Here is a 45,034-nt window from a genome sequence, read left to right as displayed (position 1 = left end):
GCGATCATTTGCAGATCCCTTCCGTAGGAGCCGGCTTGCTGGCGATCGCATCCACGCGGTGTAAATGACACAACGCGTTGATGCGATCGCCAGCAAGCCGGCTCCTACAGGACAGGGGCGCGTAAATGATCGAGCCGCCGTGGCTCCCGTCGGATCGATCAGCGATCCGGCAGGGTGATATTGAGTTCCAGAATCGAGCAACTGCCCTGGTTTTCCAGAGCGACGTGCACATCATCGGACCCGATGTTGACGTACTTGCGGATCACTTCAACCAGTTCCTTCTGCAAGGCTGGCAAGTAGTCCGGCGTACTGCGTTGGCCGCGTTCATGCGCCACGATGATCTGTAGACGCTCTTTCGCTACCGAGGCGGTACTTGGCTTCTTGTTAGCACGAAAGAAGTCAAAAATGTTCATTACCGACCTCCAAACAGACGCTCAAAGAAACCCTTCTTGGTGACATCGAGGAATCGATGCTCCACGGTTTTGCCCAGCAGACGATCAACGGCATCGCTGTACGCCTGGCCGGCGTCACTCTGGTCATCGAGAATCACCGGCACGCCCGAGTTGGAAGCCTTGAGCACAGCCTGCGACTCAGGAATCACACCCAGCAGGGTCACAGCGAGGATTTCCTTGACGTCTTCGACGCCGAGCATCTCGCCATCGCTGACGCGTTGCGGGTTGTAGCGGGTCAGGAGCAAGTGCTCCTTGATCGGGTCTTCGCCATTCTCGGCGCGCCGCGATTTGCTGGCCAGCAGGCCGAGCATGCGGTCCGAGTCACGTACCGAGGAGACTTCCGGGTTGGTCACGACGATCGCTTCATCAGCGAAATACATGGCCAGGTGAGCACCTTTCTCGATGCCGGCCGGGGAGTCGCAGACCACGAATTCGAAATCTTCCTTCAGTGCCATCAGCACTTTTTCCACGCCTTCGACGGTCAGCGCGTCTTTGTCGCGGGTCTGGCTGGCGGCCAGCACGTAAAGGTTTTCCAGGCGCTTGTCTTTGATCAATGCCTGCTGCAGGTTGGCTTCGCCGTTGACCACGTTGACGAAGTCATACACCACACGACGCTCGCAACCCATGATCAGGTCGAGGTTACGCAAACCGACGTCGAAGTCGACGATGACTGTTTTGTGCCCGCGCAGTGCGAGACCGGTACCGATAGCAGCGCTGGTGGTGGTCTTACCCACACCACCCTTGCCGGATGTAACCACGAGAATCTTGGCCAAGGTGTTTCACCCCTAAGGAAAAAGGACATTTAGCCCCTGAAAAACATCTCTATAAAAAACTGATGCAGTCGGACAGCCTTGGCTGGAATCCGGTCCTGAACGGCGTTTACCTCGGGCAAACACTGCTAATGGCCTTTTTCCTACTTCGTTTGAGCCGTTTTCGCTACGTTTTAGAGATGCTTGGAAAATGCGGCAGTATCCGTTAAAGACGAATGATGTTCAACACGTCGCCCGACAGGCTGACCTGCACACCCGCACCCCATAAAGGGTCGCGCCGCAAGTCTTCGGAAACCTTGTAGTGGCCTGCGATGGAGACCAGTTCAGCGCTCATTTGCTGACAGAAAATCCTGGCCTTCTTGTCGCCTTTGACGCCGGCCAACACGCGACCGCGCATCGGACCGTATACATGGATGTTGCCATCGGCGAGAAGTTCCGCCCCCGGACTGACCGACGAAATGATCACCAGATCACAGCCCTGAGCATAAATCTGCTGCCCGCCGCGTACTGGCGAGGTGATGACTTTGGTCGGTTTGATCGTCGGCTCAGGTGGCTTTTCCGGTTTCTTCGCCACCGCGCCTTCGAGCGGATCGACTGCTCGTTCGCGGGCGCCCGATGGCGGCAGCACAGGCAAATCGACAGCGATGGCGGCAGCGATGTCCTCGATGCGACTGGCGCGGATCGCCAGCGTGCGCAGGCCATGCTGGCGGCAGACGCGCATTAGCCCGGGCAGGTCGACGGCGCCTTCGCTGGCGGGAAGCTTGTCCAGTGCCAGGACCAACGGCGCGTTGCTGAAGAAACCCGGTGCCTGGGCGACCTTGGCAGCGAGTTGCCGATCGAGGCTGGCAAGATTATTACGGGTCAGTTCAAGCACCGTAATGGCAAGCATGCTGCCCTTCAACTGGAACACGGGATCCTGGTCTTGCAGTTCGGTTTGGTTCATGGTCGGCATACAACGGCTTGTCACTAAAAGTGCCGAGACTTATAACGAGAACGCTCGCGAGCCGCAACCCGGTTCGAACGATGTAGAATGCGCGGCCATCGTCTTTCCGGAACCCTTAATGGATCGCCCGCGTTTTCGAAAAACCTTTCTGATGCCACGTTTCTGGCCGCTGTGGTGTGGCTTGGGGCTGTTATGGCTGATCGTTCAGCTGCCGTATCCGGCGTTGCTGTTTATCGGACGCGCCTTGGGTGCCGTAATGTATCGCGCAGCGGGCGACCGACGGCGCATCGCCAAGCGCAATCTGGAACTGTGTTTCCCGGAAAAAACGCCGGCCGAGCGCAAACGACTGCTCAGGGAAAACTTTGCTTCCACCGGCATCGCATTTTTCGAAATGGCCATGAGCTGGTGGTGGTCGCGCGAGCGTCTGGCGAAGCTTGCCCACGTCGAAGGCCTTGAGCATCTGCAAAAGGCTCAACGCGAAGGCAAAGGCGTGATTCTGATGGCGGTGCATTTCACTACGCTGGAAATCGGCGCAGCATTGCTCGGCCAGCAGCACACCATCGATGGCATGTACCGCGAGCATAAGAACCCACTGTTCGACTACATCCAGCGTAGCGGCCGCGAGCGACACAATCTCGATTCGCTGGCCGTGGAGCGCGATGACGTGCGCGGCATGCTCAAACTGCTGCGTGCCGGTCGGGCGATCTGGTATGCGCCGGATCAGGATTACGGCGCCAAACAAAGTATTTTTGTGCCGCTGTTCGGCATTCAGGCCGCCACCGTCACCGCCACCAGCAAGTTTGCGCGGCTCGGCAAGGCGCTGGTGGTGCCGTTCACGCAGCAGCGTCTGGCGGACGGCAGCGGTTATCGGCTGACAATTCATCCGCCGCTCGAAGGTTTCCCCGGCGAAACCGAAGAGGCGGATTGCCTGCGCATCAACCGGTGGGTCGAAGGCGTGTTGCGTGAATGCCCGGAGCAGTACCTGTGGGCGCATCGGCGCTTCAAGAGCCGTCCGCCCGGTGAACCGAAGCTGTACGCCAAACGCGGTTGAATCTTCGTTTCCCTGTGGGAGCGAGCCTGCTCGCGAAAAACCTGAGAGCGCTGTGGGGTGTCAGGCTGCCAGCTCTATCGTTGACGACCTTCGTCGGAACGCCGCCCGGAGCAGACTCGCTCCCACAAGGGAGGCGGTTGGCAATGAAATCCCATTAAGCACCAAGGAGCGTTGTGCATGATTCCAGGTGAACCGGTCACAGGTTTGATTCTCTCCGGCGGCGGGGCCCGGGCGGCCTATCAGGTCGGCGTACTGGCGGCGATTGCCGAATTACTGCCGGAAGGTGCAAACAACCCGTTTCCGGTGATCGTCGGGACTTCGGCCGGCGCGATCAACGCGGTCCGCCTGGCCAGTGGCGCGATGGATTTTCGCGGCGCGATCGAACGGCTGACCGCTTTCTGGCAGGGCTTTCGCAGCCATCAGGTGCTGCGCAGCGATTGGCCCGGCGTGGTCCATCAGGCCAGTCGCTTCGTCAGCCGCAGCTTGCTGGGCATCGGTACAAAAGTGCCGGTGGCCTTGCTCAACTGCTCGCCGCTGCGCGGCTTGCTCGAAGAAAAACTCAATCTCAGCGGCATCAGCGAGGCCATCGCGCAAAAGCAATTGCAGGCGGTGGCCGTGACCGCGTTCGGCTACGAATCCGGTCAGGCGGTGACGTTCTATCAGGGCGGCGGCACCATCGACGCCTGGTTGCGTCATCGACGTATCGGCGTTCCTACACAATTGACGGTCGATCACTTACTCGCCAGCTCCGCCATTCCGCTGTTATTCGAGCCGGTGAAAATCGGCGAAGAATATTTCGGCGACGGCGCGGTTCGGCAATCGGCCCCGATAAGTCCGGCCCTGCACCTGGGCGCCAGCCGCGTATTGGTGGTGGGCGTCAGCGGTAATCCCCGCGGCCTCGATCCGCAACAGCCACTGCAACGCGCTTACACCGGTCAGCAGCCGTCGCTGGCGCAGATTGGCGGTCACATGCTCAACAGCACGTTTATTGACAGCCTGGAGAGCGACATCGAGTTGCTGCAGCGTCTGAATCAGTTCAGTCACCTGCTACCCGACGGCACGCCAACCCGCGCGCTGGGTGTGGCACCGGTTGAAGTGCTGGTGATATCGCCAAGTCAGCCCATTGATGAGATTGCAGCGCGGCATCGGCAGGAATTGCCGGCGGCGTTGCGCTTGTTTCTGCGTGGCCCGGGGGCCACCAAGACGAGCGGGGCGGGGGTGTTGAGTTATTTGCTGTTCGAGGCGGGTTATTGCAGCGAGTTGATTGATCTGGGGCGGCGCGATGCGTTGGCCAAGCGGGAGGAGTTGAGTCGGTTTCTGGGACTACCGGCATCTGAAACCGCTTGAACTGTCAGTTGTGACAGTAGACGCATGACAGGCTATTCGCTCAGATTGAAACCCTCAGGTAGAGGGGCGGACGATGGCAGCTACGCGAGGGATCGATGCCCATACGCCGACACTGTCGGTGCTGGATCCGCATGGGTTGCTTGTCCGAAATATTGCCTACCGCCGTGAGCCGCTGACACCTTCCGTTGAGGCGCGCATAACCCGTAATCGCTTTGATGCTGCCGGACGGCTTTATGCTTCCTGGGACCCAAGGTTGTGGGGGGCGGCGCCGAAACCGAATCTCGAAAACACTTTTGATTTGCAGGGCCGGCCGCTTCGGGTGGAGAGCGTGGATGCCGGTTGGCAGGTAAGTTTGCTGGATCAGGCAGGTTCGACATGCTCTTTCTGGGATGGGCGCCTTAGCCAGCGGCACACCGAGTACGATTCACTGCAGCGCCCGGTTGCTGTGGTGGAACAGAGGGCCGGTGAACAACCGCGAGTGTCTGACCGGTTTGTATATGGTGATGGCAACCTAGGGTTCGCCGTCCACAATCAGTGTGGTCAACTGATCCGCCATGACCATCCGGTGGGGCGTCGCAGCTGCTGCGAGTATGGCGTTGGTGGGCTGCTGCTGACGGAGCAAACGCGATTTCTGGCGGATCTTGAGCCGGTGAATTGGTCCTCCGACTCTGCAGAGGTACGACTGGAAACCGAGGTGTTCGAGACGTCGCAGCACTATGGTCCGGCGGGGGGAATGAGCCGTCAGACCGACGCCATGCGCAACGTCCGATCTTTCGCTTATGACCGCGCCGGGCAGTTGCGAGAGACGCGTTTGCAGCTGGCCGATTCTTCGGACGAACCGCATTTGCTGGTCAGCGAAATTGACTACGACGCGCTGGGCAGAAGTATTCGCGAACAAGCGGGCAACGGGATTATCAGTACGGCGCGTTTCTCGGATGAAGACGGGCGGTTGCTGCAGTTGCAGTCCTGCAGTGCCGACGGGCAGGCGCTTCAAGATTTCCATTATGGCTACGATCCTGTCGGCAACATCATCCGCATTGAAGACCGCGCTCAACCCACCAGTTACTTCAATAACCAGCGCCTTGATCCGGTCTGTTGTTATGTGTACGACAGCCTCTATCAACTGATCGAAGCCACCAGTTGTGAAGTGAGTCAGCCGAGTCATGGCCCGGCATTGCCCACCTGGCAAACGACGCCGCTCGACCCCAACCAATTGCGCCAGTACACCCAGACGTTCAACTATGATGCTGGCGGAAATCTGCTGGTTCGCCATCACAGCGGGGCAGAAAAGTTCGAGATGTTTACTGCCTTGCACAGCAATCGCAGCGTCGCTGATAAGGAACATCTGCCTGGTGCCTTCGACGCCAACGGCAATCAGCTGGAATTGCAGCGCGGCCAACGGATGCACTGGAACATTCGTAATGAGTTGAGCAGCGTCACGCTGGTCAAACGCGATGACGGCCCGGACGATACCGAGTGTTATGGCTACGACCAGCCTGGGCATCGCTTGCGCAAAGTGCGCTGTACTCAAACTGCGCATCGCGCCCTACGCGCTGAAGTACGCTACTTGCCGGGTCTGGAGATTCATCGCGATAAGGCCACCGGAGAAGAGCGCCATGTGATCAGTGTTGAAGCGGGGCGCAGCCATGTCCGCGCTTTGCATTGGGTCACGAAACTACCGCGCGAGGTTCATAACGATCAGTTGCGGTATAGCCTGAGCAATCATTTGAATTCCAGCACATTGGAGCTGGATGATCAGGGCGCGGTGTTGAGCCGCGAGGTGTATTACCCGTTTGGCGGGACCGCGTTGTGGGCGGGTGCCGGCGAAATTGAAGCCAAGTACAAGACGGTCCGGTATTCGGGTAAAGAGCGCGATGCGACGGGCCTTTATTATTATGGGTATCGGTATTACGCGCCTTGGTTGCAGCGGTGGGTGAGTCCGGATCCAGCTGGCATCATAGATGGTCTGAATTTTTATAAGTTTGTTCAAAACAACGCGGTAAATAATTACGACGTGGATGGCCGGATTTATGCCGGAGCTGGCGATAAAGTTGAAGAATATTTCACGGATAAAGGTTATGCAATATTAGCCCGTGGACTTGACGAGTTCTCCTTCGGTGAACGTGATCTTATCGATAGGAGCCTGGCTGAGGCGCGTCTTTCCATGGCTAGCGCGCAAGAGATGGTTGCGAACTATCCGGCAGAAAGTAAAGAGATTTTGTTCGCGTATTTCGGAAGGCGATATGAAAGTATCCTGAGTAGAGTCATTAAGGCATGGGGCGAGATAGAGGCACTGGTTTCAGAATTTGTTTCTTCAGGTTTGGGGGCTGATAAAATGGTGAAGCTCGACTATCCTCCCGGGGATACCTCGGTTGCTAAAATCCATACAGAGGATGAGCATGGTCGAATTTTCTTTAATCGCAGACATCTGGATGGAAGTGAAGTTTTATCTACAGTGCTTGCTCATGAAATAAGTCACCTCGGAAAAGTATCAGGTTTCGCCATTGAGGGGCCATCTTCGGATGATTACTGGTATTGCCCAAACATAAATGCAATGACCTCCCTAGATAGCTATCTCTACTCAGGCGATCTGAAATCGGCTAGGGCGCACTCCAGTGCCATTGTCGCTGGAAAGTCTGGGAGTTATTTGAAGGAAGTTGAAAGTGCGTTAAAAAATAGCATGCTAGTGCACGTGACTGAAATTTTGGAGAGCGAAGTAGAGTTGAGCCATGATGAGGCGGTAGATATATTCAATGGCGAGAATAATCAAGTCTATCGAAGTGCCATAGCTGCTGAGAATGCAGACAGTCTTGCGTACTCTGCATTTGAGCTGCATTTAAAGAGTCTGGTCCTGAAAAGGAGTGACCAAGTGCAAGCTTTTCATTAAAAATTAACCTACCTACGCAGTGGGTTGCGCAGGTAAGTTCCGATGTCCGAAGACGTCGTTTAAAAATGCACCTTCATCAAAAAGCTCGTCACGCTCTGATCAGTCTTGAACACTTGGCTATCCTCAATCCCGTACTTGTCTGACCAATAGTCGTATTCCACACCCACATACAACTGCTTCTCGCCGAAATTCAGCGCTTTGCCCAAGTCATATTTAACTTGCGGGTTGAAGTGCAGGTTGGCGTGGTAGTCGCCTTTGGAGTTGGAGTCGTTATCCACGACCCAGTCCATGAAACCATCGATCAGGATGGTCGAGTCGCCGACCGGAATGCTGTAAGCCCAAACCGGCGTGACCTGCCAGACGTTGTCGCCGGCACGCGAACCGTCTGTGTGGCGTTGATAGAAGTTCAGCTGGAAGTAGTCGAAGCCCGGAATCGCCAGGTCGAAACCAGGACCGATCAGGTAGGACTCGTTATCGCCTTCGCCAAACTCGTAAGTCATCGCCAGCAGCACGTCTTTGACCGGGCCAAATTCAATCTTCTGGTCCAGTACTTTGCCCATGGAGATGCGCGGACTGAATTCGCCGTAGTAGGTGTTCGGGCCCGCGTTGAAGTCGTCTTCACCGTTGTAGAAAATCTTGTCGAGGAAGAAGAAGTTATCCCCGTATTTCCAGCCATCGGCGTGCTCGAAAGTCACGGTTTGCTGGATGCGCGGGTTGACCTGGAAGTCTTTGCCATACAGGTAGGTCAGGCTGTTGTCCTGCCATTGCAGCAAGTCAGCAGCCATGGCCTGGCTCCCGGCCAGCAGGGATCCGGCCAGCATCAGGCTAGTGCATGTACGTTTCATTCGGTTGCTCCCAAAAAGTAGGTGTTCCACGTTATTTTTTTTAAGATCGGCGCTCTGGTGTGGCGCCTTTTTCTCAAGCTGTAAAAATTCATCCAATCGGTCAGCTTCAGTGCTGTTAGCAAGAGCTGCGCCAAGGCTTTCGAAACGCAAAAAAACTCCCGTTCGGCGGCTCAGGAGCTGTCGATTGAGAGGTGTGTCAGAGTGCCTTGGAACCGTCCAGAGCCGGGATAAGTTGGCTTTCTGGTCAGGAATTAAATCCGGGCTTTTTTTTAAAGCGGATTCGGGCGGCGGCGGAGAATACTGACTCCTTGGCCAGGTCTCAAGTGCTCCGCAACAGCGCACCGACGACAGGTTTGGGGCACGGTTGCAGATCATTTTAGAAGTGCACCTTCAGCAGCAGGCTGGCGGTGTTTTGATTGGTGTCCAGGTTCGAGCTGTTTTCAATGCCGTACTTGTTTTTCCAGTAGCTGTATTCAGCACCGACATACACCTGTTTCTGACCCCAGCCCACGGCCTTCCCCAGGTCATATTTGATCTGCGGATTGATGTGCAGGTTGGCGTGATAAGTGCCGCGGCTGTTTTGGTCGTTGTCGACGACCCAGTCCAGATAACCGTCAATTAACAGGTCCGACTTGCCCAGCGGAATGCTGTAAGACCAGGCCGGCGTGATTTGCCAGACGCCGTCACCGGCGCGCGGGCCGTCGGTCTGGCGGCGGTAGAAGTTGAGGGTGAAATAGTTGAAACCCGGCACCGCGAGGTCAAAACCGGGCCCGATCAGGTAAGACTCGCTGTCGTCTTCGCCATACTCGTAGGTCATGGCCAGCAATACATCCTTGATCGGGCCGTATTCGAAGCGACGGTCAAGGATCTTGCCGAACGAGAGGCGCGGGCTGAATTCGCCATAGTAGGCGCTGGGTCCTTTGTTACGGTCCTCTGCGCCGTTGTAGAAGATCTTGTCGACGAATAGAAAGTTGTCGCCATACTTCCATTTGTCCGCGTGCTCGAAGGTGACCGTCTGCTGAATTGACGGATTGATCGCGAAATTCTTGCCGTACAAGTAGCTCAGGCTGTTGCTCTGCCATAACAGCAAATCACCGGCCATGGCCTGACTGGCGACAACCAGGCCAGCGCCCAACAGCATGTTTTTCTGAGTCCGAATCATCTGTTGCTCCCTCTTGTTTTTATTGTTTGAGGCACAGGCTCACGCAAACCCTGTAGGAGCCGGCTTGCTGGCGATGGCGGTGAGCCAGTCAGACCCGCTTTGCAGATCCGCCGTCATCGCCAGCAAGCCGGCTCCTACAAGGGGTTCGTGTCGTAGCTGTCAGTGAGCGTGGCAGTCGTTGATGGCCGCGCGTTCCTTGCCGCCGAAGATGTTGAACAGCACGTTCAACGCCAGTGCGCTCAACGTCGCCATGGCGATGCCGCTGTGAGTGATCGGGCTCATCCACAGCGGCAGGTGCGCGAAGAATTCCGGGCGCACTACCGGGATCAGCCCCATGCCGATGCTCACCGCCACCAGCAACTGGTTACGGCGGTCACCGATGTCGGCTTCCTGCAGAATCTTGATCCCGGTCGCAGCGACCATGCCGAACATCGCAATGGCCGCGCCGCCTAATACGGCCGGTGGAATCGAGGCCACCAGAAATGCTGCTTTCGGTAGCAGGCTCAACACTATCAACAACCCGCCGGCAACGATCGTCACCGAGCGGCAGCGCACGCCGGTCATTTGCACCAGGCCGATGTTTTGCGCGAACGAGGAGTGCGTGAAGGTGTTGAAGAAACCGGCGAAGAACGAGGCGCCGGCATCGCACAACAGGCCCCGACGCAACATGCGAGGGCAGACTTCCTGGCCGGTGATCTTGCCCAGCGCGAGGAACATGCCGGTGGACTCGACGAAGATGATCACCACCACCAGGCACATGGAAAGAATCGGTGCCAGTTCAAACTTGGGCATGCCGAAGTGCAGCGGTGTCACGAACTGCAGCCATGGTGCTGAGGCCATGCCGCTGAGATCGACCATGCCGATCACGCCGCAGATCACGTAGCCCAGGCACATGCCAATGAGTACGGAGATGTTGACCCAGAAACCGCTCATGAAACGATGCACCAGCAGAATCGTCGCCAGCACGACGGCAGCGATGGCCAGGTAGATCGGCGAGCCGAATTGTTCCGCGTCGGCACCGCCACCGGCCCAGTTCACGGCGACGGGGAAGAGCGATAAACCGATTGAGGTGATTACCGTGCCGGTCACCAGAGGAGGGAAGAAGCGTACGACTTTGGACATGAAGGGTGCGATGAGCATGCCGAAGAAACCGGCGGCGATGGTCGCGCCGAAGATCCCCTGCAAACCGATGCCGGGCATGCCGGCCATGGCAACCATGCTGCCGACGGCGGCGAAACTGGCGCCCATCATCACGGGCATGCGGATGCCCATAGGGCCGATGCCCAGTGACTGGACGATGGTGGCGATACCGGCGACCAGCAGGTCGGCGTTGATCAGGAAGGCAATTTCTTCACGACTCAGGCCAGCGGCCTGTCCGATGATCAGCGGCACCGCGATGGCTCCACCGTACATCAGCAAAACATGTTGCAACCCGACCAGGATCAGTTGCAAAAGGGGCAAACGCTGAATGGCGGGTGCGTCGGGGATGCGCGCTTTGGATAGCTCGGACATGCAACACCTCGGATCTTTTTTATTCTTGTGATTTACAGCTGCAGTGCTGCTGGCGGCTGTTTTTTGAATCAGGTGGACCGCAGCGCGGCCATTCGCGAGCAGGCTCGCTCCCACATTGGCAATGCAAAACCTGTGGGAGCGAGCCTGCTCGCGAAGCTTTTAGCGATTAATTGGTCTGAGCCCCCTGCACAATCCACGCGCCGATCAGGTCGCGTTCCTGCTGGGTCATCTGCGTGATGTTGCCCAATGGCATGATCTGGGTGGCAACGGCCTGAGCCTGAATGCGCGGGGCGTTCTGGCGGATCTGTTCCGGCGTGTCGAGCATCACACCGCCCGGGGCCGCACTGAACAGCGGACTGGTCGGTTTGGCCGAATGGCAAACCGTGCAGCGTTCCTGAATCACGTTATGCACCTTGTCGAAGCCGGGGCCAGCGTTGGATGCTTGCGCTGGCGCAGTGGCAGGCGCTTCAGCAGGCTTCGCTTCAGCCGGTTTCAAGCCACCGCCCAGCGCCGTTTCCGGCAACGGTTGATACTCGATCGCGGCAGGTGCCTTCGCAACTTCCGGGGCAGTCGACATCGGCTTCGGACCCGTCACGTAGGCCACGCAAATCATGCCCACCGCTGCCGCTGGCAGGGTCCAGGCGTATTTGTGGCTGTCGTGCCGCGTGTTGAAGTAATGACGCACCAACACCGCCAGCACCGCGATCCCGGCCAGGATCAGCCAGTTGTATTGGCTGCCGTAAGTGCTCGGGAAGTGGTTGCTGATCATGATGAACAGCACCGGCAAGGTGAAGTAGTTATTGTGACGCGAACGTAACAGGCCTTTGGCCGGCAGTGCCGGATCGGGCGTGCGGTTCTCGGCAATCGCCGCGACCAGTGCGCGTTGCGCCGGCATGATGATGCGGAACACGTTGCCGACCATGATGGTGCCGATGATCGCGCCGACGTGCAGGTACGCACCACGACCGCTGAACACTTTGCTGAAGCCGTAAGCCGCGGCAATGATCAGCACAAACAGGATCAAGCCGAGCAGGGCAGGGCGTTTGCCCAAAGCCGAGTCGCACAGGAAGGAGTAGACGAACCAACCCACGAACAACGAGGCAATGCCCAGCGCGACCCCTTCAGGACCGGTCAGGCTGCTGCCGGGTGCCAGCAGGTACAGGGTCGGATTGGAGTAGAACACCACGCACATCAGCGCAATACCCGACATCCAGGTGAAGTAGGCTTCCCATTTGAACCAGTGCAGGTTGTCCGGCATGGTCGGTGGAGCCAGTTTGTATTTTTCCAGGTGGTAGATACCGCCGCCATGGATCGCCCACAAATCACCGGCCAGACCATTTTTCGGGTTGACCCGATTGAGGTTGTTTTCCAGCCAGACGAAATAGAACGACGCACCGATCCAGGCCACGCCAGTAATCATGTGAACCCAGCGCACGCTCAGGTTCAGCCATTCCAACAGATGTGCTTCCACAGTCTTTACCTCTCGCCTGTCACTCTGTTGTCGAGTGATCAGACCTTCTCTTATTGGTGGGGGGCAAGGATCAAACGCTCATCCTCTTTGAAAAAATGCTCATCGCAGTTATTGCCTGTGCCACTGCGATCAACCACCAGGAAGTCATCCCGCTTTTCGATCGTCAGCACCGGGTGGTGCCAAACGCCGCGATGGTAATTAATGCCCTGCCTGCCGTTGGTGACGAAGGCGCGGACCAAGCCTGATACAGGTTCATCGCCAACGGGCGCGACCACGATCAGAAAGGGATTGCCGAGCAGCGGAATGAACGCCTGGCTGCCCAGCGGATGACGCTCCAGCATGCACACGGTCAGCGGCATGCCCTGCGCGTCGGCGCGGAAAATGCTGATGATCGCGTCGTCCTCTGGCGTGGCGGTTTCCACCGTCGCCAGTTTGTGAAAGCGCATGGTCGAACCATTGTTGATCATGAAGTGATCGCTGCCATCGGTTTCGATCACGTCACCGAAAGGGGCGAAGGCTTCTTTGGTCAGCGGTTCAATCGTTAGTGTGCGCATGCTGTTCTTCTTATCCATGTATTCGTGATGTGCGTTGCTTTTGTAGCAGCCCGGCTTGCCGGCGATGGCGTCAGTGAGGGCGCTATCGCCAGCAAGCCGGCTCCTACGGTCTCAGCATTACTTCGCGACCTTGCCCAAAACCCGCAGGCGGCTCACGCCACCGTCCGGGAACACGTTTAGGCGAATGTGGGTGATCGGGCCCAGGGCCTTGATCTGCTCGGCGAACGTGTGTTCAGCGTGCATTTCCAGCTTCTGCGCTGGCAACAGGTCACGCCAGAACAAAGACTGTGTTTCGATCTGGCTGTCGGTGCCGCCCTTCACAAAGGCCCCCTGGATCGAGCAGGTGTCCGGGTAGTTGCCCTTGAAGTGCAGGGTGTCGACGACGATCTTCTCGATCTCGCCCGGGTGACCCAGTGCGACGATGACCCAGTCATTGCCCGGGGTACGACGACGTGCGGTTTCCCAACCGTCGCCCATGTTGATGCCGCGGCCCGGGTTGAGGATGTTGCTCATGCGGCCGAAGTGTTCGTCGGAGCAGGCGAGGGCGCGGCCACCGTTGAGGGCTGCAGCCAGGTCGACCTGCTCGTTGTCGCCGACAGACGACCAGTCGCGGAACGGAATGCCATAAACGCGCAGACGGGCCACGCCGCCATCCGGGTAGATGTTGAAACGCAGGTGGCTGAAGGCCTGGTCGTTGTTGATTTCGTGGTAATGGTGGTTGTTGCCTTGCAGCTCAACGGCCGAAAGCACTTCAGTCCACTGAGTGTTTTCATCCGGTTCGCCCGACGCCAGGAAGCAGGCTTCCAGCGAAGCCGACGGCGGGAAGTTGCCGGTGAAGAATGAAGTGTCGATGTCCACGCCTTTGATCGAGCCGGGTACGCCCAGACGGATCACTGCGCTGTCGTAGCCTTCGAAACGCTTGCGGCGCGACTCCCAGCCGTCCATCCACTTGCCGTTGTCATCGAACACGCCCTCCTTCCACACGGCCGGGGTCGGTTGGAACAGACGGTTGGCGTCTGCGAACCAGTCATCGGTGACCGAGATGATTTTGGTGCCCAGACGGGCATCGGCCAGGTTGACGAACTTCTCGAAAGGTACGGCGTAAGCTTTCATTCTTCTTGTCTGCCTTTAATAAGTTGGCTTGGGATGCTTGCAAGGCGCTGGGCGACGTATGCGTTCAGTGTCGCCCCGGCCAGGCTCGCTATAGGGTCAGTAATCGGAACAGGGCGATCTTGTTGATCTCCGCCAGCGCGCATTTGAATTCGGCGTCGACCGAGTTGTTAATGCGCGTTTCGAACGCCGCGAGGATCTGATGCCGGTTGCTGCCTTTTACCGCCATGATGAAGGGAAACTTGAACTTGGCTTTGTAGGCGTCGTTCAGCTCGGTGAAGCGAGAAAACTCTTCGGCCGTGCATTGGTGGATACCGGCGCCAGCCTGTTCATTGGTGCTGGCCTCGGTCAACTGGCCCTGGACGGCAGCTTTGCCGGCCAGGTCCGGGTGAGCGTTGATCAACGCCAGCTGACTGGCGTGATCGGCGCTCAACAGGATGTCGCTCATGCGTTGGTGCAGGGTTTCGATCTCGTCGATCGAGGTGTCCTGGCCCAGGTCGAAAGCCTTTTCGGCCACCCATGGCGAATGTTCGTAGATATCGGCGAAGGCGTTGACGAAGGCGTCGCGGCTCAGGGTCGAGGGCTTCAGTGTTTGAAAGTGGCTCATTGCGTGGCCTCTTGCTGCGGGTGGGTTGCATGCCAGTGGCGAGCGATGTCGACGCGACGGCTGAACCACACCTGTTCATGACTTTTAGCGTATTCGATAAAGCGTTTCAGTGAGGCCAGACGCGCCGGACGGCCGATCAGACGGCAATGCAGACCGATCGACAGCATCTTCGGCGCCTCAGCCCCCTCGGCGTACAACACGTCGAATGCGTCTTTCAGGTATTCGAAGAAATCGTCACCCTTGTTGAAACCCTGGACCTGGGTGAAGCGCATGTCGTTGGTGTCCAGCGTGTACGGGATCACCAGGTGCGGCTTGCCGGTCGGGTTGTTGGGTTCCCAGTAGGGCAGGTCGTCGTCGTAGGTATCGCAGTCGTACAGAAAACCGCCTTCTTCCATGACCAGGCGACGGGTATTCGGGCCGGTGCGGCCGGTGTACCAGCCCAGGGGGCGCTCGCCGGTGATTTCGGTGAGGATGCGGATCGCTTCGAGCATGTGCTCGCGTTCCTGCGCCTCGTCCATGTACTGGTAGTCGATCCAGCGGTAACCGTGGCTGCAGATCTCGTGGCCGGCATCGACCATTGCGCGGATCACGTCCGGGTGACGCTGGGCGGCCATGGCCACGGCGAAAATGGTCAGCGGAATGTCGGATTCCTTGAACAGTTTCAGGATCCGCCAGACGCCGGCACGGCTGCCATACTCGTAAAGCGATTCCATGCTCATGTTGCGCTCGCCTTGCAGCGGCTGCGCGGAGACCATCTCCGAGAGGAACGCTTCGGATTCCTTATCGCCATGCAGGATGTTGCGCTCGCCGCCTTCTTCGTAGTTCAGCACGAACGACAGGGCGATCCGGGCATTGCCGGGCCAGTGTGGGTGAGGAGGGTTACTGCCGTAACCGATCAGGTCGCGTGGGTAGTCAGCGCTCACTGCAGTCTTCCTTCTTGTTCGTGTTGACAGGTTGTGTGGCGGCCAGAGAACAGCGAGCAGGCTGGCGTCACAGCGATGGGCTGATTGTATACAACTTTATATTCACTTTGTAAGCCTGAATTTCTGCATTTTTCCTTAAAGGTCTGCATAGCATGATATTGCAAGAAACCTGCCTGATTGGTCAGCTCGTGGACGGAAGGCTGTTTAAAGGCGTGGGACAGGGCGGTTTTACGTTGGATGAAAAGGACGATGCTGATGGTCAGAAAAATGTCGTTTTTATTGTGTACAATTTTTAGGAAAAATGTCTTAATCAGTCGCTCGCCGCAGCTTTTCGTGCTCCGAATCGGTGCGGTCTCCTTTCATCTGACTTCGGGAGGCGCGAGGTCTGACTGCTCCACGCAGGCAGGCGCGCAGAATCAATGGGACGTTTGACAACACACGTTTTGGACGCTGCACACGGTTGCCCGGGCAGCTCGATCAAGGTCGAGTTGTACCGCGTTGAAGGTTCGCAGCTGGAATTGGTCGCCACTGCAACTACCAACAGCGATGGTCGTGTCGATCAACCGCTGCTGCAAGGCGATGATTACCGCACTGGGGTGTATCAGGTGCAGTTTCATGCGGGCGACTACTACCGTGCCCGTGGTGTCCAGTTGCCGGAGCCGGCGTTTCTGGATGTGGTGGTGCTGCGTTTCGGCATTTCCGCAGAACAGGATCACTATCATGTTCCGCTGCTGATTTCGCCGTACAGCTATTCCACGTACCGCGGCAGCTGATCCCCCAAGCAGCTGTCACAACCTGGAAGCGACTGCGCATATAGCTTCTTTGGTCTTTCGCCCGCTCACACTGCGGGCTTTTTTTTGCCTTTTTGAAAATGGGTGTCTGGTCTGACGTCTTCGCGAGCAAGCCCGCTCCCACATGAGATCTCTGGTGGTCACAAATCATATGTTCCCAGCAGATCCCTTGTGGGAGCGGGCTTGCTCGCGAAGCTTTTGCCTCTACCGGCTCAACAACGAAGCCGCACCCGCGCCGCTGAACAACCCTGCGCTCACCCGGTTGAACCAGCTCTGCCCCTTGCCGCTGCGCAAATACCGCGCCGCGCCATGTGCTCCCAGCCCGTAAGCCAATTTGCTAAGCAGATCCAGCACCGTCCAGGTCACGATCATTACCAGCAACTGCGGCAAGAACGCCTGCTCGGCGCTCAAGAACTGCGGCAGGAAAGCGGCAAAGAACAGAATGTCCTTCGGATTGCTCGCACCCAGTACGAACGCGCGGCCAAACAAAGCGCGGAAGCGCGGTACCGGCGCTGCCTCCGGTACTTCAGCGCCCACCGACGGTTGACGCGATTGCTGCCAGCTCTGCCAGGCCAGGTAAAACAGATACAGCGCGCCGACAATCTTCAGCGCGCTGAACAGCTGTTCCGACGCCAGCAACAATGCGCCCAGGCCCAGTGCCGACGCGCTGAGCAAACAGATCGAGGCAATCACGCCACCGAGGAACGCCGGATAGGACCGACGCAAACCGTAATTCAAACTGTTGCTGATCATCAGCAGTGACAGCGGTCCCGGGATCAGGATTACCACCAGCGCAGCGCCGCTGAACAGCAGCCAGGTTTCCAGACTCATCACTTTCCTCCATTTGTGCAAAAGCCCCACCCGACGGGGTGAGGCTGATTTGGAACGCTTGCGGTGTAACGTTTACAGGAAAATAAACTTGGCGATGAAGATCGCGCAGAGCACCCACAGGCTGACGGAAATTTCCTTGTGCTTGCCAGTGAAGGCCTTCAGCACCACATAAGTGATGAAGCCCAGCGCAATGCCATCGGCCACCGAGAACGTCAGCGGCATCATGATTGCGGTGACGATGGCCGGAATGCTGTCGGTCGCTTCGTCCCATTCAATGTGCGCCATGCCGCCCATCATCAGCATCGCGACGTAAATTAGCGCGCCGGCGGTAGCGTAGGCCGGAATCATGCCGGCCAGCGGTGCAAAAAACATCGCGGCAATAAACAGCACGCCCACGGTCACGGCGGTAAGACCGGTGCGACCGCCCGCAGCAACGCCCGCGGCACTTTCCACATAGCTGGTCACCGGCGGCACACCGACTACCGCTCCGAACACGCTGGAAGCACTATCGGCTTTCAGAGCGCGGGAAAGGTTTTCGATCTTGCCGTCCGCATTGACCAAACCTGCGCGCTGAGCGACGCCCATCAGTGTACCGGCTGTGTCGAACATGTGTACAAAAAGGAAGGCCAGAACCACGCTGATCATGCTGATATTGAACACACCAGCAACGTCCATCGCCATCCACGTCGGCGCTAGGCTCGGCGGGGCGGACATGATGCCTCCATAGGTGACCAGGCCCAGACCCCAGCCTGCCAGCGTGACGGTGATGATGCTGATCAGAATCGCACCGAACACCCGGTGGTAGCTGAGCACAGCAATCATCAGGAAGCAGATGGCGGCGAGCAGCGGACCTGGTTCACGCAGGGAGCCCAGCTTGATCAACGTCGCCGGGCTGTCCACCACGATGCCTGCCGTTTTCAAGCCGATCAGCCCAAGGAACAGACCGACGCCGGCGCCCATGGCATACCGCAGGCTCACCGGAATGCTGTTGAGCAGCCATTCACGGATTCGCGAAAAGGTCAGGAACATGAACAACACACCGGACACGAACACTGCGCCGAGGGCAGTCTCCCAGTTGTAGCCCATGGTGCCGACCACGGTGTAGGTGAAGAAAGCGTTGAGGCCCATGCCCGGTGCCAGGCCGACCGGCCAGTTGGCGTACAGGCCCATCAACAGGCAGCCCAATGCGGCCGCGATACAGGTGGCGACGAATGCAGCACCGTGATCGATCCCGGCGTCGGCCATGATGTTGGGGTTGACGAAGATGATGTAAGCCATCGTGATGAAGGTTGTCAGACCGGCGATCAGCTCGGTCTTCACCGTGGTGCCATGCAAGCTGAGTTTGAAGATGCGCTCCAGCCAGCCATTACGGATCGGCGGCGTGAGTTCCAGCGTCGGGGCTTCGGATTTGCGGCTTTCCACAGCGAGGTACTCCTCAAGAGTTTTATTGTTATTTCCAGGACCGGACCCATGAGGGTGGCAGCGATCCTTTGAGGCACTTGCGAATTTGTTGACCGCTTGGTCAAGAACTCGCACGAAGTGGATTATGCTTTTGTATACAAAAAATGCAAATAATGTTTTTGATTTTGTCGGCGGGAAGAATGGTATTTGGGCTATATCGGCGGCCGCAGCGCAATGGTCGCGTTCGTGCCGGCGAAAAAAAACCGGCGGATGGGGCCGGTTTTTTAGTAGGAGAGGGTTTGTCTGTGCGGTCCCCATCGCCAGCAGGCTGGCTCCTACAGTTTTTTGATCGCCCTAAAACACTGTAGGAGCCAGCCTGCTGGCGATAGGTCCACAGGCCAGGCATTAAATTCTCAAACAGCAGCGAACCGCTTGTCCAGATAATCGATGATCACCTTGGACTCATACATCCACGTGGTCTGCCCGTTCTCTTCAATGCGCAGGCACGGCACCTTGATCTTGCCGCCCTGGTCCAGCAGCGTCTGGCGATCCTGTTCGTTGTTTTTCGCATCGCGCAGCGCCACCGGTACGTTCAGGCGGCGTAGGGTGCGGCGGGTCTTCACGCAGAACGGGCAGGCGTGAAACTGATACAGCGTGAGGCCCTTGGCCGCTGCATTGACCTGAGCCTGAACCTCGGCCGGCCGCTGTTTCTTGCCGGGGCGGGTGATGAAATCAACGAAGATAACCAGTTGGCCAAGGCCGACACGAAGCGCTTTTACGAACACGGTTTAAGCCTCTCAGGGGCAAACGAAGGCGCGCAGCTTACCTGATTTTTTGCAGGCGAAAAAAAACCGGCGATGAATGCCGGTTCTCTTCGAGGCGCAAATTACTTGATCAGGCTGAGAAACTCGCTGCGAGTGGCCGCATTCTCGCGGAACTCGCCGAGCATTACAGACGTAATCATCGAAGAATTCTGCTTCTCGACACCGCGCATCATCATGCACATGTGCTTGGCCTCGATCACCACCGCAACGCCCAGGGCGCCAGTGACTTGCAGCACGGCGTCGGCGATCTGACGGCTGAGGTTTTCCTGGATCTGCAGGCGGCGAGCGTACATATCGACGATCCGCGCAACCTTGGACAGGCCCAGGACCTTGCCGCTCGGGATGTAAGCGACGTGAGCCTTGCCGATAAACGGCAGCAAGTGGTGTTCGCACAACGAGTACAGCTCGATGTCTTTTACCAACACCATTTCGCTGTTATCGGAGCTGAACAAGGCCCCGTTGGTGACCTCTTCGAGCGTTTGTTCATAACCGCGGCAAAGGTACTGCATGGCTTTGGCGGCACGCTTGGGCGTATCGAGCAGGCCCTCGCGGGAGACGTCCTCGCCCAATTGGCCGAGAATCGCGGTGTAATTCTGTTCCAGGGACATGAAACTACCTGTGGGGGGATTTTCGCAAAGGGCAAGGGTACGGTGGCGGACACGACGCTGCAAGCTTGATCCGACAGCTTTACTCGTCGCGACCTTCCATCATGGTGCGTTTGAGCATCACGTAAACCGCGCCGGCGCCGCCGTGGCGAGGCTGGCATGAGGTGAAACCGAGTACCTGTGAATGCTGGCGCAACCAGGTGTTGACGTGGCTTTTGATCATCGGGCGTTTGCCATCCAGGCGCACAGCTTTGCCATGGGTGACACGCACGCAGCGGATTTCGAATTTGGTCGCTTCGGCCAGAAACGCCCAGAGGGTTTCGCGAGCCTTTTCCACCGTCATGCCGTGCAGGTCGAGGCTGCCCTCGAACGGGATCTGGCCGATCTTCAGCTTGCGCATCTGGCTTTCCTGGACGCCGTCGCGTGCCCACATCAGCTCGTCTTCAGGGCCGACATCTATCACGAACTGATCGGAGAGCCCGTCAACAGTGGTGGCATCGGTGCGCACCGTGGCGGCTTGCCGCAGCTTGGCGATCTGCGCGCGATCGGCTTTGGGTTTACCGGTTTCAGCGCGATCGTGCTTGATTGGCTTGACGCCTTGGATCGCGCTTTTGAACAGGGAAAAATCGTCGTCTTGCATGTCAGCCTCCGCGAAGGGCGGCCAGTTTACCCAACTCGACAGCTATCCGGCGCAAGAAAACGTCTGGCACAGCTTCAGTCGTGTTTTTTCATCAGGTGCGGGGACATGTTCAACGCTCGCGACTGGCGCGCACGGCGTCGGCAACGACGCCACAGCCAAACGCCGATGTAGAGCAGAAACAGGCCAACCGCCAAAATGATCGACGAGCCCAATGGGCTGGCGTTCAGTTCGCCGAGCGCGGGCGGGCGGCCCAACAGGCTGGCGGCGCCGGCCATTGCCAGTAACACACCGCACGTTGCCAGCAGGGCAGCGAAGGCTGCGCCGAAGCGAAAACGCCAGTTGCTTGGGCCTTTAGGCCGCAGGCGGCGTGCGTCAAAACCATCGGATAACTTCATTCCGACCTTCCTCAATGGGTATCGGCCTTCGACCGGGAGTTAACCGGGATGTTCCTGAGGCTAAGACAATTACGGCGAGTGAGAACCTTTTACGGATGAGCGGCGACATCGGCCGCCCATCAATCGGCTATCAAATCAAATCAGTTCACGGGTAAGGGCGAGAGTGGCGAAGTTGTCCGCCATGATCGCCATTTCGGTCTGTTGAACGTGATCGGCGCTCAACACGCCGTCCTTGTAGGGCAGATCGCGCGTGGCGCAGGCGTCTTCAACAAGCGTGCAGCGGAAGCCCAGATTCTTCGCGGCGCGCACAGTGGTGCTGACGCTGGAGTGGCTCATGAACCCGCAGACAATCAAATCCAGCGAGCCGAGATTCTGCAAACGCTCCAGCAGCTCGGTGCCGTGAAACGCGCTCGGCAGCAGTTTGCCGATAATGGTTTCATCGGCCTCGGGCTCCAGGCCCGGTATAAATTCGCCGCGCTCGCCCTGTGGGTCAAACAGACCGCCGACCGTGCCGAGGTGATGCACATGGACGATAGGTCGGCCGGCAGCTCGGGCCGCCGTCACCAGTTGCTTGATGTTTGCAACCGCAGCATCCATGCCGCTCAGGGCCAGCGGACCGCTGAGGTATTCTTTCTGCGCATCAATGATGACGAGGGTCGCATGACCCAGGTTGGCGGCTGCATAACCGCGGCCGCTGAGTTGAAACATCGTTTTTGGAACGGACATTCTGGGGCTCCTTGGTGTGGGGCTTTTGCGACATTGTCCTCTGGCTGAGCGCTTCTGTGAATCGCTACCATCGCAGACGCCGTCGTTATTGGCCCGCAGCCTTGTCAATATCCTCGTTTTGTTCAATAGCGAAAGCAAAATACGGACAGGTCCTACGGTCGAGCGGTTGTTTTCCTGCGTCGTCGTGGCGTGTTTTGGCTGTTAGAATCGCCAGTCGTTTTTTTTGGAGTTTGCCCCCGTGATCACTTCCCGACTTCGTACCCTGCGTGACCATATCCGTTGGGCCGTCAGCCGCTTCCATGGGGAGGATCTGTTTTTCGGCCATGGGACCGACAATGCCTGGGACGAAGCACGTCAACTGGTATTGGGTGCTTTGCATTTACCATGGGAAATGGCCGACAGCTACCTCGATTGCAATCTGGAAGACGATGAACTGGTGCGTTTGCAGCGCCTGCTCAAACGCCGCATCGAGGAACGCATTCCAACCGCGTACCTGTTGGGCGAGGCCTGGTTCTGCGGGATGTCGTTCATCGTCGATGAGCGCGTGTTGATTCCGCGTTCGCCTATCGGAGAGCTGATCGAAAAACGCTTCGAGCCGTGGCTGGGTGCCGAGCCTGCGCGCATCCTCGACCTGTGTACCGGTTCCGGTTGCATCGGGATCGCCTGTGCTTACGAGTTTCAGCAAGCCGAAGTGGTCCTGGCCGATCTGTCGTTCGAAGCGCTGGAAGTGGCCAACAAGAACATCGAGCGTCATGGCGTCGACGAGCGTGTGTACACGGTCCAGGGCGATGGTTTTGACGGCTTGCCGGGTCAGCGTTTCGACCTGATCGTGTCGAATCCGCCTTACGTCGATGCGGAAGATTTCGCCGATATGCCGGACGAATACCAGCACGAGCCGGAGCTGGGTCTGGCCTGCGGCGACGATGGACTGAACCTGGTGCGGCGCATGCTCGCCGAGGCGGCGGATCATCTGACCGAGAAAGGTTTGCTGATCGTCGAGGTTGGCAACAGCCAGGTTCACGTCGAGGCGCTGTACCCGGAAGTCGACTTTGCGTGGCTCGATTTCGAACGGGGTGGCCACGGGGTGTTCATGTTGTCCGCCCAGCAGTGCCATGAACATCAGGCGCTGTTTGCTTCCCGCGTTTAAACGCAATTCTCTGTAGGAGCAAGCTTGCTCGCGATTGCGTCGTGTCAGTCACATCACTGTTAAATGACCCACCGCCATCGCGGGCAAGCCTTGCTCCCACCGATCCCGTAGATCCCTACAGAACCTTACAGATCCACAAATCCTGCGCCTGGCCCCAAACCGCTGTGGGAGCAAAGCTTGCTCGCGAATGCCGCACCGCAGTATCTGACCCCTCAACGCTGCGTAGCAATCCAGATCAACAGCCCCGCCTGAAACACCGCGAACGCCACCAGGCATGTAATGGTGAAGCGTAATCCGGCGTCTTCGCGCTTGTACTTGCTGACTCTTTCTTCGTGTTTCTTCAGCTTCACTTCCTGCTCGGCCAGATTCTGCTCGGCCTGCTGAAGCATTTGCGCCGCCTCGAGAATTGTTACGTGCTGCACTTTCTCGGCATTCCACTCGGCGAGCAGGTCGCCGACTTTCACTTCCTTGACGCTGCCCTTCAGGTGCTGGGCGTCTGCGTACACCACCTCAAAACCGTGCGCTGTGAGAAAACGGTCGCGCCGCAGGCGTGTGTCCTCGTTGAGGGCATCTTTGTTGTTCAGGTCAGTGCCGTCGACGGTGTACGCCGGCCAGCGCTTTTTCGCCCAGGTAACCCCCTGCGCCGCCAGATAGCGGCCGATGCCGCGGTTCATCGGTTCAATCTGCAAGCCCGTGGCAGGCCCGAAATGTACGCGGTGCGTGACGTGGTCGACCCACACGTCCAGATGATTCTGCTCTTTGCGCACCCGCTGGCCAGGCAGAGTAATGCTCATGCGCAGCAGGCTGCGCTCTTTGCTGTTGCGCTCGGCATAGCCGAACTCGACAAAGCGCAACGGCCGAGCGCCGGTGTTGCGGTCGATCTGCAGGGGGGCCAGACGGAGCATCTTGTGCTGCTCGACCTGGACGTCCGCCCACGGCTGCTCGACCGCTGGCGGTGCATCCTTTTCAGCGGTGGTCTCGGGTGAAGTCGGGGTATCAGTCATAACGGCGAGGTCCTGTCCAAGCTCGGCTTGCCGCCAGGCGTAACGCTGGCGACACCGGCTTATCGGCCGCTTTTGGCAGGACTGGAGGGCGCGGGGAAGCTTATCGGGTGCGAATTCCGTCAATAAATCCAAGGATGCGCGCGCCGAGTTCGGCGGCGAGAGGCAATTGTGGATCTTTATAGGAAGCCAATTGCCGCTTCACGTCGTTTGGCACAATTCGCATCACGTGGTTCATGCCCTCGATCAGCGCCAGCTCGGCGTCCGGTTTGGCCCCTTTCAGCAGGCGCGCATCTTCCACACCCACCTGAATGTCGTTACTGCCCTGAATGATCAGCGCCGGCATTTTCAGTTTGGCGAACGCCGCCGCCGGGTCCTGGCGGAACAACGAAATCAGATACGGCTGCACACTCGGGCGGAAGATCACCTCCAGTTGCGGCGGCACGTTGCTGTCGGGTTTTCCGGCCTTGAGGCTGTCGAGCAGCTCATTGCTGCGCAGCATCAACGGCGGTGGCAGACGATTGCTTAACTGTTGACGCAACACCTGATCGATCGGCCGCGCGCTGCCGGACATGGAAATCACCGCAGCGGCGTTAACGCTCGGTGCCGCCAGCGTGGCAATCAATGCACCCTCGCTGTGGCCCAGCAAAATCAACGGACCAAAACGCGGGTCAGCCTGGAGTTTGCGGCCCCAGGCTTGGGCATCAGCAACATAGGCTTCGACCGACAGATTGCGTTCATCCGGCGTCGCCGCGAGGCTCGCTGCCACACCGCGCTTGTCGTAGCGCACGCTGGCGATGTTGTGCTTGGCCAGCACCCAGGCCAGTCGCTTGAGGCTGTCGTTGCGTCCACCTTCGGGATTATTGCCGTCACGGTCTGTAGGGCCGGAGCCGGAAATGATCAGGACAACCGGCACCGGTGTGTCGGACTTGGGCAGCAACAGCGAGCCGAAAAGCTCACCGCTACCGGTGTCCAAAGTGATCGGGCGTTGCAGGACGGTGGCCTGGACGTAGCCGGTAAACAGGGTAAGGCTCAAGGCAAGAACTCGCAGCATCATCACGCCATCATTCACAAAGGTGCCGGTTGGACTCACGGGCACCCATAAGGTTCGAGGATGAACTACTTGGGTTGCCTGCGTATACTGGCGCGCATCAAGTATTCAGGTTCATTTCACGGAGCGTCCTGCATGTCCGGCAATACCTACGGCAAGCTGTTCACTGTCACCACCGCAGGCGAAAGCCATGGTCCGGCGTTGGTCGCCATTGTCGACGGCTGCCCGCCGGGCCTGGAGATTTCCCTGGAGGATCTGCAGCGCGACCTCGATCGCCGCAAGCCTGGCACCAGCCGCCACACCACCCAGCGTCAGGAAGCCGATGAAGTCGAAATCCTCTCGGGCGTGTTCGAGGGGCGCACCACCGGCTGCGCGATTGGCCTGCTAATTCGCAACACTGATCAGAAATCCAAGGACTACTCGGCGATCAAGGACCTGTTCCGTCCGGCCCACGCCGACTACACCTACCACCACAAATACGGCGAACGCGATTATCGCGGCGGCGGTCGCAGCTCGGCGCGGGAAACCGCGATGCGCGTGGCAGCCGGGGCCATTGCGAAAAAATACCTGGCCAGCCAGGGCATCGTCATTCGCGGCTATATGAGCCAGTTGGGCCCGATCGAAATCCCGTTCAAGAGCTGGGATTCGGTGGAAGATAACGCCTTCTTCAGCCCCGATCCGGACAAGGTGCCGGAGCTGGAAGCCTATATGGACCAGTTGCGTCGCGACCAGGATTCCGTCGGGGCGAAAATCACGGTCGTCGCCGAAGGCGTGATGCCCGGTCTCGGCGAGCCGATCTTCGACCGCCTCGACGCCGAACTGGCGCACGCGCTCATGAGCATCAACGCGGTCAAGGGCGTGGAGATCGGCGCCGGCTTCGCCAGCGTCGCCCAGCGCGGCACCGAGCACCGCGATGAAATGACCCCCGAAGGCTTCCTCAGCAATAACGCTGGCGGCATTCTCGGCGGCATCTCGTCCGGTCAGCCGATCGTTGCGCATCTGGCATTGAAGCCGACGTCGAGCATCACCACGCCGGGCCGTTCCATCGACGTCCATGGCAACCCGGCGGACGTCATCACCAAAGGCCGCCACGATCCGTGCGTTGGCATTCGCGCCACGCCAATCGCAGAAGCGATGATGGCCATCGTGCTGATGGACCATCTGCTGCGTCATCGCGGGCAGAACGCCGATGTGCGCGTGAGCACGCCGGTGCTGGGTCAGCTTTAATGGCTGATCTCACAGCCGTTGCGGTCTGAACCACGTGACGGCGCTCCCGTACTGGCGGCTTTCCAGTTTCTATCTGTTCTACTTCGCCTTGCTCGGCTCGACGGCGCCGTTCCTCGCGCTGTACTTCGACCACTTGGGCTTTTCCGCCGCGCGTATTGGCGAACTGGTGGCGATCCCGATGCTGATGCGTTGCGTGGCCCCGAACATCTGGGGCTGGCTCGGCGATTACACGGGCCGGCGCCTCGCTATTGTCCGTTTTGGCGCGGTGTGCACGCTGCTTACGTTCTGTTTGATCTTCGTCAGCCAGACCTACGCCTGGCTGGCGATGGTCATGGCCTTGCATGCCTTCTTCTGGCACGCGGTATTGCCGCAGTTTGAAGTCATCACGCTGGCGCATTTGAAGGGCCAGACCCAGCGCTACAGCCAGATCCGGTTGTGGGGCTCGATTGGTTTCATCATCACTGTGGTTGCACTCGGCCGACTGTTCGAATGGCTCAGCCTCGACATCTACCCGGTCGCGCTGGTACTGATCATGGCCGGGATTGTGATCAGCAGCCTGTGGGTACCGAACGCCCAGCCGGTTCAGGGCGAGCGTTTGTCGGCAGGCGGTTTTCTCCAGCAATTGCGCGGTCCGGGTGTGCTGGCTTTTTACGGATGCGTGGCGCTGATGCAGGTCAGCCACGGCCCGTATTACACTTTTCTCACCTTGCACCTTGAGCAACTCGGTTACAGCCGTGGGTTGATCGGCATGCTCTGGGCGGTCGGCGTAGTCGCCGAAGTATTGATGTTTCTGGCGATGAGCAAGATTCTTGCGCGTTTCTCGGTGCGCCGGGTGCTGCTGGCGAGTTTTCTGCTGGCGGCGTTGCGCTGGTTGTTGCTCGGCTCGTTCGCCGAATTCATCTGGGTGCTGCTGTTTGCCCAGGTTCTGCATGCTGCAACGTTCGGCAGCTTTCACGCAGCTGCCATCCAGTTCGTGCAACGTAGCTTTGGCCCGCGTCAGCAAGGGCAGGGTCAGGCGTTGTATGCCGCACTCGCCGGTACCGGTGGCGCGCTCGGCGCATTGTATTCCGGCTACAGCTGGAACACCCTCGGTGCCAACTTCACGTTCAGTATCGCCAGTCTCGCAGCCCTCGCCGCTGCGATTATCATCGCCACACGTATGCAAGAGGACAGGCCATGAGCCTTACCCGTGAACACCTCGCCCAGGAAATCATCGACGCCGGGCGCTTTCTGTATGGTCGTGGCTGGTCGCCGGCCACCAGCAGCAATTATTCGGCGCGTCTGTCGCCGAGCGAAGCGTTGCTGACGGTGTCCGGCAAGCACAAAGGCCAGTTGGGGCCTGACGATGTGCTGGCCACCGACTTGTCCGGCAACAGCCTCGAGCCCGGCAAGAAACCATCAGCCGAAACACTGCTGCACACGCAGCTGTATAGCTGGCGCGCGGAGATCGGCGCGGTGTTGCACACCCATTCGGTGAATGCCACGGTGCTGTCCCGCCTGACGCCTGAAGATTTCATCGAGTTCGAAGATTATGAACTGCAGAAAGCTTTCAGCGGCGTTTCCACTCACGAGTCACGGGTGCGCGTGCCGATTTTCGACAACGATCAGGACATTGCACGCCTCGCCGCCAAGGTGCAGCCTTGGCTCGACGCCCATCCCGATTGCGTCGGCTACCTGATCCGCGGCCACGGCCTCTATACCTGGGGCGCGCGAATGAGCGATGCGTTGCGGCAGATCGAGGCCTTTGAATTTTTGTTCGAGTGCGAGTTGAAAACCCGTTCGCTTACTAACCATAAAGCTTGAACCGTAAGCCTGAACCTTTGAGGAGTTGCCCTGATGAGCAGCCTGTCCGTTTACCACGTCAGCAGCCCCGAACTGCCCAACAAGGTGCTGACCCATTTCGATGACATCGCCTCGACCCTGGCCGAGCAGGGCGTGCGTTTCGATCGCTGGCAAGCGGCGGCGAAAATTCAGCCGGGGGCCAGCCAGGAAGAAGTGATCGCCGCGTATCGGCAGCAGATCGATAAATTGATGACGGAGCGTGGCTACGTCACCGTCGACGTCATCAGCCTGAACAGCGATCACCCGCAAAAGGCCGAGCTGCGCGCCAAGTTCCTCGAAGAACACCGCCATGGCGAAGACGAAGTAAGATTTTTCGTCGCCGGTCGTGGGCTGTTCACCCTGCACATCGATGATTACGTGTACGCGGTGCTCTGCGAAAAGAACGACCTGATTTCGGTTCCGGCCGGGACGCCGCACTGGTTCGACATGGGCGAGCACCCGCATTTCATCGCGATCCGCCTGTTCAACAATCCAGACGGCTGGGTCGCCAATTTCACCGGCGAAGACATTGCCGGCCGCTTCCCGCGTCTTGAGGACTGAACCCATGCCGATCAAAGCGATTCTGACCGATATTGAAGGCACCACCAGTGCCGTGAGTTTTGTCTTCGACGTACTGTTTCCTTATGCCGCGAGTCATCTGCCGGCGTTCGTTCGCGAGCATGCCGACCGTGGCGATGTGGCCGAGCAACTGGACGCAGTGCGCCGGGACAGTAGTGAACCGGACGCTGACGTCGAGCGGGTGCTGGAGATTCTTCTGGGATGGATCGCCGAAGACCGCAAGGCGACACCGTTAAAAGCGTTGCAGGGCATGGTTTGGGAGCAGGGCTATCAGGCCGGTGAATTGAAGGGCCATGTTTACCCGGATGCGGTCGACGCGCTGAAGCGTTGGCATCAGACGGGGTACGCCATTTACGTCTATTCCTCGGGCTCGATTCAGGCACAAAAACTGATTTTCGGTTGCTCGGAAGCAGGGGATTTGTCGCCGCTGTTCAGCGGATACTTCGACACCACCTCCGGACCCAAGCGCGAAGCGCAGTCGTACGTACGCATCACTGAGGCGATCGGCCTGGACGCTTCGCAGATTCTGTTTTTGTCGGATATCGTCGAAGAGCTGGAGGCTGCGCGGCTGGCAGGAATGGCGACCTGCGGTCTGGCTCGTGAAGGAGGGGAACTGGCCGGCCATGTGACCGTGGAGAGTTTCGCGCGAATCGATCCGTCCATGTTCTAATCGCTGAAGCCAAAAACCTGTGGGAGCGAGCCTGCTCGCGATGCGCCATTTCATCCGACAATTCAGCTGACTGACCCACCGCCACCGCCACCGCGAGCAAGCTTGCTCTTACAAAAGCATGTTCGGGATCTGCAAAAACAACTCAGGCCGTGAAGCGAAAGCTTTCACGGCCTGTCTGTTTACGGCTCTTTATCTTTAGAGCGCAGTATTTACAGCGAGTGATACGTCGGCAGTGCGAAACGTTGCTGGCTCTGCAGCATCGAAATTTGCGGCAGTTCGCTTGCTTGTTCGGCCAGATCACGACGGATCGCGCTGATTACCCACGACAGTTGGTCGCCAGCGTGTAATTGCTGGTAGGAAATCGAGCGCTTGAACACGCGGCCTTCGGTGCTGCGCAGTGTCAGCAGAATGCCACCGTCAGGACGAGGCTGGGTGTTCACGTCGAAGTTGGAGAAGAGGGACGAAAATTTTTCTTGAATCAGGCTCATGTCTTTCGGCTCCGTTTATACATGATTGGCAAGCATGTAGAGGTAGTTGCAGCCTTTGTGCCAGTCATGGAGCTTTAAAATTATTCTTTTAAATCAATAGCTTAAAATTTTGATCAATTTTCACCTTCGTGCAATCTGCATGAACGGCCATCGTGCATCCTGCATTTTGAGAGATGTGCACCGCTCCCACGGAACCAAATCCACCACAGACACTCGCGACCACCTTCGGATACAAAACATTGCAAAAACCGCGTGTACACCTTCCAAAGCGCTGACGTATTTTCGGGGTCAAGCCAATGCCGCCCGACAATAAGAAGATCCAACGGGAGCAACCATGAGTCGCACGTCAGACCTCATTACCTGGAGCATGATGCTCCGCAAGCTGCCCGCCATCGCCCAGGCCATTCCGCGCGTGGTCAAGGGCATGAAAGCTGCCAATGTTACGGATCCGACCCAAGTGTGTGGTCTGGGCTGGAGCTTTGAACAAGCCACCTTGCGCAATCCCGAAGGCCCGGCGTTGTTGCAAGACGACAGGGCGCTGACCTACTCGCAAGTCAATCAGTGGGCCAATCGCATCGCTCATCACCTGATCGCGCAAGGTATTCGCAAAGGTGATGTGGTGGCGGTATTCATCGAAAACCGCCCCGAGCTGCTGGTGACGATTCTCGCGTTGGCCAAGACCGGGGCGATCAGCGCATTGCTTAATACATCGCAATCCCGCGATCCGCTGGTTCACAGTCTGAATCTGGTAGCGCCGGCGGCGATCATTGTCGGCGAAGAACTGCTGCCGGCGTTTTCCGCCGTCCGCGAGCGAGTGGCGATCGAGGCTGCGCGAACCTGGTACGTCGCGGATCAGCCCACCGACCGCCAGCCGGGCATTGCGCCCGATGGCTTCGTCAACCTGATGAGCGCGTCCGTCGATTGTTGTACGGACAATCCGCTCAGCAGTGCGCAGGTTTTTTTCGACGATCCGTGTTTTTACATTTACACCTCGGGCACGACCGGGTTGCCCAAGGCCGGGGTGTTCAAGCACGGCCGCTGGATGCGCAGCTCCGCGAGCTTCGGCATGATCGCGCTGGATATGCAGCCTGACGACGTCGTCTATTGCACCTTGCCGCTGTACCACGCCACCGGACTCTGCGTGTGCTGGGGATCGGCAATCAGTGGCGCTTCCGGGTTTGCAATCCGCCGCAAATTCAGCGCCAGTCAGTTCTGGAGCGACGTACGCCAGTACCGCGCCACCACCCTCGGTTATGTCGGTGAACTGTGTCGCTACCTCGTCGATCAGCCGCCCGGCAGGCATGACCGCGAGCACGGCGTGACCAAAATGATCGGCAATGGCCTGCGCCCCGGCGCATGGGATGCCTTCAAGACGCGCTTCGGCGTGCAGCACATCTGCGAGCTGTATGCCGCCAGCGACGGCAACATCGGTTTCACCAACGTGCTCAACTTCGACAACACCGTTGGATTTTCCCTGATGGCTTGGGAGCTGGCAGCGTACGACCACGACAGTGGCGCGCCAATCCGTCAGGCCGACGGCTTCATGCGCAAAGTGAGCAAAGGCGAGCAGGGGTTGTTGCTCGCGCGAATCGACGACAAAGCGCCGCTGGACGGTTACACCGATCCGCGGAAAACCGAGAAAGTCGTACTGCACGATGTGTTTGCCAAAGGCGATCGATACTTCAATACCGGTGACTTGCTGCGCAACATCGGTTTCGGTCACGCACAATTTGTTGATCGTCTTGGCGATACCTTCCGCTGGAAAGGCGAAAACGTCTCGACCACCGAAGTCGAGAACATCCTCCTGCTGCATCCCAATATCTCCGAAGCCGTGGCCTACGGGGTGGAGATCTGCAACACCAATGGACGTGCAGGGATGGCGGCCATTACACCTGCCGAATCATTGGCGACCCTGGATTTTACGGAGTTGCTGGCCTTCGTCCGCGAGCAGTTGCCGGCGTATGCTGTGCCGTTGTTCTTGCGGGTGAAAGTGAAAATGGAAACCACCGGGACGTTCAAATACCAGAAGACCCGGCTCAAGGATGAGGCGTTCGACCCGGACAAGACCGGCGACGATCCGGTCTATGCATGGCTTCCGGGAACCGACACCTATGTGCAGGTGACCAAGCCATTGGCGGCGCAGATCAGCGATGGTCAGTACCGCTATTGAATGTCGCTATCGCGATCCGTCAGAAAAAAGAAGTGACAGTCCCGGGAGCCCTCGGGACACTGTCGGTTTTGCGAATAATTGAAAGTGGAGCCCCCGATGTCAGAACAAAGCCGCCAGATGACCCCCGAAGAAGCCGCTGAATTTGCCGAGCAGGTATTCAACAAGGCGCGTGAGGGCGATGCGGCCATGATGGCTGCGCTGCTCAGCAAAGGCTTGCCGCCGAACTTGCGCAACCATAAGGGCGACACCTTGCTGATGCTGGCCGCGTACCACGGCCATGTCGAAACCGTAAAAGTGCTGCTGGAACACAAGGCCGACCCGGAGATCCGCAACGACAACGGTCAAAGCCCGATTGCCGGCGCCGCGTTCAAGGGTGACCTGGCGACCGTCACGGCGTTGGTCGAAGCTGGTGCGCAGGTGCAAGGCTCGTCTTTCGATGGTCGCACTCCGCTGATGATGGCGGCGATGTTCAACCGCGTCGAGATCGTTGACTACCTGATCAGCAAGGGTGCCGATCCCAAGGCCAAGGACACCAACGGCGCCTCCGCGCTGGACGCCGCAAAAACCATGGGCGCAGTCGACACCACCGCCCAGCTGGAAAAGCTGCTGGCCTGATTCGACACTTGTAGCAGCTGTCGAGCCTGCGAGGCTGCGTCCGGCGGCGAAGCCGTCGTAAAATCTGAGCACGCGGTTTGCCTGACAGACCGGGTAGTCCGAAGTTACGACGGCTGCGCCGCCGGACGCAGCCTCGCAAGCTCGGCAGCTGCTACAGACGCAGCCTCGCAGGCTCGACAGCTGCTACAGATTCAGTACACCCAGACTTCGACGCGCCGATTCTTGATCCGGCCGTCATCCGCGTTGTTTGTCGCCACTGGCATCTCGGCGCCAAACCCGCGAATCTCGCGGAATACCACGCCGCTTTTTACCAGCTCCCTACGTACTGCCATCGCGCGTAATTTGGACAGCAGATCGGCCCGCGCCGGGTCGCTTTTGGCATCGCCGAAGCCTACCAATGTTACTCGCCGATCGGTCTTGTCGTGCTGTTTCAGGTAGTCGAACACCCGCGACAAATCCTGACGCGCCTTGTTGTCCAGCGTTGCGCTGCCTTCCTCGAACCGGAAATTCACCGTTAAACGCTGTGCGTGTCGGCTGAGCGCCTGATAGGCCTCGGGCATCAACGCGTTGGGGGTGACGCTCATGGCCTGCACGGTCTGCGCGATAAAACCATTGGCGGCAACGATGGCCTGGCCCTCGCTGCTCTGGGCAAAGGCCACCAGCGCCTGAGCCCAAGGATTGTCGCCACGCGGCGGCAGATACAGGAACAGGCGCCTCGACAGCGGATAATCTTCTGTGGCGATGAGGCTGCTGTGCGGCAACATCGCCTGGGAGCGACCGTCAGTGATCGCCAAAGCTTTGGCCTGGCGCACATAAGGCAGGCCGATGAAGCCGATGCCTTGCGGATCGCGACTGACCGCATCGGATAATTGCTCGCTGGATTCGAAACGCCTTGCAGCATCACTCAGGGTTTTCCCGCGGCGGCTGAGGACAATTTCCTTGAACGTGTCGAACGTCCCTGACTGGTCATCCCGTGCGTACACGTGAATCGTCCCGCCGCTGCCGCCGACGTCTTCCCAGGTTCTCGCCTCGCCACTGAAAATCCGCGCCAGTTGCTCGGTGTCCAGTTGAGTGAGCGGGTTTTGCGGATGGAGGATGATCGCCAGGCCATCAATGGCGATGACTTGCTCGGCGCCCGCAGATTTCAGATCGCCGAGGGATTGCAGCGCCGCGATCTCGCTGTCCTTGACAGGTCGCGAGGAGGCGGCGAGATCGGCAGTGGCATTTTTCAGCGCGGTGAAACCGGTGCTGGAACCGTGGGCGGCGATTTGCACGACAGCGCGTTGACCCTCGGCGGTTTGACCGACCACGCGCAATTCGTTGGCCTGATCCGACACCTCGCGACGCACCTTGAGCAAACCTTGCTCGCGCATCAGGCCTTCGACCAGCGCCGGGCCGAGTGCCGCGCCGATGGTGTTGGAGCCCTGAATGCGCAGCACGACGCCTTGATGGGTGATCGGTAAATCGGCGGCGAATGCCGTCGAGGGCAGGCCTGCGCAGAGCAACCACAGGAAAAACACGCGCAGGGTCATGCCGGCACCTTATCAAGCCAGGAAAGTGCGGGGAGATTAAGTCAGAGAGATGTCGGAAAGATGACAGATCAAAAGATCGTCCCCGTTCGGACGATCTTTTGCTTGTTCAGCTCAACTCAAGCCAGATCGGCGCATGGTCCGAAGGTTTTTCCATGCCGCGCAACTCATAATCGACACCGGCATCCTTGACCCGCGGCAGCAGGCCGTGGGAGGCCATGATCACATCAATGCGCAGGCCACGCTTGGGCTCATCTTCAAAACCGCGGCTGCGGTAATCGAACCAGCTGAAACGGTCGGCGACGTCCGGGTTCAAGTGGCGGAAGCTGTCGACCAGACCCCAGTTCTTCAAGCGCGCCATCCACTCGCGCTCTTCCGGCAGGAAGCTGCACTTGCCGGTTTTCAGCCAGCGCTTCATGTTGTCCGCGCCAATACCGATGTCGCAGTCTTCCGGAGAAATGTTGACGTCACCCATCACCACCACGGGTTGATCGTTGCTGAACTGGCTTTCCAACAGTTGCTGCAGGTCGCCGTAGAACTTTTGCTTGGCCGGGAATTTGGTCGGGTGATCGCGGCTTTCGCCCTGTGGGAAATAGCCGTTCATGATGGTCACCGGCACGCCGTTGGCGTCGGCGAAAGTGCCCCAGATGAAGCGGCGCTGAGCATCTTCTTCATCGGTGGCAAAGCCTTTGTGCAACGCCAGCGGTTCCTTGCGCGACATCAGCGCAACGCCGTAGTGACCTTTCTGGCCATGGAAATACACGTGATAACCGAGGGCCTGAACTTCGGCCAGCGGGAACTGGTCGTCGTGGACCTTGGTTTCCTGCAGGCCGATCACGTCGGGTTGATGCTTATCAATCAGCGCCGCCAGCTGATGCGGGCGAGCACGCAGCCCGTTGATGTTGAAGGAGACGATCTTCATGGTCGGCAGTCCTTGGAAAAAGGGCGATGCTAGCCGACCTGTGAGAATGGGGCCAGTGTTGGGAGGGAGGAATTACCTCGGGCGGATTTGTGCTGCCTGTACTGGCCCCTTCGCGAGCAGGCTCGCTCCCACAGTGATGGGTGTCGAACACAAAATCTATGAACACTGACATTCCTGTGGGAGCAAGGCTTGCCCGCGATGAGGCCAGTACAGTCGATGAAGATCCAGCGGTGGTCTATACCTGTGGGGAACTGTCCCGGTCCGCACAGGCTCGTACAACAAGAGCGCAGTCATTTGAGCTGCGCCAGGGGAGATCTACCGTTATGCCCGAAACTTCGACTGCCATCGCCGATATCCACATGCTCGACAGCGGCTATTCCCGCGAAGCCCGCTCGTTGCTTTACCAGGCCTACCGCCATGAACCGACGTTCGCGTTTCTGTTTGAAGCCGAACGCCCCGGTTACGAGCAGCGGGTTCGCGCGACGGTACGTGAGCTGGTCAAACAGCACTTCCTGCAGGACTTGCCGGCCATCGGCCTGCTGGTCAACGACCGTTTGATCGGCATCGCCCTGATCGCGCCGCCGCAACGTCGCCTCGGCGTTACCGAGAGTTGGGCGTGGCGCTTGCGCATGGTGCTCAGCACTGGTTTCCGCTGCACGCGGCGTTATCTGGAATATCACGCTGCGGTGATGGCGTGCGTGCCGTCCGACTCGGTGCACCTGCTGCCTTTGCTGGGGATTCACCCGCAATTTCAGGGTCAGCATTTCGGCGAGCAATTGTTGAAAGCGGTGCATAACTGGTGCGCGGTGGATGAGCATTCCCAAGGTGTGGTGCTCGATACGGGGAATCCTCGTTATCTGGAGTTCTATAAGCGTCAGGGTTATGAGGAAATCGGCGAGGTGGCTGTCGGACCTGTCCGCGAACATGTGTTTTTCCACGCCAACCCTCAAGTGCTGCAAACCGCTGGCGCCTAAAGGTCGAACTTTTCCTTACGAACCGGGCTCTATCACGCTCCCGAGCTCGTGATAGCATCCGCCTATGAAGTTTCCAGCAAGATTTACCAGCGGCGTGCTGATGCTGATCACCAGCTGTGCGGCGCTGGCGCAAAGTGAATTGGATGTACGGATCAAACCGTCCAACGATGAACTCAAGGCCAATATAGAGGGCTATATCGGCAGCCTCGGCGATCGCGACGAAGAGGCCTTGCTGCGCTTCAGCCGTGGCGCTGAAGAGCAGGCACGCAAAGCCGCACAGGCCTTGGGTTACTACCAGCCGCAGATCGACAGCAACGTGACCGGCGGCAAGACACCGCACCTGATCCTGAACATCATCCCCGGCGAGCCGGTGCATCTGCGCACTGTCACCCTGCGCGTCGATGGCCCTGCTGCCAGCCTCAAATCCTTTCGTTTACCCAAAAGTGCTGCGCTGCAAACCGGTGCCGTGCTCAACCATGGCCAATACGAAGACGCCAAGCGCCTCATCCAGAATCAAGCCTCGCGCTACGGCTTTTTCAGCGGACGTTTCACAAGCCAGAAACTGGCGGTCGACCCGCGCGCCGGTGTGGCCGATATCGATCTGGTTTACGACAGTGGTCCGCGTTATGCCCTGGGCAACGTCAGTTTTGAAGGCGACACGCCGTTTGATGAAGACCTGCTGCAACGCATGGTGCCGTTCAAGGCCGGCGCGCCCTACGACTCCGAACTGATCGCCGAACTCAGTCAGGCGCTGCAATCGAGCGGCTATTTCGAAGGCGTGCGCGTCGACGCTGCGCCCACTGCGTCAAAGCAGAACGTAATCCCGGTCGACGTCAAACTCGAGACCCGCAAGCCACGCACCATGGGGCTGGGTGTCGGCTACTCGACCGACGTCGGCCCACGGGTCAAAGCCAACTGGACACGCCACTGGGTCAACCCGCAGGGCCACAGCTACGGCTGGGAAACCGAGATATCCGCGCCACGGCAAAACGTCGGCCTGTTTTACGACATTCCGCTCGACCCGCCGCTGACCGACAAACTGCGCTTTGCCGGCGGCTATCAGAGCGAAGAAATTGCCGACGACGACAGCCTCAGCAAACTGCTGACGCTCGGCCCGGAATGGCACAGCAAATTGCCCAGCGGCTGGCAGCGCGTGGTTTCGCTGAAGTGGCAGCGCGAGGAGTATCGCCTCGGTGATGATTCCGGGTTGAGCACGTTGCTGATGCCCGGCGTCAGTTATTCCTACCTGAAGAGCGACAACCGTATCGACCCGCAAAATGGCTACCGTCTGCAGTTCGAAACCAAAGTGGCCAAGGAAGGACTGGGCTCCGACACCAATCTGTTATACGGCACCGCGCTGGTGAAAGGCCTGACAACCGTGTTCGATAAACACCGTTTGCTCGGTCGGGTGCAGGTCGGCGGCAGTGCCACCAACGGCTACAAATCAGTGCCGCCGTCGCTGCGTTTCTTTGCCGGTGGCGACCAGAGCGTGCGCGGCTACGATTACCAGAGCCTGTCGCCGGAGAACTCCGACGGCGACCGCATCGGGGGTCGCTACATGATTGCCGGCAGCGTCGAGTATCAGTATTCGGTGGCCGAGAAGTGGCGGATCGCGACGTTTGTCGATCAGGGCAATTCATTCAATTCGCTCGACTTGCCAGACCTCAAGACCGGCGTCGGTGTCGGCGTGCGCTGGGTCTCACCCGTGGGGCCGATTCGCCTCGACCTGGCCCATGCGCTGGACGACGACGGCGGCATTCGGCTGCACTTTTCCATGGGGCCTGAGCTGTGACGCGTGGTTTGAAGATAACGCTGCTGGCGATTTTTACGTTGCTGATGCTGATCGTCCTGACGCTGGCGACGTTGCTCGGCACCGCAACCGGCAGTCGCTGGGCGCTGGGTTGGGTGCCGGGGCTGAGCGTCGACAATTTTCAGGGGCGGCTCGGCGGGCAGTGGAGCGCCGATCACCTGGTGTGGCAGCAGGACAGCAGTCGGGTTGAACTGAGCAAAGCGATTTTCGCCTGGTCGCCCTCGTGCCTGCTGCGCATGACCCTGTGCATCGAGCAATTGAAAGCCGGTCAGATCAGTCTGCAATTGCCGCCGGGCCCGGAAGACGAAAACAGCGGACCGATCACGTTGCCGGACTTGAAGTTGCCCTTGGCGCTGGAACTGGGCGACGTTCAGATCGGCAGTCTGATGTTCAACGGCAGCGAAGAGCTGAAAGGGCTGCAGCTGGCGGCGCACTGGACCGAGCAGGGTTTGCAGATCGATTCGGTGCAGTTGCAGCGCGATGAGCTGAGTCTCAATCTGTCCGGTTTGCTGCAGCCGTCGGGCGACTGGCCGTTGAAGGCCGAGGGCAACCTGACGTTGCCGGCGCCGCAGCCGTGGGCACTGAAACTGAAAGTGGATGGCAATCTGCTGAAAACCCTCAACCTGGTCGCCGACAGCAGCGGTTATCTCAATGGGCAATTGACCGGCGAATTGCAGCCCCTGGTGGAAAACCTGCCCGCCAAGGTGCGCATCACCGCCAATGGCTTCAAACCTTCTGCGGATTTGCCCGACACCCTGCAACTCAATAATGTGGAACTCACCGGCGATGGCGACCTGAAAAAAGGTTACCAACTGCAGGGCACCGCCACGCTGCCAGGGGAAAAAGGGCCGATCGCGTTGTTGTTGCAAGGCAAAGTCGACGCCAGCGGCGCGCAAATCGCCGGCCTTGACCTGAGCGCCAGCGACAAGCAAAACCTCAAGCTCAGCGGCGCTGTCGACTGGAGCAAAGGCCTCAGCGCAACGGCGAAAATCGACTGGCTGGACTTTCCTTGGCACAGTCTCTATCCGCTGATCGACGAACCGGCCGTGGCACTGCGCAGTTTCAATGGTGAAGTCTCTTACACCGACGGCAATTACCTCGGCAACTTCAAGGCGGCGCTGGATGGCCCGGCCGGGGCGTTCAGCCTGACCAGCCCGTTTGCCGGCGACCTGACCAAAATCCATTTGCAACAATTGCAGTTGGTGGCCGGCCAAGGCAAAGCCGATGGGCACCTGAACCTGCAATTTGCCGATGGCATTGCCTGGGACACCGCGCTCGATTTGTCGGCGATCGACCCGGCGTATTGGGTGGCGGAATTGCCCGGCACCCTGGCTGGGCCGCTGCGCAGCAAAGGCGAGCTGAAAAACGACAAACTCAGCCTGAACGCAGACCTGGATTTGAAGGGCAAACTGCGCGGCCAGCCGGCGGTGATTCAGGCCAAGGCCGATGGCGGCGGTGAGCAGTGGACGCTCAGCGCCTTGCAGATTCGTCTGGGTGACAACAGCATCACGGGTAAGGGCAGCCTGCAACAGAAGCTGGCCGGGCAGATTGACATCAAGCTCTCGCGCCTGGCCCAGCTCTGGCCGCAATTGCGCGGTCAGCTCAATGGTCGCGTCGATGTCGCCGGCACGCTCAAGGCGCCACAAGGCAAGCTCGCTTTGCAAGGCACCCAACTGGCTTTCGAAGACAAAAGCCTGCAACGCCTCAACCTCGACGCGACGCTCGACAGCGTGCAGCGGGCGAATATCGATCTGAAGGGCAGCGGCATTCAGGCCGGTGAAACTTCGCTGGGCACCCTGACCGCCAATGCCCAGGGCGATATCAAGAAGCAGAAGTTGAGCCTCGATTTGCTCGGGCCGAAATTGAAACTGGCGCTCGGCCTCGACGGTGCGCTGGATCAAGGCAACTGGCGCGGACGCTTGGCCAGTGGCGCTGTTCAGGCTGGCGGTCAGGACTGGAAATTGCAAAGTCCGGCGAAGCTTGAACGCCTGGCTGACGGCCAGATCAACCTCGGCGCGCATTGCTGGCTGTCCGGTGCGGCCAGTCTGTGCGGCCAGGACCAGCGCCTGATGCCGGAACCCAAACTGCGTTATCAGCTCAGGCAGTTCCCGATCGAAAGCCTGGCGCAGTGGATGCCCAAGGATCTCGCCTGGCAGGGCCGGCTGAATGCCGACCTGCAACTGGACCTGCCGGCCAGCGGCCCTAACGGCCAGATCAGCATCGACGCCAGCGGCGGTACGCTTCGCATGCGCGATAAAGGGCAGTGGCTGGATTTCCCGTACCAGACGCTGAAACTCACCAGCAAACTGACGCCAAAGCGTATCGACACCGACCTCAATTTTGTCGGCGGCAAACTCGGTGAGCTGATGGTTCAGGCACAAATCAATCCACTGCCGGCCGACAAGCCACTGAGCGGTTCCTTCCGTCTCAGCGGTCTGGATTTGTCAGTGGTGCGGCCGTTTGTGCCGATGGTGGAAACGCTGAACGGGCGCCTGAATGGCAGCGGCACATTGTCCGGCGGGCTGATGGCGCCGTTGGTCAACGGCAATCTGCTGCTCAGCGACGGCGAAGTGTCCGGCCCGGAATTGCCGATGGAACTGCGGGACTTGCAGGTGAGGGCGCAAATCGCCGGTGAAACCGTGCAGGTAAACGGTGGCTGGAAAAGTGGCAAGACCGGGCAGGGCAGCCTGTCCGGCGATATCGCCTGGGGTCAGGCGTTGGTGGTGGACCTGGCGCTCAAGGGCACACAGTTGCCGGTTACCGTTGAACCGTACGCCAAGCTGGAAGTGGCACCGGACCTGAAGATTTCGATGAAGGACGACAAACTGGCGATTGCCGGCAAGGTCCTGGTGCCGCGCGGCGACATCACGGTGCGCGAGTTGCCGCCGTCAACGGTCAAGGTCTCCGATGACACGGTGATCATTGGTGAGCAGACCGAAGAGGGCAAGCCACCGATGGCCATGTCGATGGACATCGACGTGGTGGTGGGCGACGACAAACTCAGTTTCAGCGGGTTCGGCCTGACCGCCAACCTGAAAGGGCGTGTGCACATCGGTGACAACATGGACACACGCGGCGAGCTGTGGCTCAACGATGGCCGTTATCGCGCCTACGGGCAGCGCTTGACGGTGCGGCGTGCGCGACTGCTGTTCGCCGGGCCGCTGGATCAGCCTTATCTGGACATCGAAGCGATCCGCCAGACCGACGATGTCATCGCTGGTATCCGCCTGAGCGGCAGCGCCGAACAGCCGACCACGCAGATCTTCTCCGAGCCGGCGATGAGTCAGGAGCAGGCGTTGTCGTATCTGGTGTTGGGGCGTCCGTTGAGCACCACCGGCGAGGACAACAACATGCTGGCTCAGGCCGCACTGGGCTTGGGTTTGATGGGCAGCTCGGGGGTCACCAGCAGCATGGCGAAGAACCTCGGTATCGAGGATTTCCAGCTCGACACCGAGGGCAGCGGCGACGAAACCAGCGTGGTCGCCAGCGGCAATATCTCCGAGAAACTCAGCCTGCGTTACGGCGTCGGCGTGTTCGAACCGGCCAACACGATTGCTTTGCGCTACAAACTGAGCAAAAAGGTCTACGTGGAAGCGGCCAGTGGCGTAGCGAGCTCGCTGGATATTTTTTACAAGCGGGATTTCTAAAGCCTGCCGAGCCCTCTGTGGTGAGGGGGCTTGCCCCCGTGGGGCCGCCAGCGACCCACTAATCTGCGACCTCGGTTATTTCCGAACCAGAAAAAAAGATGACTGCTGCGCAGCCAAACGGGGGTAAACCCCCTCGCCACAGGGTTTGTGATGCATCGTCTATCGACTAAATACCAAGCAGCCTAACTATTACATTGACATTCGCTGCCTAGGCAGTAACATCTCGTCACACACTCGCTGCCTAGGCAGCTAATTGGTGACCAGACGATGCATTTCACGCCCGACGATTTCAAGAATTGCCACCTCGGCCTGTTGCTCGGCCGCACCGCGCTGCTCAAAGACCGGATCATCGACACGCACATGGAACCGCATGGCATCACCGCCGCGCAGTTCAAAGTGTTGATCATCATGGCGCAGATGGGCGTCGATACCCCGGCCGAACTCTGCCGACACCTGTCGCTGGACAGCGGCTCGATGACCCGCATGCTGGACCGTCTGGAACAGAAAGGCTTCCTCGCCCGTCAGCGTTCCGAGGCGGATCGTCGCCAGGTTCGACTGGTGCTGACCGAGCAAGGTCAGCAGTTAATGGACCGTCTGCCGGAGATCGGCGCCGATGCGATGAATGAATTGGCCGGTGCCATCACCGCCGAAGAGTTGAAAACCCTCGAACACATCCTGCACAAAATCCTGGCAGCAGCCGGTGACTCGATCACCCTGCAGCGGATAGGTAAACCATGAACAGTAAAACCTTGCGCACCGGTTTCAGTCTGGTGCTGCTGGCCATGACGCTGGCCGGTTGTGCCAGCTATAGCGGCTTGAATACCGAAGGCGTCAGCCTCGATGCGAAAAACCTCAAAGCCGGGCAATCGCTCAGTGGCGTGACGTTAACGCCAGCGGCCTGGCCGAAAAGCGACTGGTGGAAAAACCTCGGTGACCCGCAACTCGATGGCCTGATCCGCGAAGCCTTGCGCGACAGCCCGGACATGCAGATCGCCGAAGCTCGCGCCCACCAGGCCAGTGCTGCCGCTTACGCCGCCGACGCCGAGCGCATGCCGACCCTCGACGCCAGCGCCGGCATCAGCCGTTCGCGTCTGGCCCGGGATCAAGACCCTAGCGGGCAGGGCGGCACGTATTCGACCTTGCGTAACCTCGGCGCCAGTTTCAATTACAACTTCGATCTCTGGGGTGGCCAGCGTGCCGCCTGGGAAGCTGCGCTCGGCCAGGCCCGCGCCGCTGAAGTCGATCAACAAGCCGCGCAGTTGACTCTGTCTGCCGATGTCGCCCGCGCTTACAGCGATCTCGGTCAGGCACACATTGTTTACGACCTGGCCAGCGAAGACCTCAAGCGCACTCGGCAGATGCTCGACCTGAGCAAACGTCGTCTGAGCGCCGGTATCGACAGCGAGTATCAGTTTCAGCAGACCGAAAGCCTGGAAGCCACGTCCCAAGCCAGTCTGATTGACGCCGAGAAACGCCTGCAAACGGCGAAAATCGCCTTGGCGGTCTTGCTCGGCAAAGGCCCGGATCGCGGTAACGAGATTGCCCGGCCGAAGATTCTTCAGGCCAGTGCCGTGGCATTGCCATCGGTGCTGCCCGCCGAACTGCTCGGTCGGCGGCCGGACCTGGTCGCTGCGCGCTGGCGGGTCGAGGCCGCGAGCAAGAATATCGATGCCGGCAAAACCCGCTTCTATCCCAACCTCAACCTGAGCGCTGCGGCCGGTGTCGAGTCGTTGCTGGGCGATGCGATGTTTGGTTCGGCCAGCCGCTTCTTCAATGTCGGGCCGACCATCTCGCTGCCGATTTTTGACGGCGGCCGTTTGCGCGCCGACCTCGATTCGCGCGATGCCGATTACGACCTCGCCGTGGCGCAGTACAACAAAAGTCTGGTGCGAGCCCTGGGTGATGTCAGCGACAGCATCAACCAGTTGCGCGACATCGGTCGACAGATCGGTGCGCAGCAGCACGCCACCGACATCGCCCAGAATTCTTACGACACCGTGGTGCAGCGTTATGGCTCCGGCATCGGCAATTACCTCGATGTGCTCAGCATCGAGCAGCAACTGCTCCAGGCCCAGCGTCAACTGGCCAACCTGAATGCCGAGCAGATCGACTTGTCGATCCAACTGATGCAGGCGCTGGGGGGCGGTTTCCAGAGTGAAACCCAGACCGCCGCTGATGCAAATCCGCCACACAGCACAACTCTTTCAAGGTAATTGTCATGGCCACTGCCGAAACAACTCCTGCTTCAAACAATCAAGCGTCTGACACAAGCAACCCGCGCAAACGCAAAATCATGCTCGTGGTGCTGGCAATCGTCGTGGTGCTCGCCGGCCTCGGCGTCTGGGCTTATCACGAGCTTTACGGGCGCTGGAATGAAAGCACCGACGATGCCTATGTGAACGGCAACGTGGTGGAAATCACTCCCCTGGTCACCGGCACCGTGGTCAGCATCGGCGCCGACGATGGCGACCTGGTGCATGAAGGCCAGGTGTTGATCAATTTCGACCCGAACGACGCGCAGGTCGGGCTGCAAAGTGCCCAGGCCAATCTGGCCCGCACCGTGCGCCAGGTGCGCGGTTTGTACAGCAACGTCGACGGGATGAAAGCCCAGGTCAACGCGCAACAGGCTGAAGTGCAAAAGGCGCAGGACAACTTCAACCGGCGCAAAAGCCTCGCCGCCGGTGGGGCGATTTCCCAGGAAGAACTGTCCCACGCTCGCGACGACCTGACCTCGGCGCAAAACGCTTTGGCCAACGCCCGTCAGCAACTGATGACCACGAGCGCGCTGGTCGACGACACGGTGGTTTCGTCGCACCCGGATGTGATGGCGGCCGCCGCGCAATTGCGTCAGGCCTACCTGACCAACGCGCGCAGCACCCTGATCGCGCCGGTTACCGGCTACGTCGCCAAACGCACCGTGCAACTCGGTCAGCGCGTGCAACCGGGCACGGCGCTGATGGCGGTGATTCCGCTGGATCAGTTGTGGATCGACGCCAACTTCAAGGAAACCCAGCTGCGCGACATGCGCATCGGTCAGCCGGTCGACATCGAGGCCGATCTGTACGGCAGCGACGTGAAATACAGCGGCACCATCGACAGCCTCGGCGCCGGTACCGGCAGTGCGTTTGCCCTGTTGCCCGCGCAGAACGCCACCGGCAACTGGATCAAGATCGTCCAGCGCGTGCCGGTGCGGATTCACATCAATGCTGAAGAGCTGGCAAAACATCCATTGCGCGTTGGCCTGTCGACGCAGGTCGATGTGAACCTGCACGACCAGAGCGGCCCGGTGCTGGCGCAACAGCCGCCGCAAAAAGCGTCGTTCAGCACCTCGGTGTATGACCGTCAACTGGCCGAGGCCGACGAGATGATCACCCGGTTGATCCATGAAAACAGTGCCACGGTCAATAAGACCGCGCGGCGCTGATCGCCATCACACCAATCCTGTGGGAGCGCGCATGTGTGGCGAGGGAGCTTGCGTGGTGAGCAGGGCTTTTGTGGCGAGGGAGCTTGCTCCCGCTGGGTCGCGAAGCGGCCCC

The 45,034-nt window shown here is 59.1% G+C and carries 41 protein-coding genes and 1 pseudogene; 19 read left to right on the top strand and 23 right to left on the bottom strand.

The annotated features are described in order from the left end of the window. Nucleotides 1-158 precede the first annotated feature (158 nt). From minE to minC, 3 genes are all read right to left on the bottom strand, one after another. Nucleotides 159-413 carry a cell division topological specificity factor MinE gene (gene minE / locus DU29_RS0125125; protein WP_007944431.1) on the bottom strand — a complete coding sequence of 85 codons (255 nt, stop codon included), beginning with the start codon at nt 411-413 and terminating at the stop codon, nt 159-161. Then, the gene (gene minD / locus DU29_RS0125120; protein WP_028624193.1) at nt 413-1,225 is read right to left on the bottom strand and encodes a septum site-determining protein MinD; all 813 of its coding nucleotides are present in this window, start codon (nt 1,223-1,225) and stop codon (nt 413-415) included. The genes minE and minD overlap by 1 nt, the downstream gene beginning before the upstream one ends. 202 nt (nt 1,226-1,427) lie before the next feature. After that, nucleotides 1,428-2,165 (bottom strand): septum site-determining protein MinC, encoded by a 738-nt coding sequence (minC, locus tag DU29_RS0125115; protein WP_028624192.1) that lies wholly within the window; start codon nt 2,163-2,165, stop codon nt 1,428-1,430. Between the two features lie 118 nt (nt 2,166-2,283). Here minC and DU29_RS0125110 point away from each other — a divergent pair, with 118 nt between their 5' ends. The 3 genes from DU29_RS0125110 (at nt 2,284) to DU29_RS0125100 (ending at nt 7,450) form a co-directional block, all read left to right on the top strand. Then, complete coding sequence (locus DU29_RS0125110; protein WP_028624191.1) at nt 2,284-3,216, top strand: lipid A biosynthesis lauroyl acyltransferase; 933 nt, start codon at nt 2,284-2,286, stop codon at nt 3,214-3,216. A 177-nt stretch (nt 3,217-3,393) separates the two neighbouring features. Continuing rightward, nucleotides 3,394-4,563 carry a patatin-like phospholipase family protein gene (locus DU29_RS0125105; protein ID WP_028624190.1) on the top strand — a complete coding sequence of 390 codons (1,170 nt, stop codon included), beginning with the start codon at nt 3,394-3,396 and terminating at the stop codon, nt 4,561-4,563. A gap of 73 nt (nt 4,564-4,636) precedes the next feature. Beyond that, nucleotides 4,637-7,450: an RHS repeat domain-containing protein gene (locus tag DU29_RS0125100; RefSeq protein ID WP_236645651.1), complete on the top strand. Its 2,814-nt coding sequence runs from the start codon at nt 4,637-4,639 to the stop codon at nt 7,448-7,450. 59 nt (nt 7,451-7,509) lie between these two features. Here the strand turns inward: DU29_RS0125100 and DU29_RS0125095 are convergent, their stop codons facing one another. From DU29_RS0125095 to puuE, 8 genes are all read right to left on the bottom strand, one after another. Further along, nucleotides 7,510-8,295 carry an outer membrane protein OmpK gene (locus DU29_RS0125095; protein ID WP_028624188.1) on the bottom strand — a complete coding sequence of 262 codons (786 nt, stop codon included), beginning with the start codon at nt 8,293-8,295 and terminating at the stop codon, nt 7,510-7,512. 376 nt (nt 8,296-8,671) lie between these two features. After that, on the bottom strand, nt 8,672-9,457 hold the full coding sequence (locus tag DU29_RS0125090) for an outer membrane protein OmpK (RefSeq protein ID WP_028624187.1): 786 nt from the start codon (nt 9,455-9,457) through the stop codon (nt 8,672-8,674). Nucleotides 9,458-9,616: 159 nt separating this feature from the next. Beyond that, nucleotides 9,617-10,969 (bottom strand): nucleobase:cation symporter-2 family protein, encoded by a 1,353-nt coding sequence (locus DU29_RS0125085; RefSeq protein WP_028624186.1) that lies wholly within the window; start codon nt 10,967-10,969, stop codon nt 9,617-9,619. A 166-nt stretch (nt 10,970-11,135) separates the two neighbouring features. Then, nucleotides 11,136-12,440 carry a urate hydroxylase PuuD gene (locus DU29_RS0125080; protein WP_028624185.1) on the bottom strand — a complete coding sequence of 435 codons (1,305 nt, stop codon included), beginning with the start codon at nt 12,438-12,440 and terminating at the stop codon, nt 11,136-11,138. Between the two features lie 50 nt (nt 12,441-12,490). Continuing rightward, a complete protein-coding gene (locus DU29_RS0125075) occupies nt 12,491-12,994 on the bottom strand; it encodes an ureidoglycolate lyase (protein WP_028624184.1) in 504 nt (167 codons plus the stop codon). Nucleotides 12,995-13,111: 117 nt separating this feature from the next. Continuing rightward, the gene (alc, locus tag DU29_RS0125070) at nt 13,112-14,107 is read right to left on the bottom strand and encodes an allantoicase (protein ID WP_028624183.1); all 996 of its coding nucleotides are present in this window, start codon (nt 14,105-14,107) and stop codon (nt 13,112-13,114) included. An 88-nt stretch (nt 14,108-14,195) separates the two neighbouring features. Beyond that, the gene (uraD, locus tag DU29_RS0125065) at nt 14,196-14,711 is read right to left on the bottom strand and encodes a 2-oxo-4-hydroxy-4-carboxy-5-ureidoimidazoline decarboxylase (RefSeq protein WP_028624182.1); all 516 of its coding nucleotides are present in this window, start codon (nt 14,709-14,711) and stop codon (nt 14,196-14,198) included. Further along, entirely contained in the window at nt 14,708-15,634 is a 927-nt protein-coding gene (gene puuE / locus DU29_RS0125060; protein WP_028624181.1) for an allantoinase PuuE, read from the bottom strand. Before puuE ends, uraD begins: the two co-directional genes overlap by 4 nt. Nucleotides 15,635-15,786: 152 nt before the next feature. Here puuE and DU29_RS1000000132885 point away from each other — a divergent pair, with 152 nt between their 5' ends. After that, on the top strand, nt 15,787-15,930 hold the full coding sequence (locus tag DU29_RS1000000132885; protein WP_161781307.1) for a hypothetical protein: 144 nt from the start codon (nt 15,787-15,789) through the stop codon (nt 15,928-15,930). A gap of 123 nt (nt 15,931-16,053) precedes the next feature. Continuing rightward, a complete protein-coding gene (gene uraH, locus DU29_RS0125050; RefSeq protein ID WP_028624180.1) occupies nt 16,054-16,407 on the top strand; it encodes a hydroxyisourate hydrolase in 354 nt (117 codons plus the stop codon). A gap of 222 nt (nt 16,408-16,629) precedes the next feature. On the opposite strand, the gene DU29_RS0125045 is transcribed toward uraH, so the two are convergent. From DU29_RS0125045 to DU29_RS0125015, 7 genes are all read right to left on the bottom strand, one after another. Beyond that, a complete protein-coding gene (locus tag DU29_RS0125045) occupies nt 16,630-17,256 on the bottom strand; it encodes a LysE family translocator (protein ID WP_028624179.1) in 627 nt (208 codons plus the stop codon). Nucleotides 17,257-17,328: 72 nt separating this feature from the next. Then, nucleotides 17,329-18,678, bottom strand: coding sequence for an NCS2 family permease (locus tag DU29_RS0125040; protein ID WP_028624178.1), 1,350 nt, complete (start codon nt 18,676-18,678; stop codon nt 17,329-17,331). 392 nt (nt 18,679-19,070) lie between these two features. Beyond that, nucleotides 19,071-19,442: a glutathione S-transferase N-terminal domain-containing protein gene (locus tag DU29_RS0125035; protein ID WP_028624177.1), complete on the bottom strand. Its 372-nt coding sequence runs from the start codon at nt 19,440-19,442 to the stop codon at nt 19,071-19,073. Between the two features lie 101 nt (nt 19,443-19,543). Continuing rightward, complete coding sequence (gene folE / locus DU29_RS0125030; protein ID WP_003236739.1) at nt 19,544-20,089, bottom strand: GTP cyclohydrolase I FolE; 546 nt, start codon at nt 20,087-20,089, stop codon at nt 19,544-19,546. 79 nt (nt 20,090-20,168) lie between these two features. Further along, nucleotides 20,169-20,726 carry a Smr/MutS family protein gene (locus DU29_RS0125025; protein WP_028624176.1) on the bottom strand — a complete coding sequence of 186 codons (558 nt, stop codon included), beginning with the start codon at nt 20,724-20,726 and terminating at the stop codon, nt 20,169-20,171. 74 nt (nt 20,727-20,800) lie between these two features. After that, nucleotides 20,801-21,121 carry a hypothetical protein gene (locus DU29_RS0125020; RefSeq protein WP_028624175.1) on the bottom strand — a complete coding sequence of 107 codons (321 nt, stop codon included), beginning with the start codon at nt 21,119-21,121 and terminating at the stop codon, nt 20,801-20,803. Between the two features lie 135 nt (nt 21,122-21,256). Then, nucleotides 21,257-21,847 (bottom strand): cysteine hydrolase family protein, encoded by a 591-nt coding sequence (locus tag DU29_RS0125015; protein WP_028624174.1) that lies wholly within the window; start codon nt 21,845-21,847, stop codon nt 21,257-21,259. A gap of 238 nt (nt 21,848-22,085) precedes the next feature. Between DU29_RS0125015 and prmB the strand changes: the two genes are divergently transcribed. Next, nucleotides 22,086-22,994: a 50S ribosomal protein L3 N(5)-glutamine methyltransferase gene (gene prmB, locus DU29_RS0125010; protein ID WP_028624173.1), complete on the top strand. Its 909-nt coding sequence runs from the start codon at nt 22,086-22,088 to the stop codon at nt 22,992-22,994. Nucleotides 22,995-23,206: 212 nt separating this feature from the next. On the opposite strand, the gene DU29_RS0125005 is transcribed toward prmB, so the two are convergent. Continuing rightward, on the bottom strand, nt 23,207-23,998 hold the full coding sequence (locus tag DU29_RS0125005) for a hypothetical protein (protein ID WP_028624172.1): 792 nt from the start codon (nt 23,996-23,998) through the stop codon (nt 23,207-23,209). A gap of 100 nt (nt 23,999-24,098) precedes the next feature. Continuing rightward, nucleotides 24,099-25,098 (bottom strand): annotated as a pseudogene (locus DU29_RS0125000) (alpha/beta hydrolase). A gap of 83 nt (nt 25,099-25,181) precedes the next feature. On the opposite strand from DU29_RS0125000, the gene aroC reads away from it, so the two are divergent. Genes aroC through mtnC form a run of 5 tightly spaced genes read left to right on the top strand, consistent with a single transcriptional unit; the run spans nt 25,182 to nt 29,343 of the window. Further along, nucleotides 25,182-26,273: a chorismate synthase gene (gene aroC, locus DU29_RS0124995; protein WP_028624170.1), complete on the top strand. Its 1,092-nt coding sequence runs from the start codon at nt 25,182-25,184 to the stop codon at nt 26,271-26,273. 34 nt (nt 26,274-26,307) lie between these two features. Next, entirely contained in the window at nt 26,308-27,453 is a 1,146-nt protein-coding gene (locus tag DU29_RS0124990; protein WP_028624169.1) for an MFS transporter, read from the top strand. Next, nucleotides 27,450-28,076 (top strand): methylthioribulose 1-phosphate dehydratase, encoded by a 627-nt coding sequence (locus tag DU29_RS0124985; protein ID WP_028624168.1) that lies wholly within the window; start codon nt 27,450-27,452, stop codon nt 28,074-28,076. The genes DU29_RS0124990 and DU29_RS0124985 overlap by 4 nt, the downstream gene beginning before the upstream one ends. Before the next feature lie 33 nt (nt 28,077-28,109). Further along, a complete protein-coding gene (locus tag DU29_RS0124980; protein ID WP_028624167.1) occupies nt 28,110-28,655 on the top strand; it encodes a 1,2-dihydroxy-3-keto-5-methylthiopentene dioxygenase in 546 nt (181 codons plus the stop codon). A 4-nt stretch (nt 28,656-28,659) separates the two neighbouring features. After that, nucleotides 28,660-29,343: an acireductone synthase gene (mtnC, locus tag DU29_RS0124975; protein ID WP_028624166.1), complete on the top strand. Its 684-nt coding sequence runs from the start codon at nt 28,660-28,662 to the stop codon at nt 29,341-29,343. Between the two features lie 209 nt (nt 29,344-29,552). Here the strand turns inward: mtnC and DU29_RS0124970 are convergent, their stop codons facing one another. After that, complete coding sequence (locus DU29_RS0124970) at nt 29,553-29,831, bottom strand: DUF3509 domain-containing protein (protein ID WP_028624165.1); 279 nt, start codon at nt 29,829-29,831, stop codon at nt 29,553-29,555. Nucleotides 29,832-30,165: 334 nt separating this feature from the next. On the opposite strand from DU29_RS0124970, the gene DU29_RS0124965 reads away from it, so the two are divergent. Together DU29_RS0124965 and DU29_RS0124960 are read left to right on the top strand one after the other, a co-directional pair. Further along, entirely contained in the window at nt 30,166-32,001 is a 1,836-nt protein-coding gene (locus tag DU29_RS0124965) for a long-chain-acyl-CoA synthetase (RefSeq protein WP_028624164.1), read from the top strand. 96 nt (nt 32,002-32,097) lie between these two features. Then, entirely contained in the window at nt 32,098-32,616 is a 519-nt protein-coding gene (locus tag DU29_RS0124960; protein ID WP_028624163.1) for an ankyrin repeat domain-containing protein, read from the top strand. 191 nt (nt 32,617-32,807) lie between these two features. Here the strand turns inward: DU29_RS0124960 and DU29_RS0124955 are convergent, their stop codons facing one another. Then, a complete protein-coding gene (locus tag DU29_RS0124955) occupies nt 32,808-34,148 on the bottom strand; it encodes a substrate-binding domain-containing protein (RefSeq protein WP_028624162.1) in 1,341 nt (446 codons plus the stop codon). Between the two features lie 106 nt (nt 34,149-34,254). Then, nucleotides 34,255-35,067, bottom strand: coding sequence for an exodeoxyribonuclease III (xthA, locus tag DU29_RS0124950; RefSeq protein WP_028624161.1), 813 nt, complete (start codon nt 35,065-35,067; stop codon nt 34,255-34,257). A gap of 323 nt (nt 35,068-35,390) precedes the next feature. On the opposite strand from xthA, the gene DU29_RS0124945 reads away from it, so the two are divergent. From DU29_RS0124945 to DU29_RS0124920, 6 genes are all read left to right on the top strand, one after another. Further along, entirely contained in the window at nt 35,391-36,041 is a 651-nt protein-coding gene (locus tag DU29_RS0124945) for a GNAT family N-acetyltransferase (RefSeq protein ID WP_028624160.1), read from the top strand. 64 nt (nt 36,042-36,105) lie between these two features. Continuing rightward, nucleotides 36,106-37,833, top strand: a complete 1,728-nt coding sequence (locus DU29_RS0124940; RefSeq protein ID WP_028624159.1) for an autotransporter assembly complex protein TamA — start codon at nt 36,106-36,108, stop codon at nt 37,831-37,833. Then, nucleotides 37,830-41,498, top strand: a complete 3,669-nt coding sequence (locus DU29_RS0124935; RefSeq protein WP_028624158.1) for a translocation/assembly module TamB domain-containing protein — start codon at nt 37,830-37,832, stop codon at nt 41,496-41,498. The genes DU29_RS0124940 and DU29_RS0124935 overlap by 4 nt, the downstream gene beginning before the upstream one ends. Nucleotides 41,499-41,765: 267 nt before the next feature. Next, nucleotides 41,766-42,236, top strand: coding sequence for a MarR family winged helix-turn-helix transcriptional regulator (locus DU29_RS0124930; protein ID WP_033050911.1), 471 nt, complete (start codon nt 41,766-41,768; stop codon nt 42,234-42,236). Continuing rightward, nucleotides 42,233-43,711, top strand: coding sequence for an efflux transporter outer membrane subunit (locus tag DU29_RS0124925; protein WP_028624156.1), 1,479 nt, complete (start codon nt 42,233-42,235; stop codon nt 43,709-43,711). Before DU29_RS0124930 ends, DU29_RS0124925 begins: the two co-directional genes overlap by 4 nt. Nucleotides 43,712-43,716: 5 nt before the next feature. Further along, nucleotides 43,717-44,922, top strand: coding sequence for an HlyD family secretion protein (locus tag DU29_RS0124920; protein ID WP_028624155.1), 1,206 nt, complete (start codon nt 43,717-43,719; stop codon nt 44,920-44,922). Nucleotides 44,923-45,034 lie beyond the last annotated feature (112 nt).

The organism is Pseudomonas sp. Ant30-3 (assembly GCF_000690905.1).
Taxonomy (GTDB): domain Bacteria; phylum Pseudomonadota; class Gammaproteobacteria; order Pseudomonadales; family Pseudomonadaceae; genus Aquipseudomonas.
Note: the sequence above shows the minus strand (reverse complement) of the source record. Positions and strands in the feature narration are given on the sequence as shown.

What these genes read in the sequence shown, in the direction of transcription:
- minC (WP_028624192.1), bottom strand. Translation starts at nt 2,165, where the DNA reads ATGAACCAAACCGAACTGCAAGACCAGGATCCCGTGTTCCAGTTGAAG.
- uraH (WP_028624180.1), top strand. Translation starts at nt 16,054, where the DNA reads ATGGGACGTTTGACAACACACGTTTTGGACGCTGCACACGGTTGCCCG.
- DU29_RS0124985 (WP_028624168.1), top strand. Translation starts at nt 27,450, where the DNA reads ATGAGCCTTACCCGTGAACACCTCGCCCAGGAAATCATCGACGCCGGG.
- DU29_RS0124925 (WP_028624156.1), top strand. Translation starts at nt 42,233, where the DNA reads ATGAACAGTAAAACCTTGCGCACCGGTTTCAGTCTGGTGCTGCTGGCC.
- DU29_RS0124980 (WP_028624167.1), top strand. Translation starts at nt 28,110, where the DNA reads ATGAGCAGCCTGTCCGTTTACCACGTCAGCAGCCCCGAACTGCCCAAC.
- aroC (WP_028624170.1), top strand. Translation starts at nt 25,182, where the DNA reads ATGTCCGGCAATACCTACGGCAAGCTGTTCACTGTCACCACCGCAGGC.
- DU29_RS0124940 (WP_028624159.1), top strand. Translation starts at nt 36,106, where the DNA reads ATGAAGTTTCCAGCAAGATTTACCAGCGGCGTGCTGATGCTGATCACC.
- DU29_RS0125045 (WP_028624179.1), bottom strand. Translation starts at nt 17,256, where the DNA reads ATGAGTCTGGAAACCTGGCTGCTGTTCAGCGGCGCTGCGCTGGTGGTA.
- DU29_RS0124960 (WP_028624163.1), top strand. Translation starts at nt 32,098, where the DNA reads ATGTCAGAACAAAGCCGCCAGATGACCCCCGAAGAAGCCGCTGAATTT.
- DU29_RS0125085 (WP_028624186.1), bottom strand. Translation starts at nt 10,969, where the DNA reads ATGTCCGAGCTATCCAAAGCGCGCATCCCCGACGCACCCGCCATTCAG.
- DU29_RS0124955 (WP_028624162.1), bottom strand. Translation starts at nt 34,148, where the DNA reads ATGACCCTGCGCGTGTTTTTCCTGTGGTTGCTCTGCGCAGGCCTGCCC.
- mtnC (WP_028624166.1), top strand. Translation starts at nt 28,660, where the DNA reads ATGCCGATCAAAGCGATTCTGACCGATATTGAAGGCACCACCAGTGCC.
- DU29_RS0124930 (WP_033050911.1), top strand. Translation starts at nt 41,766, where the DNA reads ATGCATTTCACGCCCGACGATTTCAAGAATTGCCACCTCGGCCTGTTG.
- DU29_RS0125110 (WP_028624191.1), top strand. Translation starts at nt 2,284, where the DNA reads ATGGATCGCCCGCGTTTTCGAAAAACCTTTCTGATGCCACGTTTCTGG.
- DU29_RS0125075 (WP_028624184.1), bottom strand. Translation starts at nt 12,994, where the DNA reads ATGCGCACACTAACGATTGAACCGCTGACCAAAGAAGCCTTCGCCCCT.
- DU29_RS0124945 (WP_028624160.1), top strand. Translation starts at nt 35,391, where the DNA reads ATGCCCGAAACTTCGACTGCCATCGCCGATATCCACATGCTCGACAGC.
- DU29_RS0125015 (WP_028624174.1), bottom strand. Translation starts at nt 21,847, where the DNA reads ATGTCCGTTCCAAAAACGATGTTTCAACTCAGCGGCCGCGGTTATGCA.
- DU29_RS0124920 (WP_028624155.1), top strand. Translation starts at nt 43,717, where the DNA reads ATGGCCACTGCCGAAACAACTCCTGCTTCAAACAATCAAGCGTCTGAC.
- minE (WP_007944431.1), bottom strand. Translation starts at nt 413, where the DNA reads ATGAACATTTTTGACTTCTTTCGTGCTAACAAGAAGCCAAGTACCGCC.
- DU29_RS0124970 (WP_028624165.1), bottom strand. Translation starts at nt 29,831, where the DNA reads ATGAGCCTGATTCAAGAAAAATTTTCGTCCCTCTTCTCCAACTTCGAC.
- DU29_RS0125100 (WP_236645651.1), top strand. Translation starts at nt 4,637, where the DNA reads ATGGCAGCTACGCGAGGGATCGATGCCCATACGCCGACACTGTCGGTG.
- DU29_RS0125025 (WP_028624176.1), bottom strand. Translation starts at nt 20,726, where the DNA reads ATGCAAGACGACGATTTTTCCCTGTTCAAAAGCGCGATCCAAGGCGTC.
- uraD (WP_028624182.1), bottom strand. Translation starts at nt 14,711, where the DNA reads ATGAGCCACTTTCAAACACTGAAGCCCTCGACCCTGAGCCGCGACGCC.
- DU29_RS0124965 (WP_028624164.1), top strand. Translation starts at nt 30,166, where the DNA reads ATGAGTCGCACGTCAGACCTCATTACCTGGAGCATGATGCTCCGCAAG.
- DU29_RS1000000132885 (WP_161781307.1), top strand. Translation starts at nt 15,787, where the DNA reads ATGATATTGCAAGAAACCTGCCTGATTGGTCAGCTCGTGGACGGAAGG.
- folE (WP_003236739.1), bottom strand. Translation starts at nt 20,089, where the DNA reads ATGTCCCTGGAACAGAATTACACCGCGATTCTCGGCCAATTGGGCGAG.
- DU29_RS0125090 (WP_028624187.1), bottom strand. Translation starts at nt 9,457, where the DNA reads ATGATTCGGACTCAGAAAAACATGCTGTTGGGCGCTGGCCTGGTTGTC.
- DU29_RS0125105 (WP_028624190.1), top strand. Translation starts at nt 3,394, where the DNA reads ATGATTCCAGGTGAACCGGTCACAGGTTTGATTCTCTCCGGCGGCGGG.
- xthA (WP_028624161.1), bottom strand. Translation starts at nt 35,067, where the DNA reads ATGAAGATCGTCTCCTTCAACATCAACGGGCTGCGTGCTCGCCCGCAT.
- DU29_RS0125005 (WP_028624172.1), bottom strand. Translation starts at nt 23,998, where the DNA reads ATGACTGATACCCCGACTTCACCCGAGACCACCGCTGAAAAGGATGCA.
- DU29_RS0125095 (WP_028624188.1), bottom strand. Translation starts at nt 8,295, where the DNA reads ATGAAACGTACATGCACTAGCCTGATGCTGGCCGGATCCCTGCTGGCC.
- DU29_RS0125020 (WP_028624175.1), bottom strand. Translation starts at nt 21,121, where the DNA reads ATGAAGTTATCCGATGGTTTTGACGCACGCCGCCTGCGGCCTAAAGGC.
- alc (WP_028624183.1), bottom strand. Translation starts at nt 14,107, where the DNA reads ATGAAAGCTTACGCCGTACCTTTCGAGAAGTTCGTCAACCTGGCCGAT.